Source organism: Paenibacillus sp. J22R160 (assembly GCF_059692135.1).
Genome location: NZ_JCAUAU010000029.1, coordinates 1 through 57,671 on the forward strand (window position 1 = coordinate 1; position 57,671 = coordinate 57,671).

Annotated in this window: 50 protein-coding genes, 6 tRNA genes, 1 rRNA gene and 2 pseudogenes (1 of these 59 running past the window's edge); 38 read left to right on the top strand and 21 right to left on the bottom strand. The window is 48.8% G+C overall.

Going from position 1 to position 57,671, the window contains the following annotated elements; all coding sequences use genetic code 11:
• The first annotated feature begins 124 nt into the window (after positions 1–124).
• The 5 genes from rrf (at position 125) to AC58UW_RS30825 (ending at position 1,017) form a co-directional block, all read left to right on the top strand.
• A 5S ribosomal RNA gene (rrf, locus tag AC58UW_RS30805) occupies positions 125–241 on the top strand.
• A gap of 54 nt (positions 242–295) precedes the next feature.
• Positions 296–372 (top strand) — tRNA-Met (locus tag AC58UW_RS30810).
• Positions 373–383: 11 nt separating this feature from the next.
• A tRNA-Lys gene (locus AC58UW_RS30815) sits at positions 384–459 on the top strand.
• Between the two features lie 18 nt (positions 460–477).
• Positions 478–557: transfer RNA gene (locus tag AC58UW_RS30820), tRNA-Leu, on the top strand.
• Between the two features lie 175 nt (positions 558–732).
• Positions 733–1,017 (top strand): hypothetical protein, encoded by a 285-nt coding sequence (locus tag AC58UW_RS30825; RefSeq protein WP_497424372.1) that lies wholly within the window; start codon positions 733–735, stop codon positions 1,015–1,017.
• Positions 1,018–1,036: 19 nt separating this feature from the next.
• Here the strand turns inward: AC58UW_RS30825 and AC58UW_RS30830 are convergent, their stop codons facing one another.
• The 3 genes from AC58UW_RS30830 to AC58UW_RS30840 are packed head-to-tail and all read right to left on the bottom strand — an operon-like array spanning position 1,037 to position 1,739.
• Complete coding sequence (locus AC58UW_RS30830; protein ID WP_497424373.1) at positions 1,037–1,168, bottom strand: helix-turn-helix domain-containing protein; 132 nt, start codon at positions 1,166–1,168, stop codon at positions 1,037–1,039.
• The gene (locus tag AC58UW_RS30835; RefSeq protein ID WP_497424421.1) at positions 1,138–1,467 is read right to left on the bottom strand and encodes a hypothetical protein; all 330 of its coding nucleotides are present in this window, start codon (positions 1,465–1,467) and stop codon (positions 1,138–1,140) included. Before AC58UW_RS30835 ends, AC58UW_RS30830 begins: the two co-directional genes overlap by 31 nt.
• On the bottom strand, positions 1,464–1,739 hold the full coding sequence (locus AC58UW_RS30840; protein ID WP_497424374.1) for a hypothetical protein: 276 nt from the start codon (positions 1,737–1,739) through the stop codon (positions 1,464–1,466). Before AC58UW_RS30840 ends, AC58UW_RS30835 begins: the two co-directional genes overlap by 4 nt.
• Positions 1,740–1,889: 150 nt before the next feature.
• Between AC58UW_RS30840 and AC58UW_RS30845 the strand changes: the two genes are divergently transcribed.
• The 3 genes from AC58UW_RS30845 (at position 1,890) to AC58UW_RS30855 (ending at position 2,150) form a co-directional block, all read left to right on the top strand.
• Positions 1,890–1,964 (top strand) — tRNA-Gly (locus AC58UW_RS30845).
• An 8-nt stretch (positions 1,965–1,972) separates the two neighbouring features.
• Positions 1,973–2,049 (top strand) — tRNA-Arg (locus AC58UW_RS30850).
• Positions 2,050–2,076: 27 nt separating this feature from the next.
• Positions 2,077–2,150 (top strand) — tRNA-Pro (locus tag AC58UW_RS30855).
• 85 nt (positions 2,151–2,235) lie between these two features.
• Here AC58UW_RS30855 and AC58UW_RS30860 read toward each other — a convergent pair.
• Entirely contained in the window at positions 2,236–2,796 is a 561-nt protein-coding gene (locus tag AC58UW_RS30860; RefSeq protein ID WP_497424375.1) for a DUF1697 domain-containing protein, read from the bottom strand.
• A 355-nt stretch (positions 2,797–3,151) separates the two neighbouring features.
• Between AC58UW_RS30860 and AC58UW_RS30865 the strand changes: the two genes are divergently transcribed.
• The 6 genes from AC58UW_RS30865 to AC58UW_RS30890 all read left to right on the top strand — a co-directional run bounded on the left by AC58UW_RS30865 (position 3,152) and on the right by AC58UW_RS30890 (position 11,828).
• Positions 3,152–4,189, top strand: coding sequence for an HD-GYP domain-containing protein (locus AC58UW_RS30865; RefSeq protein ID WP_497424376.1), 1,038 nt, complete (start codon positions 3,152–3,154; stop codon positions 4,187–4,189).
• Positions 4,190–4,231: 42 nt separating this feature from the next.
• Positions 4,232–5,122, top strand: a complete 891-nt coding sequence (locus AC58UW_RS30870; protein WP_497424377.1) for a GGDEF domain-containing response regulator — start codon at positions 4,232–4,234, stop codon at positions 5,120–5,122.
• 60 nt (positions 5,123–5,182) lie between these two features.
• Positions 5,183–6,943, top strand: coding sequence for a sensor histidine kinase (locus tag AC58UW_RS30875; RefSeq protein WP_497424378.1), 1,761 nt, complete (start codon positions 5,183–5,185; stop codon positions 6,941–6,943).
• Positions 6,944–6,948: 5 nt separating this feature from the next.
• Positions 6,949–8,610 (top strand): thiamine pyrophosphate-binding protein, encoded by a 1,662-nt coding sequence (locus AC58UW_RS30880; protein WP_497424379.1) that lies wholly within the window; start codon positions 6,949–6,951, stop codon positions 8,608–8,610.
• Between the two features lie 138 nt (positions 8,611–8,748).
• Positions 8,749–9,627 (top strand): aldo/keto reductase, encoded by an 879-nt coding sequence (locus AC58UW_RS30885; protein WP_497424380.1) that lies wholly within the window; start codon positions 8,749–8,751, stop codon positions 9,625–9,627.
• A 164-nt stretch (positions 9,628–9,791) separates the two neighbouring features.
• Positions 9,792–11,828, top strand: a complete 2,037-nt coding sequence (locus AC58UW_RS30890; protein WP_497424381.1) for a transglycosylase domain-containing protein — start codon at positions 9,792–9,794, stop codon at positions 11,826–11,828.
• Positions 11,829–12,133: 305 nt separating this feature from the next.
• Here the strand turns inward: AC58UW_RS30890 and AC58UW_RS30895 are convergent, their stop codons facing one another.
• Entirely contained in the window at positions 12,134–13,060 is a 927-nt protein-coding gene (locus tag AC58UW_RS30895; RefSeq protein WP_497424382.1) for a hypothetical protein, read from the bottom strand.
• Between the two features lie 64 nt (positions 13,061–13,124).
• A pseudogene (hprK, locus tag AC58UW_RS30900) lies at positions 13,125–14,033 on the bottom strand (HPr(Ser) kinase/phosphatase).
• Between the two features lie 177 nt (positions 14,034–14,210).
• On the opposite strand from hprK, the gene AC58UW_RS30905 reads away from it, so the two are divergent.
• Positions 14,211–14,477: a zinc ribbon domain-containing protein gene (locus AC58UW_RS30905; RefSeq protein ID WP_497424383.1), complete on the top strand. Its 267-nt coding sequence runs from the start codon at positions 14,211–14,213 to the stop codon at positions 14,475–14,477.
• Positions 14,478–14,554: 77 nt separating this feature from the next.
• On the opposite strand, the gene AC58UW_RS30910 is transcribed toward AC58UW_RS30905, so the two are convergent.
• The 4 genes from AC58UW_RS30910 to AC58UW_RS30925 form a co-directional block, all read right to left on the bottom strand.
• The gene (locus AC58UW_RS30910) at positions 14,555–14,725 is read right to left on the bottom strand and encodes a hypothetical protein (protein WP_315956040.1); all 171 of its coding nucleotides are present in this window, start codon (positions 14,723–14,725) and stop codon (positions 14,555–14,557) included.
• A gap of 148 nt (positions 14,726–14,873) precedes the next feature.
• Positions 14,874–16,256 (bottom strand): DUF4129 domain-containing protein, encoded by a 1,383-nt coding sequence (locus AC58UW_RS30915; protein ID WP_497424384.1) that lies wholly within the window; start codon positions 16,254–16,256, stop codon positions 14,874–14,876.
• On the bottom strand, positions 16,219–17,370 hold the full coding sequence (locus tag AC58UW_RS30920; RefSeq protein ID WP_497424385.1) for a DUF58 domain-containing protein: 1,152 nt from the start codon (positions 17,368–17,370) through the stop codon (positions 16,219–16,221). The genes AC58UW_RS30915 and AC58UW_RS30920 overlap by 38 nt, the downstream gene beginning before the upstream one ends.
• Before the next feature lie 5 nt (positions 17,371–17,375).
• On the bottom strand, positions 17,376–18,332 hold the full coding sequence (locus AC58UW_RS30925; protein ID WP_497424386.1) for an AAA family ATPase: 957 nt from the start codon (positions 18,330–18,332) through the stop codon (positions 17,376–17,378).
• A 227-nt stretch (positions 18,333–18,559) separates the two neighbouring features.
• Between AC58UW_RS30925 and AC58UW_RS30930 the strand changes: the two genes are divergently transcribed.
• From AC58UW_RS30930 to AC58UW_RS30960, 7 genes are all read left to right on the top strand, one after another.
• Positions 18,560–20,218: a response regulator gene (locus tag AC58UW_RS30930; RefSeq protein WP_497424387.1), complete on the top strand. Its 1,659-nt coding sequence runs from the start codon at positions 18,560–18,562 to the stop codon at positions 20,216–20,218.
• A gap of 114 nt (positions 20,219–20,332) precedes the next feature.
• Positions 20,333–22,027 (top strand): cache domain-containing sensor histidine kinase, encoded by a 1,695-nt coding sequence (locus AC58UW_RS30935; RefSeq protein WP_497424416.1) that lies wholly within the window; start codon positions 20,333–20,335, stop codon positions 22,025–22,027.
• 12 nt (positions 22,028–22,039) lie between these two features.
• Entirely contained in the window at positions 22,040–23,020 is a 981-nt protein-coding gene (locus AC58UW_RS30940; protein ID WP_497424388.1) for a substrate-binding domain-containing protein, read from the top strand.
• Between the two features lie 111 nt (positions 23,021–23,131).
• The gene (locus AC58UW_RS30945; protein WP_497424389.1) at positions 23,132–24,208 is read left to right on the top strand and encodes a galactose ABC transporter substrate-binding protein; all 1,077 of its coding nucleotides are present in this window, start codon (positions 23,132–23,134) and stop codon (positions 24,206–24,208) included.
• A 138-nt stretch (positions 24,209–24,346) separates the two neighbouring features.
• Entirely contained in the window at positions 24,347–25,864 is a 1,518-nt protein-coding gene (locus AC58UW_RS30950; RefSeq protein WP_497424390.1) for a sugar ABC transporter ATP-binding protein, read from the top strand.
• 18 nt (positions 25,865–25,882) lie between these two features.
• Entirely contained in the window at positions 25,883–26,914 is a 1,032-nt protein-coding gene (gene mglC, locus AC58UW_RS30955; RefSeq protein ID WP_407870527.1) for a galactose/methyl galactoside ABC transporter permease MglC, read from the top strand.
• 92 nt (positions 26,915–27,006) lie between these two features.
• Positions 27,007–28,737, top strand: coding sequence for a methyl-accepting chemotaxis protein (locus AC58UW_RS30960; protein ID WP_497424391.1), 1,731 nt, complete (start codon positions 27,007–27,009; stop codon positions 28,735–28,737).
• Between the two features lie 347 nt (positions 28,738–29,084).
• Here AC58UW_RS30960 and AC58UW_RS30965 read toward each other — a convergent pair whose 3' ends face one another.
• From AC58UW_RS30965 to AC58UW_RS30975, 3 genes are all read right to left on the bottom strand, one after another.
• Positions 29,085–29,549, bottom strand: a complete 465-nt coding sequence (locus AC58UW_RS30965; RefSeq protein ID WP_497424392.1) for a RidA family protein — start codon at positions 29,547–29,549, stop codon at positions 29,085–29,087.
• A 69-nt stretch (positions 29,550–29,618) separates the two neighbouring features.
• Entirely contained in the window at positions 29,619–30,749 is a 1,131-nt protein-coding gene (locus AC58UW_RS30970) for an alanine racemase (protein WP_497424393.1), read from the bottom strand.
• Positions 30,749–31,405, bottom strand: a complete 657-nt coding sequence (locus AC58UW_RS30975; RefSeq protein WP_497424394.1) for a helix-turn-helix transcriptional regulator — start codon at positions 31,403–31,405, stop codon at positions 30,749–30,751. The genes AC58UW_RS30970 and AC58UW_RS30975 overlap by 1 nt, the downstream gene beginning before the upstream one ends.
• 154 nt (positions 31,406–31,559) lie before the next feature.
• On the opposite strand from AC58UW_RS30975, the gene AC58UW_RS30980 reads away from it, so the two are divergent.
• From AC58UW_RS30980 to AC58UW_RS31005, 6 genes are all read left to right on the top strand, one after another.
• Positions 31,560–33,356 carry a cache domain-containing sensor histidine kinase gene (locus AC58UW_RS30980; RefSeq protein ID WP_497424395.1) on the top strand — a complete coding sequence of 599 codons (1,797 nt, stop codon included), beginning with the start codon at positions 31,560–31,562 and terminating at the stop codon, positions 33,354–33,356.
• Positions 33,353–34,912 carry a response regulator gene (locus tag AC58UW_RS30985; protein WP_497424396.1) on the top strand — a complete coding sequence of 520 codons (1,560 nt, stop codon included), beginning with the start codon at positions 33,353–33,355 and terminating at the stop codon, positions 34,910–34,912. Before AC58UW_RS30980 ends, AC58UW_RS30985 begins: the two co-directional genes overlap by 4 nt.
• 130 nt (positions 34,913–35,042) lie before the next feature.
• Complete coding sequence (locus AC58UW_RS30990) at positions 35,043–36,389, top strand: extracellular solute-binding protein (RefSeq protein ID WP_497424397.1); 1,347 nt, start codon at positions 35,043–35,045, stop codon at positions 36,387–36,389.
• 77 nt (positions 36,390–36,466) lie between these two features.
• Entirely contained in the window at positions 36,467–37,342 is an 876-nt protein-coding gene (locus AC58UW_RS30995; RefSeq protein ID WP_497424398.1) for a carbohydrate ABC transporter permease, read from the top strand.
• Positions 37,343–37,377: 35 nt separating this feature from the next.
• Positions 37,378–38,250: a carbohydrate ABC transporter permease gene (locus AC58UW_RS31000; RefSeq protein WP_161406517.1), complete on the top strand. Its 873-nt coding sequence runs from the start codon at positions 37,378–37,380 to the stop codon at positions 38,248–38,250.
• Positions 38,251–38,277: 27 nt separating this feature from the next.
• Positions 38,278–39,342 (top strand): Gfo/Idh/MocA family protein, encoded by a 1,065-nt coding sequence (locus AC58UW_RS31005; RefSeq protein ID WP_497424399.1) that lies wholly within the window; start codon positions 38,278–38,280, stop codon positions 39,340–39,342.
• A gap of 592 nt (positions 39,343–39,934) precedes the next feature.
• Here AC58UW_RS31005 and AC58UW_RS31010 read toward each other — a convergent pair.
• From AC58UW_RS31010 to AC58UW_RS31025, 4 genes are all read right to left on the bottom strand, one after another.
• Complete coding sequence (locus tag AC58UW_RS31010; RefSeq protein ID WP_497424417.1) at positions 39,935–40,777, bottom strand: SDR family oxidoreductase; 843 nt, start codon at positions 40,775–40,777, stop codon at positions 39,935–39,937.
• Positions 40,778–40,813: 36 nt separating this feature from the next.
• Positions 40,814–41,263 carry an acyl-CoA thioesterase gene (locus tag AC58UW_RS31015; protein ID WP_497424400.1) on the bottom strand — a complete coding sequence of 150 codons (450 nt, stop codon included), beginning with the start codon at positions 41,261–41,263 and terminating at the stop codon, positions 40,814–40,816.
• 7 nt (positions 41,264–41,270) lie between these two features.
• Positions 41,271–42,887 (bottom strand): long-chain fatty acid--CoA ligase, encoded by a 1,617-nt coding sequence (locus AC58UW_RS31020; protein WP_497424401.1) that lies wholly within the window; start codon positions 42,885–42,887, stop codon positions 41,271–41,273.
• 141 nt (positions 42,888–43,028) lie between these two features.
• A complete protein-coding gene (locus AC58UW_RS31025; protein ID WP_497424402.1) occupies positions 43,029–43,826 on the bottom strand; it encodes a Cof-type HAD-IIB family hydrolase in 798 nt (265 codons plus the stop codon).
• 120 nt (positions 43,827–43,946) lie between these two features.
• On the opposite strand from AC58UW_RS31025, the gene AC58UW_RS31030 reads away from it, so the two are divergent.
• The 3 genes from AC58UW_RS31030 to AC58UW_RS31040 are packed head-to-tail and all read left to right on the top strand — an operon-like array spanning position 43,947 to position 45,543.
• Positions 43,947–44,627 (top strand): DNA alkylation repair protein, encoded by a 681-nt coding sequence (locus AC58UW_RS31030; protein ID WP_497424403.1) that lies wholly within the window; start codon positions 43,947–43,949, stop codon positions 44,625–44,627.
• A gap of 48 nt (positions 44,628–44,675) precedes the next feature.
• On the top strand, positions 44,676–45,431 hold the full coding sequence (locus tag AC58UW_RS31035) for an AraC family ligand binding domain-containing protein (RefSeq protein WP_497424404.1): 756 nt from the start codon (positions 44,676–44,678) through the stop codon (positions 45,429–45,431).
• Positions 45,409–45,543, top strand: coding sequence for a helix-turn-helix domain-containing protein (locus AC58UW_RS31040; RefSeq protein ID WP_497424418.1), 135 nt, complete (start codon positions 45,409–45,411; stop codon positions 45,541–45,543). The genes AC58UW_RS31035 and AC58UW_RS31040 overlap by 23 nt, the downstream gene beginning before the upstream one ends.
• Here the strand turns inward: AC58UW_RS31040 and AC58UW_RS31045 are convergent.
• Positions 45,500–45,991 (bottom strand): annotated as a pseudogene (locus tag AC58UW_RS31045) (rhamnogalacturonan endolyase family protein); the annotation flags it as partial. The gene AC58UW_RS31040 and the pseudogene AC58UW_RS31045 overlap by 44 nt on opposite strands.
• A 360-nt stretch (positions 45,992–46,351) precedes the next feature.
• Between AC58UW_RS31045 and add the strand changes: the two are divergent.
• The 6 genes from add to AC58UW_RS31075 all read left to right on the top strand — a co-directional run bounded on the left by add (position 46,352) and on the right by AC58UW_RS31075 (position 52,741).
• Entirely contained in the window at positions 46,352–47,395 is a 1,044-nt protein-coding gene (add, locus tag AC58UW_RS31050; RefSeq protein ID WP_497424405.1) for an adenosine deaminase, read from the top strand.
• Positions 47,396–48,255: 860 nt separating this feature from the next.
• Positions 48,256–50,499 (top strand): heavy metal translocating P-type ATPase, encoded by a 2,244-nt coding sequence (locus AC58UW_RS31055; RefSeq protein ID WP_497424406.1) that lies wholly within the window; start codon positions 48,256–48,258, stop codon positions 50,497–50,499.
• Positions 50,500–50,580: 81 nt separating this feature from the next.
• Positions 50,581–50,910: a metal-sensitive transcriptional regulator gene (locus AC58UW_RS31060; protein WP_497424407.1), complete on the top strand. Its 330-nt coding sequence runs from the start codon at positions 50,581–50,583 to the stop codon at positions 50,908–50,910.
• Positions 50,911–50,942: 32 nt separating this feature from the next.
• Complete coding sequence (locus tag AC58UW_RS31065) at positions 50,943–51,146, top strand: copper ion binding protein (protein WP_497424408.1); 204 nt, start codon at positions 50,943–50,945, stop codon at positions 51,144–51,146.
• Positions 51,143–51,949, top strand: coding sequence for a DUF8832 domain-containing protein (locus tag AC58UW_RS31070; RefSeq protein WP_497424409.1), 807 nt, complete (start codon positions 51,143–51,145; stop codon positions 51,947–51,949). The genes AC58UW_RS31065 and AC58UW_RS31070 overlap by 4 nt, the downstream gene beginning before the upstream one ends.
• Positions 51,950–51,988: 39 nt before the next feature.
• Positions 51,989–52,741, top strand: coding sequence for a (S)-benzoin forming benzil reductase (locus AC58UW_RS31075; RefSeq protein ID WP_497424410.1), 753 nt, complete (start codon positions 51,989–51,991; stop codon positions 52,739–52,741).
• A 50-nt stretch (positions 52,742–52,791) separates the two neighbouring features.
• On the opposite strand, the gene mscL is transcribed toward AC58UW_RS31075, so the two are convergent.
• Positions 52,792–53,262, bottom strand: coding sequence for a large conductance mechanosensitive channel protein MscL (gene mscL, locus AC58UW_RS31080; protein ID WP_497424411.1), 471 nt, complete (start codon positions 53,260–53,262; stop codon positions 52,792–52,794).
• An 84-nt stretch (positions 53,263–53,346) separates the two neighbouring features.
• Positions 53,347–54,444 (bottom strand): histidinol-phosphate transaminase, encoded by a 1,098-nt coding sequence (gene hisC, locus AC58UW_RS31085; protein ID WP_497424419.1) that lies wholly within the window; start codon positions 54,442–54,444, stop codon positions 53,347–53,349.
• A 205-nt stretch (positions 54,445–54,649) separates the two neighbouring features.
• Here hisC and AC58UW_RS31090 point away from each other — a divergent pair, with 205 nt between their 5' ends.
• The gene (locus AC58UW_RS31090; RefSeq protein ID WP_497424420.1) at positions 54,650–57,352 is read left to right on the top strand and encodes a response regulator; all 2,703 of its coding nucleotides are present in this window, start codon (positions 54,650–54,652) and stop codon (positions 57,350–57,352) included.
• 82 nt (positions 57,353–57,434) lie between these two features.
• On the opposite strand, the gene AC58UW_RS31095 is transcribed toward AC58UW_RS31090, so the two are convergent.
• Positions 57,435–57,671 carry the end of a 5'-nucleotidase C-terminal domain-containing protein gene (locus AC58UW_RS31095; RefSeq protein ID WP_497424412.1) on the bottom strand. Its footprint extends 1,914 nt past the window's final position, so only the last 237 of its 2,151 coding nucleotides appear in the window; the start codon falls outside the window, past its right edge; it ends in the stop codon at positions 57,435–57,437.

A 57,671-nucleotide genomic window follows, 5' to 3' on the forward strand; every position in this document is an offset into this window, starting at 1 on the left:
ATCGGTCGAGGGCTTAACCAAAACAGCTGACTAAGCAGCTAGTCGCTCCGTCTAGCGGAGATGACAAATATTCTTTACGCAAGTTTCGTATCTAGTTTTCAAGGCGCAAACCACGCTTTGACTGTTTGGTGATGATGGCGGAGGGGACCCACACGTTCCCATCTCGAACACGACCGTTAAGCCCTCCAGCGTCGATGGTACTTGAACCGCAGGGTTCTGGGAGAGTAGAACGTTGCCAAGCAGTACCCCTATTGGGGTGTTTATAACAAAGTTTTGAGGCGAAAGCCTACAATGACGCGGGGTGGAGCAGCCCGGTAGCTCGTCGGGCTCATAACCCGAAGGCCGCAGGTTCAAATCCTGCCCCCGCAACCAATAATTATTATGAGTCATTAGCTCAGTTGGTAGAGCACCTGACTTTTAATCAGGGTGTCGTAGGTTCGAATCCTACATGACTCACCATTGCCTTATTTACAGCGTGCGCGTATGGCGGAATTGGCAGACGCACTAGACTTAGGATCTAGCGGGCGACCGTGGGGGTTCAAGTCCCTCTACGCGCATACCTAGCAAAAAGGATTAAGTTATCACTAACTTAATCCTTTTTGCTTTTGTGCATCTTTCAAGGAAATTTGAATAGAAGTGAACAAAATTGCTAGTATTCACCTTGCTGATTGCAAGTAATTATACGCCATTTTATCTACAATAAAGTCATATCCACAAAGGAGGTTGAGGCAAATGGTACCAGTAACAAAGTTTGTATTAACGCAGGAGATGGTCGAGCAGTTTTATAGGGATGGTTTCTTTTATGCTCCAGGCTTTCTAACAAAAGAAACGGTAGGTGCCATCAATGAGGAGAATGCTGCTCTCGCTAACGAAAGAGGGACTCACAGAAAGAAGAATCATACGGATAAGCCCAGACGCGCATATGCCTTCCAAGTCGCGGCGGCAAGCTGCCGGTACGCCCGGTCGGGCAAACGGTTAGAGGATCGTGTCCTTTTGTCTGGATACGCTAAAGAATAAAACCAGCTGTGAGAAAGCGTTATGTTGCTGCCAGCTTGCGGTAAACGCTTGGCGTCATTCCCAGATGCTCCTTGAAGACTTCGTTGAAATAGCTAGGTGTACTGAAGCCGCAAGCATGTGCTATATCTGTGTTGGAATCTTGCGAATGCATCTACATATGGGCTGCATACTGAAGGCGAAGCCGAATGATAAATTCATTGTGGGTCGAGCCAAGTGGGTCAAGATATGCTCTATGGCTGTTATGACGCCAGATAGGGAGGGAGCTCCGAACGATTGCTCTAAAGAATGGTAGTATCTATGAATTTGCACAAGAATTTGAATGAATAGCGCCTTCTGCTGCAGCTTCCAGCCTGGCTGAGCTTGCTTCTTTTCCTGCAGAGCCTCCAAAGCAAGCCGCATGATGGACATAGCGTGTGGTGAGGCTGCAGGGATTACCTGTGATGTGTTCATCGTAAAGAAAGGGACAAGCAGGCTGTATCCATTCGGGATGAAAGCAACATAATCGAGAGAGAAGGTTCGAACGGACGCAGCAGAAGGATATCCTCAGGATCAGCATAATACCACTCGTTGCCAATCGGATATTTCATAGTGCTATCAAGTGCTATACTGACTTCTAGTGCGGTATGCATATGAAATTCATGCTCCGTGTATACAGCCAGCTTTTCTTCGATGAGGATACCTTGTTCGATCTTGAAGTTCTGATCAAAAAATGATGCAACCACGTAGTCCCTCCTCTCGGTATGGTGAGTTCTATTCCTAAACTACCAGGTAAAAACTGGCTATATATAATTAAACAATTTGTTTGCTTTTTGTTAAGAATCCTGTTATATTACTACTTGTCGCTTAAAAAGAGCGACATGAAATACCTGTTTGCGGAAGTGGCTCAGCGGTAGAGCATCGCCTTGCCAAGGCGAGGGTCGCGGGTTCGATCCCCGTCTTCCGCTCCATTTTATAAGCGCCCTTAGCTCAGCTGGATAGAGTATTTGACTACGAATCAAAAGGTCGGGAGTTCGAATCTCTCAGGGCGCGCCATTTTTACTTACATCATACATAATATGTCGGGACGTAGCTCAGCTTGGTAGAGCACCTGCTTTGGGAGCAGGGGGTCGCATGTTCAAATCGTGTCGTCCCGATCCCAAAAAAGAAGTATAATCAATCAGTAGATAGACTGGGAGATTATGCTTCTTTTCATGTTGTCTGTACGATGGCAGAGTGGAGTCAGTCCGTCATTGCATTGGCTAAAGTAACAAGCTTACTTAGCGTTTTCCAATTTCGCACGGTAGCAGGAACATCGAGCTTCGGAAGGTTATTGGCAAGCTTGGATTTTAGAATACTGTGTTGGTACAGCAGATAGATTTCTCTTCCTTTTGTTCGTAGCTGGTCATCCTCCGTTTGGAACACTTCAAGTCGCGCTAAGCTTTCTTTAGATGGCTCTCTAGGCAGGAAAGCTACGTAAAGACTTTCGGCATCGGACATAGACTCCGCTTCGGCAATTTCGTCTGCGGTGTACGGGCAATTTGCGGCTACGAGATTTAATTCCTCCGCTGTTCTCAAAATCACGGCTAAAGATATATGAAAGACAGCCTCAATTTCATTTTCAATCCGTTTGCGCAACGATTCTTCATTGTCATCCGATTCGAACAATACATTGCCGCTCTGAATATAGGTCTGAACACGAAGCAACCCAAGTTGTTCCAATGTTTTTCTGAGCTCGGCCATTTTGATGATGTTTTTCCCGCCTACATTAATGCCTCGTAATAATGCGATATAGATCGCCATCCAGTTCACTTCTCTCTCTTAATATACACTTATTATACACCAATGCCATTCCCTTAATATCCATACTTTACCATAGAAAAAGTGTTGTTACACGTTAGATAATGGAGGTTAGTGTCAACATGTGTCGAAAGACCCATATGCTTTGCTAGATGGCTCCATGTCCGCTGTGACAAGAATCGACGAATGTGTCTCGCACAAATGCTCAAAATGTGTGAAATTATAACTATTCTAGTAAAAAAATATTAAAATTATGGAAAAAATTATTTATAATAGAGGAGATTCTCCTTAACAAGAAGAACTAGTACTAATTAAATTGTCGGGGCAGTCTACTTGAGAAGAATAAGAGGTAACATCTATGCAGAATTCATTGTTTTTCAAGAATGTGATAAATTCTGATTCCATCTTCGAATCGATCGGCCAATTGAACGATATCGCCAAAAAATCAATAGGCTGTGAACATATCTCTCTTTTTCTAATGGATGAGAAACATCAGATTACCCCTGCTTCTTATTCCGTAAATATTAGTACAGCAGTCATGGAACAGTTAAAGTACATAGTCCTCCAAACACAGTTTTTTTCCCAAATGCCAGAAGGTTCACGTTTGTCGGTATATGAGGCAGATGGAATGCTTCGAGAATACCTTTTAAAATCCAGATACCAATGTATCTATGGATTCCACATAAAGCACGGCCCTTCGTACGGTGCCCTATTATTCTCATTTCCTTCGGATACTCAGTTGAAAGATGATCAATTGCAATTGTGCAATCTCATCAAGCTACATATGGAGCAATTGATTAAAAAGATTCAATTCCGCAAGCAAGTGTTAAAGCAGCAGGCTTACGAAAGTCTTTTTAACACATTAAGGGTGAAAGACAGCTTCACAGTTGATCATTGCTATAATGTTGCTTTCTATTCTACGCTGCTTGGTGCGAAGGCCGGGGTCAGCGAAGCCGAGTTGGAAACTTTGAAACTGGGAGCTTTGCTTCACGATGTGGGGAAACTAGCTATCCCTGATCATATTCTCATGAAGCCGGGCCGTTTAACGGACGAAGAGTTTAATGTCATTCGCCAACATCCCGTGATCGGATTTGAATTGCTGAAGGAACTGCAGGATGTTGAACATCTATTGCCGATGGTAAGGTGGCATCATGAGCGGATGGATGGGCGGGGCTACCCAGATCAATTAAGCGGATCGGATATTCCTTATCTGGTACGGATTGTAAGTATTGCCGATGCGTTCGACGCGATGACATCCACAAGAGTTTACCGGAATTCGCTTCATGTTCATGAGGTAAGAGAACAGCTGCTTACACATGCGGGTAAACAATTTGATGAGAAATTAGTACGGATCTTCTTAAGCATCATCGATGAGCAAATGCAAATGAATGGTTAGTTAAGTCAAAACTATTATCGTAATGAAAGATGGGATAAATGAATGAGCGGTCGTATTCTTATCATCGATGATGAACCTCATAACTTAAATATACTACGTATATTTTTGAATTCGTTACACTATGAAATTTTTACTGTCGAAGATGGGACAGAGGCCCAGGCGATGGTCAAAGAAGTCATGCCTGATCTGATTTTGCTTGACGTGATGATGCCAGAAATTACAGGGTTTGAAATATGTAAAAGCTTGATTGCAGAAGTTGACTTTGATACACCTATTATTTTCTTATCGGCCAATGCGCAGAAAGAAGACATTTTACAAGGACTACGTCTAGGAGCAGTTGATTATTTGACGAAGCCTTTTGATCTGGATGTGCTGGAACGGAAAGTTGAGATCGCGCTCCATCAAAAAGCTAAGATCAAGAACCTGAAGAAAGACAATAAACAGCTTGCCAAGTTGGTCTACGTGGACGCATTAACCGGTCTATATAATCGAGCTTATCTAGATATTACGATCCGCATGATCAGTGAGGGAACTAAGAAATTCCAGGCTGCTATGATGGTGGATATGGACTATTTTAAAGATATTAACGATAATTTCGGCCATCTGGTTGGCGATCAGGTACTGCGGGAAGTTGCTGCAATCATCCAGTCCAAAGTTTCAAGCGATCATGACTTAGCGTTTCGATATGGCGGAGATGAGTACTTGGTATTGCTCCAGAGTGAAGACAATTGTGTTGAGATAGCCAACAGCATTATTAAGGAAGTAGATAGCTTAAAGGTCAGCCTGGCACCTAATAAGATGCAAGAGTTTTCCGTAAGTATTGGATTAACCAATAATTTCGATCCTACCTGTTTTGAGCAAATTATTTCACAAGCAGATGCTGCACTACTCGGAGCCAAAAACAGTGGAAGACATCAAATAAAGATTCGCTAGACAAAGGAGAATGAGGAAAGCATGGTCATGGAGCTTATGAGTTTTCAGAAATTGTTTCAGATGACAAAAGTTATAAATTCGCAATTTGAGCTGTCAGAAATATTGCAGGTTTTCGTTGATGCGATCGCCGGAGAGATTACGCAAGCAGATCTGGTTGGCTTTTTTCTGAAGCAGCCCGACGGGACGTTCAAAGGATATAAAGGCAATAAATTACCTGTTGATATTACAGAATTGTTAATTGATCCGAAAGAGGACGAGTTTGTTAGGGATATTTTGCGAAATCAAGCCAGCGACTACATCTCTGATACGAGTGTAGATCTGCGTTTGGATCAGTCCAAAAGACAATTGCTGAAAATTAAATCCATCCTCGGGATTCCCGTCATCGTCGATAATGAAGTATTTGGTCTAGTATTCGTCCATGACTTCGGTAAACCAATGAATATTACACCAGAGCAGTTGGAAGTCACAGAAGCCTTTGTCAACATGGCAAGTGTGGCCATTCGCAATATCCGGATGTTTGAGCAGCGCCATCTGCTTATGGAGAAGCAACAGCTTCTTCTCGATGCGACGAAAGCCTTATCAGAATCGTTATCCGTTAAAGATGTACTTAACACGTTTTTCTACTATATGCGCAAAGCGAGCGGATCGAAAGATATTGGGATTCATCTCTACAATGAAAAAGAACATACGATTGAGCCTTATCAGTTATCCTCAGAGAACGTGACGATGGATGAATGGAAGGTGAAGCATCGTGAGGTCAAATTAACGATTGAAAACGACCGGCTGTTGTATGAAGTCATCACTGAGAAAAAAGCGGCAGCAATCGAGGATGTTTATGCAGATCCACGGCCTAATCATAAAGCTTTCGTTTCCTTTGATATCAAAAGTATCATGGTATTCCCGCTTGTAGCCAAAGGCTCCGTGTACGGCGTCGTTGCGATCCCATCGATCGGTAAGCAGCGGAAGTATGAAGCTAGCATTTTGGAATTCTGCCAATCCATTTCGGATGCGACGGCAACAGCCTTGTCCAATGCGCAGCACACCGAAACACTGGACCATTCCGTGCATGAGCGATCCATAGAGCTCCAACAAGCTAACTTCAAGTTAGAAGGTCTAGTGCGGGAATTGGAGCATTTGAACGAGCTTAAAAGTGATTTCATAGCGACACTGTCGCATGAGCTGCGTACACCGATTACAGCGGTCAAAGGATCTGTGGATATTCTTGGAAAAGGCATTCTCGGCGATCTCAACGATTCGCAGAAGGATTTACTGGATATTGCGGCTAAGTCAATCGACCGATTGCTTGATCAAGTGAATGAATTACTCGATTTTGCCAAAATGGAAAATGGGAAATTTGAGTTGCTTTACACCGAAGCAGACTTCAATGAAATTGTTAAGGAATCTGTCCATATCGTACAGTCGCTTATTAATAAAAAGAAATTGATCCTAGTCGTTGAGACCGAAGTGGATAAAGATACAGTCGTCAGAGTTGATAAACAGCGCATTCTGCAAATTCTGCTTAATTTACTTTCCAATGCCATTAAATTTACGCCTCCCCTGGGTGTAATTACAATAAAAACGAAATTCGAGGATAGCTTACTCACTGTTGAAGTACAGGACAACGGGATAGGGATTCCTTTTGAGAAGCAGAAAAATATCTTTACCAAGTTCTATCAGGCGAATAATCAAATCAATGGGACAGGCCTTGGACTTGCGATTTCGAAACAGCTGATAGAGCTGCACGGCGGCCGCATTTGGTTCGATAGCAATGAAGGTCAAGGTTCGGCATTTAAATTTACATTACCCATTGGAAAGGAGTAACGAAGATGCGGGCGATTGAAGTAGGATTGAGATTTCTTGTGCAGCAAGGAGTAAAGTATGTATTCGGTATTCCAGCGGGCTCTATCAATGCTATTTATGACGCCCTGCTGGATATCCCCGAGCTTAAGCCGATTGTAGCCAAGCATGAGAACAGCTCCGGTTATATGGCGGGTTCTTATACGAGGATTACCGGTGTTCCATCGCTTTGTGTAGCTTCGAGCGGTCCAGGAGCGACGAATCTGGTAACGCCGGCTGCGAATGCTTGGAAACAGAAGCTGCCCGTTATTTTCATAACGGGTTCTGTTCCATCGACCAAGCTAGGCAAGGGCGGCGCGCAGGAGTTGTACGCGGAGCCAATCTTTGCTTCGATCACGAAGATGAGCAGGACGGTGCTTGATCCACATGAGCTGCCGGAGATTCTGGCAGAAGCGTATCACACAGCGATTAGCGGTGTGCCGGGGCCTGTTCATCTAGCGATTCCGATTGACATTCAAATGAAGGATATCGGAGAGAGAGAGCTCCCGGTGCTGCCTGCTTTGCAGCAGCCCGTTATAGATTTGGCGGCTGCCCAGGCGGCTGCGCAGCGAATAAAAGCAGCCGGCTCTCGGGGAGCTATTTTGCTCGGAAATGGGGCAAAGGCGGCTTCGGACAGCATCGTGCAATTTGCTGAAACGCTTGGTTGGGGCGTTGCGACCACGCCACGGGGTAAGGGAGCATTCCCTGAGGATCACCCGCTGTCCCTAGGGGGATATGGCCTTTCAGCCAACTGGAAGGCAAGCGAATATTTGAATGGCGGCACCCACGAAGTGCTGCTTATCATTGGGTCAAGCCTTGGCGAGCTGGCGACAAGCAACTGGGAGCCGCGTTTGGTTACAGGCCGCGAGCTGATTCACATCGATTATGACGCTAGTGAGCTGGGGAAAGTGTATGAGACCCATTACCCGGTGCACGGGGAAATCAAGCTGGTTATCGCGGAGCTGCTTGAACAGCTGTCGGAAGATGGACAGAAGGATGAAGCAGCTGTCAGCGATGCATTCGCTGGTTTGGCAGAGGCTGCAGCAGCTGCCGAGCCTGGCGAGGAGAAGTGGAATACGCGGTCTGCCATTCGCGGACTAAGTGCTGCGGCACCGAAGAATGCACGCTTCTTTCTAGATATCGGAGAATTCATGACCTACTCGATTCAAAATGTGTTGATCGAAAGCGGACAAGAGTTCGATATCGATATCAATTTCGGAGGCATGGGCTCCGGTCTAGGCGGAGTTCTCGGCGCTCAGCTAGCAGAGCCGAACAGGCCAACGATTTGTATGACAGGCGACGGCTGCTTCTTCATGCATGGCTTAGAAGTGCTGACAGCGAAGGAGTATCAGCTTCCGATCCTTTTTGTTGTCATCAATAATGCCCGATTGGGAATGGTCTATCATGGGCACATGCTGCAATACAAACGATGCCTCGATGATTTCTCGCAAGAGCGCGTAAGCATCGCAGGAATTGCCCGATCCCTTGGACTGCGTCATGCTGAGATTACATCGCTCGATCAATTGCAGAGTGAACATGTGACCGAGTGGCTATCACATGGGGAACCAGTGGTTATAGAAGTTATCGTGGACGGGAACGAAATTCCTCCTATGGGGGAGAGAGTGAAGTTTCTGCAAGGAGCAACGTATTAATTGGAGTTGCTGATTTAAGCTCTTGGATGCTTGCATCCGAGAGCTTTTTTGCATGCAGGAGGAAGAATATTGTATTCTTGGTTCTGGAAATGATATGGTTATAGGGAGCAAGAACACTAAGGAAGGGGCGCTTCATCCATGTTGAAACGAACCATAGGTCGTTTGAATTACGAAAGCTCAGTCGTTATGTTTGGAGCCGCAAGTCTTGGCAATGTGAAGCAAGAGGAAGCGGACGCGTCAATTGCTTATGCCTTGCAGCATGGGGTGAACCATTTCGATACAGCGGCCAGTTATGGCGATGCTGAAGTGCGCATGGGGCCTACAATTAGTCAGGTGCGCGGAGATATTTTTCTAGCTACGAAAACAGGGCAAAGATCGAAAAAGGAAGCGAAGGAAGAGATTTATCGTTCTTTGGAGCGTATGAAAGTGGATTCCGTTGATTTGCTTCAGCTGCATGCCGTGGGTTCAATGGAAGAGCTGGACCGCTGCACAGAAAAGGGCGGTGCCTTGGAAGCGGCTTTGGAAGCGAAAGCCGAAGGCATTGTTAAGGAAATTGGCATTACGGGACACGGGCATGATGCGCCTGCTGTTCATTTGGAAGCGTTACATAGATTCCCTTTCGCTACGGTACTGCTGCCGCTGAACTATTATATGTACAGCTTGCCGCCGTATCGCGAGGCTTTCGATGCTTTGATGGAAGAGGCCGGCAAGCAGCAGGTGGCTGTGCGAGTCATTAAAGCCATCGCTAAGGGGCCATGGGCCGAAGGGCAGGAGCGTCCTTACGCGACGTGGTACGAGCCGTTTGACCAGCAGCAGGTAATTGATGCTTGTGTGCATTTTGTGCTATCGTTCCCGGGAATTTGCGGGTTCGCTAGTGCAGGGGACGTTCATTTGTTCCCGAAAATTGTTGAAGCCGTTGAGCGATATGGTGCGATGAAAGATGAAGAGGCCGAGCGCATCTTGAGCGGGCTCAGCGGGTATACCTCTGTTTTTGGAGCGCCAACCTCGATCGCATAAGTAAATAAACGCGTTTTCTCCGTAGGGGGAGAGCGCGTTTTTTGTTTTTTTGAGGCATATTTAGCATGCCGCGTTAGCAAATTGACATGAATTGGACTTACTTATGCGTCGCTAATTTTAGGCCGAGGACGAATACCTATAGCGAACATAAGGGGGAAGGTAAGATGGTTAAACGATTGTGGACAAGTAAAAGGTTCTGGCTAATAAGCCTAGCCATGTTTTTAGCCGGCGGCGTAGCTGTATTCGCAGCTTGTTATACATACATTCGCGGGCTCGATGTTTCGAAATTAAATCAGCCGCTGCCTGAGGCAACGCTTGTGCTAGATAAGAACGGCAAAGCGGCGGCGCAGCTGTCTGCTTCTAAGATTGACCCTGTACCGATATCGCAGATGCCTAAGGCGCTCACGGATGCCGTTGTGGCCGTAGAGGATCGAAGATTTTATGAGCATACAGGCATCGATCTTAAGTCTATTTTTCGTGCGGTAGCCCGTGATGTGGTGCGAGGCAGCTATTCGGAAGGTGCAAGTACAATTACTCAGCAGCTGGCACGGAACCTTTTTCTCAATGCAGATAAAACGCTGGGGAGAAAATTACGCGAAGCCGCGTACGCGATCAAAATCGATACGACGTACAGCAAAGATGAAATTCTGGAGATGTATTTGAACAGTATTTATTTTGGGGAAGGCAGCTGGGGTGTGCAAGGGGCGGCTAGGACCTATTTTAATAAAAATGTACAAGACTTAACGTTGCCAGAAGCAGCCGTGCTTGCCGCTTTACCTAAGGCGCCGAGCCGGTACTCGCCCTTTCAGGACGAAGCGCATGCGCTAGAACGCAGGAACACCGTGCTGGTATTAATGCGCGATGAAGGAAAGATCACGCCGCAGGCGTTCGAGAGCGCAAAGGCGGCAGCGATTGGTGTCGTGAAGTCAGATAAAAGCAATGATCTGAAAGGCAAATACCCCGCATATGTCGATGCGGTCATTAATGAGGCTGTTCGCGTGTACGGCTTCACGGAAGAGCAGCTATTAACAGGAGGCTTACGCATTACAACAGAGCTAGAACCTACTGTGCAAAACGCGGTGACGGAAGTTTATAAGGACGACAGTCTCTTCCCAGAAAGCAAGCCGGATCAGCTTATCCAGAGCGGCGCGGTCATTGTAGACCAGCGGACTGGCGGTATCCGAGCTTTGGCAGGGGGGCGGGGGGAAAGCGTCTTCCGGGGTTTCAGTCATGCTACGCAGCTGAAACGGCAGCCGGGATCGACTTTTAAGCCGATTGCCGTGTACGGTCCTGCGCTGGAGCAAGGCTATAAGCCGTTTTCAACCCTGTATGATGGGCCATTAAACATTGAAGGGTATCAGCCTCAAGATTGGGATCATCAATCGCGAGGGCAGGTGACGATGCAGGAGGCAATCGTTTCTTCCTGGAATGTGCCGGCTGTGTGGCTGCTTCATGAGGTCGGCATTGATCGCGGGCTTCAATTTGCCAAATCGCTGGGCATCACATTGCCCGCTCAGGACCGTCAACTAGGCATCGCGCTAGGCGGACTGTCGGAGGGGGTCTCACCGCTCCAAATGGCACAGGGCTTCAGCGCGTTTGCCGCTAAAGGGGATTTTCACGAAGCACACACGATTACGAAAATAGAAACTAGCACGGGCCATTTGCTCGTACAAGCTGCTCAAAAGGGCGTGCAGGTGATGAAGCCTGAGACGGCCTATGCGATGACATCGATGCTCCAAGTCGCTGTAAGGGAGGGCACAGGGAAGAATGCTGCGATGAACCGCCCCGTTGCGGGGAAATCAGGTACCACTCAGCTGCCGCAGACCAAGGAGTTCGAGGGGATTAGCAGCGGCAGCGCTAAGGATGCCTGGTTCGTGGGGTACACACCAGAGCTCACGGCTGCCATTTGGGTCGGTTATGACCGCACGGACAAGACCCATTATTTAACGACTTCCGGCGGAGCTGTGCCGGCTGTTTTATTTCGTGAGATGATGACGCGGGCGCTAGCTCAAGCACCTGTTGTGGTGTTTGATATGCCCATAGTGGGGGCGGAGGAAACATCTTCGTCTACGGATAAACCCGAGAAGGAGCCCGGTAGAGGGCCTGGGAAGTGGCCAGATAAAAAGCCGGACAGAGGTCCAGATAAGGGACCAGAGGATCGGAAGCCTCCCGAGCGCGGACATGGAAAAGAGAGGGACTAATACTGCATTGAGTTGCTACTGACGGTAACGCCGATTCCTCCTGCTATTCCCCGCGATTGATCCACTTTTGGTGAAGTAACTACAGTTTCTACCGCTAATTTCACTAGATCTAGCAGGTTTCGCCTACAGATTCGCAATTTAGATGGAGTATCTACCGCTACTTCATTCCCTGCCACTGAGCAGCGTGGATTAGCGGTAGTTTTTCCATCTATTTGATTCGAGGCACAGCACCTCAATCGGTTCTCATATGAAGGCTCATACCGAAAAAGCCGCCAGCTCCATGGGAGACTGGCGGCTTTCTTATTCTAGTCGTCGTGATGGCTGTTGCCACGCGGTTTCGCATCATTTTTACGCTCATCGTTGTGATCGTCTTTAGCTTTTGGTCCGCTTTTAGGCTCATTTTTGCGCTTATCATCAAGATCGTCATCCGATTTCTTTGGGGCCAGCTGTTGTTGCTGTTGTTGCTGCTGCTGCTGATCCCATTTGGTTTTCATATGGACATTCAATTTATTCGCGTCCAAGTTGTAGTGCTGGGCAAGCAGCCCTGCAATTTTCTGCTCAGCATCGGATGATTTGAGATCGATCGAAGAAAGCAGCTTCTGGATCCACTGGGCAGCTTCCTCCCCTTTCAGGTGAATCGTACCGGAATCTTCAGGCTTAATGCTTAGATCGTATGTCATTCCTTTAGCATCCTTGGATTGCCCCATGTGCAGCTTGAAATGCTTCCCGTCGACGTTAAGATCCATACCCTGCAGGTCTGGATAAACGTCATTATCCGGCTGGGCTGGCTTGGTGCTAGCTTCCGGCTTTGGAGTAACAGGCGTTGGAGTGGATGTCGGTACCTCCGTTGCAGCCGGACTCTGAGTAGGTTCCGGAGTCGCAGAAGCAGCCGGGGATGTCGCAGGCACAGTAGGAACGGTGGATACTGCCTTGACATAGGCAGCCTGCTGCTTGCTATTGAGGATTAATTCAATCTGATCTCCCGCATGCAAGTCGGTAAGCTGGGCTTTTTGATCATTTTTGAAAACCCACACAGATTTAGCTAAAGTCACTGTTTGGTCCCCACTGTCTGTAGTTACAGTGACGGCATCCGTACTCGTAGATTTGAACGTGCCGCCCACCGAAGTAGAAATGGCTGAGTTAGGCGAAGTTGATGCATAGGCTGTCCACCCGCAAACTAACAAAGCCACCAGCGTGATAGAAACAATAATAAATGGTAATCTTTTGCGCATGAGAAAACACCTCCACTAACACCTTTCGGCATAGGGGGGTGTTTTGGGACGGTCTCAGGGCTTTTTAGTCGCTTTGCAGACGCTGCATGAACTCTTCAGCCGCACTGTAGCCCTGCTGGCGCAAATACCAGCTGTTAGCCGCAGCCTCAACAAGTCCGGCAACGTCGCGTCCTGGCTGCAGTTGGATTTCAATATGCGGAATTCGGATATCCATATAATCCGTGAAAGCAGGCTCAAGCTCCAAATCGTTGTTGAGCGTATGCTCCTGCCACTTGGTCAGCTCGATGTCGAGCACGATCCGTGTTTCATCTTGGAACGCCTTGCGGCCATAGAGACGCGATACGTTAATAAGCCCGATGCTGCGCAGCGCAAGGAATTCCTTCGTCTTTCCGTTGTGTGTGCCCAGCAGGGTCTCCGGGCTGATTTTTTTCAGCACAACGATATCATCGGCAACGAGGCGGTGTCCTCGGCGGATCAAGGTGTGGGCGGTTTCGCTTTTGCCAACACCGGATTTGCCACGAAGTAAAATGCCAATCCCGGATACGTTGACGCAGACGCCGTGAATGGCAATCTCTTGTGCCAAGGATTTGCTGAGATATAAGTCAACGAGATCCTGGAATTTACTGGTTGACGCGGCTGTACGGAGAAGCGGAATACGTTCTTCTTCGCAATATTTCGTTAAATATTTCAAGCCTTCCTGGTTTCTCGTTACGACAAAACAAGGTGGATGATATTTGACAATATTACCGATATGCAGATTTCTTTCATTTTCGGTGAGCTAGTGCAGATAAGTAATTTCTTTTCGGCCTAAGAGCTGCACGTGTTCTTGCGGGAAATATTCGAAGTAACCGACAAACTCAAGGCCAGGACGATGCGCCTTCGTTTTGGTAATCGGACGGTGCAGTTCCGAGTGTCCGGCAAGTACTTCGAGCGAGAAGCGCTCGACTAAATCTTTCACTGTGACGGGCTTCACAACCTGTCCCTCCTTCATAAAATGCGAATTCCATAATATTCGCTTACTACCCGCGATAGTCCTGCTATGAAAGCGTTTGAATATGTCATTTTAGTACAGAATGTGTCAAAATATGCATTGCTTTTGGAAGCTTCATTGGTATGATAGAAGCAAGAAGTTAATATGGAGGTAAGTCATATGGATGCTTATAAAAACTGCCAAAGCTGCGGTATGCCACTAGCACGGGATGAGCAAGGTGGAGGAACGGAGAAATCGGGAGCGAAGAGCAAGGTGTATTGCAGTCATTGCTATCACAACGGCGAGTTTACACAGCCTAATTTAACGGTTGAGCAGATGAAGGATATCGTGAAACAGAAGATGGTGGAGTTCGGATTTCCCCGTTTCCTAACAGGGCTTTTCACACGAAATATTCATAAGCTGCAAAGATGGTCCGCGAACAAATAACGAAAAAGACGCCCTATGCAAGAAGCGCATAGAGCGTAGGCCATGATGGTCATTTCGTATGTTTATGTAAAAGCAGCTTACCTGTTGTAGCCGCATTTTTTCGCAAGTGTTGGCCATGTTGAGAGAAACATGCCTTCCCACCGGTCTTCAGGCAATACCATGATCCATCTTGCGATTTGATCCAAGCCCATGTCACATAAAGTTTGAACGACTTCTTCTCTTTCACAGCTCGTTTTTAATGCTAACATCTCAAAACCACCTCATCAATTGTATTCAAACAATTATGCATATGCGGCGGCGAGAGGGAATGTGACGATTTTTCATAAAAAAGTAAAAGAGGCCATGCAGTTGAATGCTGCACAGCCTCTTTGTGGTTTGCAAATTAGGCGGATTTGGCTACTTCAAGTGATTGCGAAGGCTAGGCTCGACCGATTGCAGCACTTGCTCCAGCTGAGCGTCGGAGACGTCCGTTTCACCGTACCGAACTTGATTGTAGGCCGATGTAATCGCATGAACGGTTTCGAGCGGCAGCTGCTTTCCTGAGCTTAAATCTTTTTCCGTTTCATTAGGGGTCAGGGTTTCCTTATACGTATATCCGTTCTGAGCAGCCCGCTCGATCAAGATCCGGTAGAGAAAACGGACGCGCTCCCGATTGTTCGGTAGAAGCGACCATTTCCTCGCATGGTTTCTTTCCTTGTTCCTTCCTTTCCTGACTTGCTGCCACCACAAGCGGGGAAGTCCTTTCCAATCGACAAGCGCCTCTTTCTCATCAATGAAGCCCTCGGACTCCGCCTCTTGCTTGCTGCTGAGAGACCGGTTCATTAAACGTCTTAAGAAGGCATTCACCACGGGTAGCAGCTTAGTTACGATCACATAAATCGCAAGGACGATCAGCGCGATAACGATCAGATAGCCGAAGACGACCTGAATGTAGTGAAACAAGGCGTCCAGCCAGCTTGGTTCTCTAGCTTCGGCCGGTGGCAGAAGCGGCGGCGCAGCGGATGGGCTGGGCTCAGGCGGTGCTTCCGGCGGCGGATCGGATTGCATAAGACGAAGCAGCCATGCGATTACAGCGCGTAAACCGGCAACGATGCCTTGCCGAAGCTGCTGGAAATAGCTAGCGACGAAGATAAAGGCAATTAAGACCGTTAACCAAATGCGGCTCGAGCGCTTCACGGTCTCCGACAGGGACGAAGAGGCGGCTCGCTCATCGCTGGCGAGTGTCGCCGTCAGCAGCCCTGTTCGCTGCATAGCAAAGAAGAAGATGATCAACGAGACGAACCCTAAGCCATTCAACCAGCCCATGTAAGGCTGATAAGATGCCTGATGTCCCATGATCGGAACACCGATGAAATACAACGAGCCTGCGACTGCAAAGGAGGCTCCGGGAAAGATGGCATGCCAGCCGTCTTTCGTGCAGCGAATACCGCGATAAGCGAGCACCATGCCGATAACGGCACAAGTCCAGCTATGCCAGTTGTTCCCTTGGAACAGGCAGGCTGCTGTAAAGCCGACTAATGCACATCCGAGAAGCTCGTAAATTTTGCGAGATAGCCAAGTAATGCGTCCCAATAAGCTGCCTGCCACGAAGACAAGCATGAACTGCAAGATCAGCTGCCAGAGATGTATCTCTGACAAATAAAGGTGTGTAGTCACTACAAGGGGCGAGAAAAGAAGGAGTTCAGCTCCTGCGAACAGGAGGGAATACCCGAAGACTCGAAGATAAGTATCCCTAGCCTTGTTAACTTGCTGAGCTTGCACCTGAAGCGGCGTTGACATCAGATGGACTCGCCTCCTTTTCATGAAGGGTTAGAAGCCCATGCTGCAAGGGAACGATAAAGACGGTATGCCCCTGCGCTTCAAGTCGCTGAATGCTATCTTCAATCGCATCGGAAACGAAAGCCGTCAGCAGAATAATATCCAGGGCACTCCCTTCCTGCAAAGTGCTCTCATCCAGAAAGTCGCTGCAGGAACGGGTATAGGAGATGGCCAGCTTGGCCATCGTTTCGAACAGGTATTCCAGATGCGGGTGACCGCCAGCAGGAGAGATGTGCACAGGGATGCCAGGCTGCCCGATGAGAGAACCGTTATAGCCGAAGCCAACAGGAATCCCTTGGCTGATGGCATATTCAGCCAACGTGGCGGCATAGGATAAGCCTTTCTCAACTAGCTCCGGATCGCTAACAGCATCCCACATGGTTGCGGTTATTTGGGTATTGACGATGATAAGCAGCCTTGGGTCCGCCGTGAACTCCCGATTGTAGACCTGCAGTCTCTGGCTGCGGGCAGTGGCTTTCCAGTGAATGCTGTTCATCGTATCGCCGTAGCGATATTCGCGAACACCGGAGACAAGGAACGGATCAGGCATAATCCATCGCTTCACTGTAACATCTCCTTGCCAGCGGCTGGATAGAAGCGGGATGTCATCCCGGCTTACCAAGCGCGGGTACACAAGGAGCTCCAAATCGGTGCGCTGACTCTTCGTTGCCGCATGCATGCCGGCCAGATCTCCGATGGAAGCGGATACGGTTTCAAGCTTATACCAGCCTCGCTGCGCACATAATACCTGGTGGCGTCTGACGATGCGGGTATACGGCATCAGACTGAAAAGACTGCGATGATTCTGGAACATCGCTCCGCTGCTCACGGCAAGATTGCTTTGCTTGGCAAAATGTAGCCCGGCATGAATCGTGGATTCCAGGCGCAGCCAAGGAACCGGAGCGAGCTTGCGGTTCTGAATCGTTTCGATCATTTCGATGCGATCACCTGCATGGCAGTGTGCCCTATTGAATGATCGTTTAATCGAAAGACCGCGAAACCCCCAACGGTTGAATAAGGCATGCTGGAGAAGGTACACAAGGCCGGCGATGATTAGGATCCAGGAGATGCCCATCGCCGCTACCTCAGCTTGACTTCCGTCGGGACGGGCGTAGCCGCGAGAATGCCCGCCAGCAGCGTCTGCACCTGCTGGTCCTGCTGGCGCGACCGTGTCCGCAGCAGGATGCGGTGCGCCCAGACGGGCCCGGCCAGCGCCTTGATGTCGTCCGGCAGCACGTAGTCGCGGCCGCGCAGCGCCGCGTACACCTGCGCCGCCTTCATCAAGGCGCGCACGCCGCGCGGCGAGACGCCAAGCGCGGCATCCGCATGCGTGCGCGTAGCTTCCGCGAGCTGCACGAGGTACTGCAGCAGCTCATCTTCGAAGCGCACCTGCACGAACAAGCGCTGCGCTTCAAGCAGCTCAGCGCGCCCTACAACCGGCAGCAGCTGATCAAGCGGATCCTGCTGCTGGTAGCGCTTTAAAATTTGTACCTGCTCGGCAGAAGACGGATAGCCAAGCGAGAGCTTCATCAGGAAGCGGTCGAGCTGCGCTTCCGGGAGCGGGAACGTCCCCTGGTTCTCGACGGGGTTCTGTGTGGCGATGACGAGGAAAGGCGCTTCGAGCATGCGTGTTTCCCCGTCGATGCTCACTTGGCGCTCCTCCATACTTTCTAGCAACGCGGATTGGGTACGCGGTGTCGCGCGGTTTATTTCATCAGCGAGCACGATGTGAGCGAATAGCGGTCCAGGGCGGAATTCGAATTCGCCGAGTTTTTGATTGTAAAAGTTAATGCCGCTAACATCCGAAGGCAGGAGGTCCGGCGTGAACTGAATGCGCTTCATCGTGCCGTCCAGGGAGCGGGCCAGCGCCTTAGCGAGCTGCGTCTTTCCGGTACCTGGCACATCCTCGAGCAGCACGTGCCCGGAGGCAATGAGGGCGATGACCATCAGCTCGACCGTATCGTCTTTTCCTACAATGACTCTACCTACATTTTCCTTGATGAGCGTAGCAATTTGTCCTATTCGCGCGAAGTCCAACGGCTGTTCCTCCCAAATCATTAATGTGGTGAACAATATGTAAAACGGTACATAATGGCTGTCTTCTTCAGTTTAACAGACACTAGGTGATTTGTACCATTACTTCCTTATCGCTTTGGTAATCCTGTTGTGTATTCTATAGGCACTTAGTACAATATGGATAAATAGCCTAATTACTAATTACTGCCAAATAAGCACTTTATATGTAAATGTTTAGGGGGACAATGATGTACAAGTTAATTTTAGTAGATGATGAAGAGGATGTCCGTGAAGGAGTCGTTCGCGAAGTGAACTGGGAAGCCATCGGCTTCGAGGTCATTGAGAAAGCGGAGAATGGCAGAGAAGCGCTGGAAATGGTAGAGCGATTACAACCGGACGTCGTTGTAACCGATATCCAGATGCCGTTCATGAATGGACTGCAGCTGGCCGAAGCGATTCGGGAGCGTTTTCCGACCATTAAGTTGATTATTCTCACGGGGCATGATGAGTTTGAATATGCCCAAAGAGCGATTAAGCTGCACATTGACGAGTATGTGCTGAAGCCTTTTTCCGCGCAGGAGGTCATCCATGCTTTACTGAAGGTGAAAGGGCAGATTCAAGAGGAAGTGGCGCACCGGGAAAATGTTCAACTGCTCATGGAGCATTACCGGAAGAGCATGCCTGTGCTGAAAGAGAATTTTCTAGCGACGCTCATGAACCGGAAACTGCCGCGCGAAGAAGTATACGAGAAAGCGGAAAACTACGGAATTGATATTAGTGGTAAAAGCTTTGTCGCTGCTGTCATGAGTATAGACGGGGTGCTTATTCCTGAAGAGGAGCTGGAGAACCGGGAAGAGCTGTCCAAATCTGTGTCCTTAAAATACTCGCCTGATCAGGCGCTGAAATACTTCGCCCTATTAAATATCACGGAAGAGATTGTGGATAAACGCCGGCTTGGCCTTGTTTTCATGCATAACGATCAAGTGGTTGTGTTATCCCTGAGGGAGAGTGAGGACAGGGAGATCGCGCTGCAAGAGACCATGAAGGTGTTGGAAGAAGTTCGTCAGAATGTGGAAAAATACTTGAAGTTCACCTTAACGGTCGGTATTGGAACGGTCATGAAGGATGTGACCAAAATCAGTTATTCCTATGAAGACGCCGTACTGGCGCTGGACTATAGACTTATTCTTGGCAATAACCGGATCATTTCCATTGATGATGTGGAGATGCGCAGTGTGGAGAAGGTTCGTTTTGACGATGTGAAAGAGCACGCTTTGACGCGCTGTATCAAGGTTGGGACGAATCAGGAGATCCGGGAGACGATGGACGAGCTTTTTCAGGGAATTGAAGGAGCTGTTTCCGTTAAGGACTATCAGATCTATTTGCTTGAAATTTTGACTTGCATCCTGAAAGCGGCCAAGGATTCGAATTTGAATGTGGACGAGGTATTCGGCGACAACTTCATTCCTTTTACAGAAATCAATAAGTTTACGTCGCTAGAAGAAGCCAAGCATTGGCTTGCCGAGCTATGCGCCTCTATGATGAACCACATCGCTACGGATCGCCAGTATACCTACAAGAACCTGGTTGAGATGGCCAAGGATTATACCAAAAACCATTATCACGAAGGCGATATTACGATTAATAAAGTGTGCGGCCATTTGCATATTAGCGCGGGGTATTTCAGCAGTATTTTCAAAAAAGAAACCAAAATGACCTTCGTCAACTATTTGAACCATATTCGCATGGAGGCGGCGAAGGAGATGCTGCGTTCCACCGATATGAAGGCACTGGAGATCGCTGAGAAGGTTGGCTATGCCGATGCGAACTATTTCAGCTTTTCGTTCCGTAAAAATGTCGGCGTTTCCCCAAAAGAATATCGCAATAACACGTCCAAAGGGCAGTAGGGGTCAATGAGCGGGGGGTTAGTTTTGATACGAAAAATACGAGCTCTATGCAAGGCTTTGTATGAGGTGCTGCTCGATACGATTCGAGTGAAAAGCATCCAGTTTGCGATAACGATGTCCTTTATTTTCATCACAGTGACCGTTATGCTGATCATTTCGCTGGTCCTTTATAATAAGTTTTCCAAGACGGCGGAAGAAAGCGCATTTTTAAATACACAGCAGATTGTCGAACAGGTCCAGTTTAATTTGGAAAATTATATAAAAGGCATGGCAGACACCTTCGAGGTGGTTGATGCCAAGATTGCCAAAAGCCGCGGCGTCCCCTCCGACAAGCTGACGGAACAGCTGGAAACGATCGCAAGCACGCGCGAGGATATTGTTTCTATTAATTTATTTGCCGCGGATGGCGGGCTGATTACGGGCCTCCAGAATGCTGGCATGCGCAAAAATACGAGGCTGCTTGAACAGTCGTGGTTTAAATCCGCCTTGGATAATCCGAACCATCTTTCCTTCTCTTTGCCGCATATTCAGAACTTATTCAAAGATCCGTACCGTTGGGTTGTTTCGATGAGTAAAGGAGTTTCCATTGAACGTGGCGGGAAATGGGAAGATGCGGTGCTTCTAGTGGATGTGAATTTTAAAACGCTGGATGATGTGTTCCGCACGGTTTCCTTAGGTAAAAAAGGCTACGTTTACATCATCGACGACTCGGCTGGCAACATTGTGTATCATCCTCAGCAGCAGCTAATTTATATTGGCTTAAAGTATGAAAATGTGGAGCAGGCGCTCAAATTCTCCTACGGGAAGTATATGGATGTCAGCGAGGGCGAGTCCCGGCTTAATGTCGTTAGGACCGTTAACAATATTGGTTGGAAAATTATCGGGGTCTCGTATTTGGATGAAATGATCACGACCCGTAAGGAAATCAGCACGTTTATGATCTGGCTGCTTGTTATCGTCCTTATTTTTATTTTGCTCATATCCTCCTTCATGTCAGCGCGTATTTCCAAGCCGATCAAACGGCTCAAGAAGTCGATGGAAATGGTCGAGAAGGGGCATTTTGACACGTACATCCATGTTCGCGGCGCAGATGAAGTGGAGCAGCTTTCACGAAGGTTCAATCTGATGGTTTCCAGGGTTCGCGAGCTGATGGATCAAAATATTCATGAGCAGGAAATCAAGAGGAAGAACGAGCTTGAAGTGCTGCAGTCGCAGATTAATCCGCATTTTCTGTACAATACACTCAATTCGGTGGTTCGGATGGTTGGGAACGGGAAAAACGACGAGGTCGTCACGACGATTACCTCCTTGTCCAAGTTTTTTCGGATTTCGCTCAGCAAAGGGAAGAACATTATTACAATTGCAGATGAGATCGAGCATATTCGGAACTATTTGATCATCCAAAAGATGAGGTATAAAGACAAGTTCGATTACGACATTGAAGTGGATGAAGAAGTGTTGCCCTATAAAACGCTAAAGTTAATTTTGCAGCCGTTTGTAGAAAATTCGCTCTACCATGGCATCGAGTATATGGTGGATGAAGGTCATATTCATATATCTGCTAGAAAAATAGACGATAACATACTGCTTCAGGTGCGAGACAACGGTGTGGGGATGTCGGAAGAGACGCTCAAAAACATTATGATTGGTTCTGTGAAAAGCGATAAGGGCTCAGGCGTTGGTCTGCGCAATGTGCATGAACGCATTCAATTGTATTTCGGCGCTGAATATGGCGTTAAGGTGGAAAGCGAGCTTGAAGAAGGAACTATCGTGAAAATCTGGATACCCGCCATATTGGAAGATGAATAGGAAGGAGCCATGATGGATAAAACAATGAAACTAGGCCCACTCCTATTTGCCATCTTAGCCGCTGTCGTCTCTATGTCTTCCTGTATGCGCAATACGGAGACTACGCCTACCGAGAAGAAGAAGCATTTGGAAGTAGTGCTTAGGAGCCAGAACGGGGATTATTGGAAAACGGTTAAAATGGGAGCGGAAGTAGCCGCGAAGGAATTTGATGTTACATTGGATTTCAGGGCGCCAGATGATGAAGGGGATGTCAAGGGGCAGATCGCCTTAATGGAGCAATCCGTTAAAAGCGGACCTGATGCCATCGTGTTAGCGGCTAACGACTATAAGGAACTGTCGGAGGTTGTAGACGATGCGGAGGGGCAAGGCGTTCCCGTTGTCACGATCGACTCTGAGGTGGAAACCCGCAAAGCGAGAAGCTTCATAGGCGCCAATAATTACGAAGCCGGGCAAATGGCAGGTCAGCAATTGATCAAACTTGCCGGAACAAAAGGAAATATCGCGATCGTCAGCTTTAAACAAGGGGAGCGCAATACCGAGCTTCGGGAGCAAGGGCTTCTGGATGAAATATCGAAATATCCGACCATCAAGGTCATTGCGAAGGTATACAGTATGACAGATCGGGGGACGGCGGATCAGCTTACTCAAAGCATCATTGAGAAATATCCGCATCTGGACGGGATTGTTGCCCTGAACGAAATTTCGTCCATTGGCGTTGCCGACGCGATTCAGAGATTGAATTTACAGGATAAGGTGAAAATCATCACATTTGATAGCACCTCGGAAGAATTAGAGCTGCTGCAGGAAGGCGTCATCCAAGCTACGATTATTCAAAACCCTTTCAGTATTGGCTACTTAGGCGTCAAGAATGCGGTTGAAGCCTCGCATGGGAAGAAGATTCCGAGCCGTGTAGATACCGGGATTAAAGCAATTGACCTGGGCAATATGTTCTGGTCGGATAATCAAAAGCTGCTATTCCCATTTATAAAGTGATGAGAATTTCGATAGAAGATATGAGGATATTGCATTTGTTTCCTCGATCACATGCCGTATATTTAGAAATGTAAATAAACAAAAAAACAACCTTTTAGGGAGGGTCTTACCTTGAAAAAATTAATTACCCTTGCAGTAGCGAGTGCTTTAGTTGCAACCGTAGCAGGATGTGGTGCTAAAACAGAAAAACCTGCAGCATCTCCAGCAGCAAGCACTGGTGCAGCGGCAACAACAGCTCCAGCTAAAACAGACGGCAAAAAACCAACAATCGGTGTAGCTATTTATAAATTTGATGATACATTCATGTCCGGAGTTCGCGCGGCAATCGCTGACGCTGCGAAAGACAAAGCAACTGTGGATATCGTAGATAGCCAAAACTCACAACCAACACAAAATGATAAAGTTGACCTTTTCATCACGAAAAAAGTAAACGCTCTTGCGATCAACGCGGTTGACCGTACAGCAGCAGGCGTTATTATCGATAAAGCAAAAACAGCTAACGTACCGGTTGTCTTCTTGAACCGTGAGCCGCTTGCTGACGACATGAAGAAATGGGATAAAGTTTACTACGTAGGTGCAAAAGCTGAGCAATCCGGAACAATGGAAGGCCAATTGCTTGTTGACTACTTCAAAGCTCACCCAGAAGCAGACAAAAACAAAGACGGCAAAATTCAATACGTTATGCTTAAAGGCGAGCCAGGACACCAAGATGCTGAGCTTCGCACGAAGTTCTCCATCCAAGCGATTACAGATGCTGGTCTGGGCGTAGAGAAAGTAGCAGAAGATACAGCTATGTGGGATCGCGTAAAAGGTCAAGAAAAAATGGCAGCTTTCCTAGCTTCCAGTGAAAGCAAAATCGAAGCTGTTCTTGCGAACAACGACGATATGGCTCTTGGCGCTATCGAAGCTTTGAAAGCAAAAGGTTACTTCAAAGACAATAAATTCTTGCCGGTTGTAGGCGTTGATGCTACGGCTCCTGCACTTCAAGCACTTAGCGATGGGACACTACTCGGAACTGTTCTGAACGATGCGAAAAACCAAGGTGCTGCAACAACGAACGTAGCAACTGCTCTTGCTAACGGTCAAACACCAAGCAAAGAAACAACAGGCTACGATGTAACTGACGGTAAATATGTTTGGATTTCCTACAAAAAGATTACAAAAGCTAACATGAACGAAGCGAAGTAATCCGAATAGAAGCGGGCAAGAGCAGTTATCCGCTCTTGCCTTCCTTATTTGGAAGCCCGTGCAAAGATACAGAGAAATAGGCTTAGAACAATGGCTTCACTTTGTGGGGATTATCGTGAGCTGGTAGGGGGAGTTACCATGACATTACATGAGTATTTACTGGAAATGAATCAAATCTCCAAAGAGTTCCCCGGCGTTAAGGCGCTGGATAACGTTACCCTGAAGGTTCGCCCAGGAAGCGTACATGCTTTGATGGGAGAAAACGGGGCTGGTAAATCGACGTTGATGAAATGCTTATTCGGCATCTATAAGCCGGATGGCGGAGAGATCAAGCTGAACGGCGAGACCGTGTCCATCCTTAATTCCAAGGATGCGTTAGCAAATGGCATTTCCATGATTCATCAGGAGCTGCACCCGGTTCCACATCGTAACGTGATGGAGAACATTTGGTTGGGCCGCTTCCCGCAAAAAGGTATCGGACCTTTGAAGTTAGTGGATCACAAGAAGATGCGTAAAGATACAGAAAAGTTGTTTGAGCAGCTGCAGATGGATATTAAACCGGACACACTCGTTGGTACCTTGTCGGTTTCGAAAGTGCAGTCCATTGAAATTGCCAAAGCCGTTTCTTTCAATTCGAAAGTCATTGTTATGGATGAGCCGACTTCGTCATTAACTGGGAATGAAGTTGAACAGCTATTTCGCATCATTCGCGACCTGAAAAGTCGTGGCGTCTCGATCATCTATATTTCACATAAAATGGAAGAAATTCTTGAAATCTCGGATGAAGTAACGATTATGCGTGATGGAACAAAAATTGGGACGTGGCCATCGTCAGAGCTGACAACGGATATGATCATCTCGAAAATGGTTGGACGTGATCTCAAAGAGCGTTTCCCAGAGAGAAGCAATGTACCGAACGGTGTATTAATGAGTGTTGAGGGACTAACTTCGGTCATTCCAAGATCCTTTAAAAATGTTTCTTTCGACCTTCGCAAGGGTGAAATTCTTGGTGTAGGAGGTCTGGTTGGCGCTCAGCGTACGGAACTGATGGAAGCTTTGTTCGGGTTACGCGGCGTTGCATCCGGCCAAATTTCGATCCATGGCAAGCAGGTAAAGCTTAAATCGCCGATTGATGCCATTAAGCATAAAATCGCGCTGCTCACGGAAGAGCGCCGCGTGACGGGGATTTTCCCGGTATTATCGGTGCTTGAGAATACGGTCATTGCAAACTTGGGCCGATACATGAACCCGCTCGGATTCATCAATGAAGCGAAACGCAAAGTCGAAGTAGAGAAAAGCATTGAGATGCTGCGCGTGAAAACGCCGAACATGCATGCGTTGATCAAAAACCTGTCTGGTGGTAACCAACAGAAGGTGCTCTTGGCCAGATGGCTGCTAACAGAGCCGGACGTGCTCTTGCTTGATGAGCCGACTCGCGGAATTGACGTAGGAGCGAAGTTTGAGATTTATTCCATCATTGCTGACCTTGCGAAGCAGGGTAAAAGTATTATCATGATCTCTTCTGAAATGCCCGAGCTTCTTGGGATGTCAGACCGAATCATGGTCATGTGTGAAGGACGCCTTACGGGGATCGTAGAAGGAAATAAAGCAACAGAAGAAGAGATCATGCGCCTTGCTGCACAGCATATGGCATAAATGGGGGGCCAAGAAACCATGAGTACAAAAACAGAAACATTAAAATCTAGAGACATAAGTGGGTTCGTGACCAAATACGCAATCTACATCGTATTGGTTGTGCTCGTAATCGGGATCGCAATTTATGATCCGCGCTTTTTATCCGTTAGTATCCTACGCGATATTTTGCTGCAGTCGTCCACACGTGTCATTATTGCTTTGGGTGCTGCATTCATCTTGATCACGGGAGGCACCGACCTTTCGACCGGACGGATCGTCGGTTTGACGGCCGTTATCTCGGCGTCCATGCTGCAAACGCAGGATTACGGCCGCAGATTCTTCCCAGATCTACCGCACCTACCGCTGCTTGTTCCAATTATCATTGCGATTCTAGCAGGCCTTTTGGTAGGTCTCATTAACGGGATTATCGTCGCAAAATTGAAGGTTCCGCCTTTCATCGCAACACTGGGAACGATGGTTGCCGTATACGGTGCCAACTCCTTATACTTCGATATGAAACCGAATCAGTCCCAGCCTATCGGTGGCTTGAGACCTGACTTTAGTAAACTAGGAACAGGTTCTATCGGATCTGATGCCACGTATTCATTACCTTACATTGTTATTATTGCTGTCGCTGTAGCGATTATCGTCTGGATTGTGTTCAACAAAACCAAGCTGGGTAAATACATGTATGCGATCGGCGGCAACATTCATGCTGCAGTCGTTTCAGGGATCAACGTTAACCGTTACCTGATTTACATTTACTCCATCGCGGGTGCTTTGTACGGATTAGCTGGGGTGCTGGAAGCAGCAAGAACCGGCGGTGCAACGAATAACTACGGAAACATGTACGAGCTTGATGCGATCGCAGCTTGCGTAGTCGGCGGCGTATCTACATCCGGTGGTATCGGAACGGTTCCCGGCGTTCTTGCTGGGGTATTGATTTTCAGCGTAATCAACTATGGTTTGACGTTTATCGGAATCAGCCCTTACTGGCAGTTAATTATTAAAGGTGTTATCATCGTGGCTGCAGTAGCATTCGATATGCGTAAATACATGAACTCTAAATAAGGTGAAAAAATAACAGGCTGTCGCGTAAAGGGGCAGCCTGTTATTTTACGAAGACAACCGAAAGCGTTTACTAAATAAAAAGGGGCGCATTTATGCAGAAAAAAGAGTCTTCTAGTGGGGAAAAGAAGAAGTTTTCGGTTTCTTTGAGTGGTAAAATCGTAGGGACATTCGTCATTGTTTCTTTACTCGTTGCGGTGACTAGCGGCATGTCCTATGTATATTTAAATAAAGTTGATCGCTCGTATTCTAAACTTTTGAATGATAATGTTACAATTCTTCGGCATGTTGCAGAGATCAAAGAGAAAACACAAATGCAGAACAGCCTGCTGCTAGGCTATGTGCTTAATCCGGCGAAAGATAAAGAGAAGCTTTTGACAGAGACGAATGCGGGGCTATCGGCCCTTATTGGACAAATGAGTAAGCTTGCGGAAAATGAGGACGAGCAGGGTGCGATCCAGTCCATGGCGGACTCCAATCAAACGTTCATGCGCCTAGTCACCAAAGTGATGGAATACGCAGATAAAGGGAATGTTGATTTGGCCAAAGCAGAAGCGATGCAGTGGGCGATTCCAACGACAGAAACCCTAACACAGTCTGCAGCTAAAATTGAAGAGTTAGAGAGAGCCGTTCAAGAAGCGGATACGGCACGTAACCATGATGTCGTACAATCGATCGTTCGAACGTTGATCTGGGTTAGTCTAGCTGCTTTCCTATTTGCATTGGCGATTGGTCTCTTATTATCCCGGACGATTGTCACTCCAATTCGCTCCATGGTAAGAGCTGCGGAGCGGATTGCGGACTGCGATTTAACGACTGGCAGCATCTATGTGAGCAATAGAGACGAGTTAAGGGATTTGGCGATGGCCTTCAATGGTATGAAAGCTAATCTCCACAGCTTAATCAGCCAAGTGGGAAGCAGTGCCCAGCACGTCGCTGCTGCTTCTGATGCGCTGAGTAATAATGCCGAGCAGGTTAGTGAGTCTTCGGAACGGATTACGTATACGATTCAAGAAATTTCGACGGGCACGGATGCTCAGGTACGCAGCGTACAGCAAGGCGTTTCCATTATGGAAGAAATGTCAGCGGCTGTCTTTCAAATCGCCAGCGTAACGCAATCGGCCAACCGGCAGTCTTTACTTGCCCAGCAAGCCGCTGGTGCAGGCAATACAGCTGTGGAGACGGCGATAGCCCAAATGCAAGCCATCTCGCAGAAGATGAAGGTGCTTGTAGAGTCTGTCCAGCGACTAGGGGAGCGCTCTGAGCAAATCGTCCAGGCGAATGCAATCATTGCGGGTATTGCGAGACAAACCAATATGCTCGCACTTAATGCTTCTATCGAAGCCGCGCGGGCAGGGGCGGCTGGCAAAGGCTTCGCGGTCGTCGCAGACGAAGTACGCAAGCTGGCTTTACAGACGGGAGAAGCGGCTGAGGAAGTTACGCAGCTTGTTTCGAGCATACAGGAAGAAACAAGCGTGGTAATGCACTCCACCCAAGCGGGAAGCCAAGAGGTGGAGACGGGGCTTGAAGTTGTCGGCGTAGCACAGGCAACGTTCCTGCGCATAAGCGATGCGATGGACGATGTCGCTCGCCAGATTGCGGAAGTGGCCGCCAACTCGGCCGCTATCTCTGGGAAAACAAGCGCAGCCGTTGAGGTGATTCGCGGTATTGATGAAGTCGCGGGGCAGACGGCTTCCGGCGCTCGCAATGTTTCCTCCAATATCGAGGGGCAGTATGCGAGTATGGAGGAAATTGTCTCCTCGGCGTCCGTGCTGAGCAGCATGGCAGGGGATTTGCAGGGCTTGATCGCTCGATTCCGTGTGTGAGTGCTCCGGAGGGAAAGAATAAGCCTGAGGATATTTCCTCAGGCTTGTTTTTGTGTTTGTTATGCAGATGCCTTATTGCATGACCATTAGAGTGGGTTGGGTGGAATTAGATGGAATTTGTATTGTTAATTTGCCGCTGCGCAGGTGTAGGGAACGCAATAGCAGGAGGAACTCCATCTAAATCGTCGGGGGTGCACGTAAACTGGCAGATTTGGCGAAAATAGCAGGAGAAATGCCAGTTAATTGTGTAAAAGTGAATCAGATGTGGAAAATAGCAGGAGTATTCGGCGTTAATTCATGGCGGCTATGGCGGCTATGGCGTGTCAGCGAGTCATGGCGCTAAGTGATTAATCCCGTACTTCAACGATTAGCTCAATCTCCACTGGCGTGTGAAATGGCAGATCGCTTGTGCCAATCGCTGAACGGGCATGCTTGCCCTTTTCGCCGAACACGGCCACTAACAAATCGGACGCGCCGTTAATCACATAAGGCTGATCTCCGAAGCGCGGGGCGCTGTTGACGAAAGCGAGCATCTTCACGATTTTAACCACACGGTCCAAATCTCCGAGATATCCCTTCATCACAGCTAGGCAGTTGATGATAGTTTGGCGTGCTGCCGCTTGCCCTTGCTCAATCGTCACTTCGCGGCCAAGCTTGCCCTCATACATCAATTCTCCGTTAATGCGGCAATCTTGACCGGACAAGTAGATGAGATTCCCTGTTTGATTGCAAGGAATATATGTAAAACGCGGCTCCGGGGATGGGGGAAGCGTGATACCCAGTTCTTGTAAGCGTTGTTCAATGTTCGACATTTTATTGACCTCCGGTTTCTAAGATTGTTTTGTTCTACCGACATGGCATCGTTGTGATTGATGCTGTGCTTACTCCAGCATACCTCGAGCAAGCACAGGCGTACGTGTGTAAACTTGATCGCGCTGCATCATCACATGATTGTGCAGGTTGACGGTGCTGCAAATATGATTAGGGATAATGCGCAGCTTATCGCCTATTTGCAGGTTGGCAGATTGGGCTAGCGGCCCTAGCTCAATCATGCCGTGCTCCTCGGTTAAGCGTGCTAGCGCAGCATCCTCCAACCCGAGGATATGTCCAAAGCCCTTCAGCTGCAGGGGCTCGGTGCCCGGCTGAATGTCGGTGGCGAAGGTTTTGCTGCCGCCGTCGACAATCGCGAGATCAGCCGCCGGCCGGCTGACGACGGTGACGAGCACGCTGCCAGCGCAGTCCTCCAATCTGCAGGCGCCAAGTCGAGCCTGCATCCTGTCGTGGAACACGTAGGTGCCCGGGCGCACCTCGGTCACGCCTTCAATCGCTGCCGCATAAGCAGCGGTTGGTGTTGAGCCCACGCTGACATCCGCAATCGCGATGCCCTGCGTTCTGAGGCGCTCGGCGAGCTGCACCATCAGCGTGCCTTCTTCCTTACCGGCTGCCGCAACGTCAAGCGTCGGCTTGCCGGCAAGCAGGGAGCCGCGGAAGGTGTAGATGCCGGTCAGCCGCAAATGCGGCATGCCTGTGATTGCAGCCGCTAGAGCAGCGGCTTGCTCGTACACAACGCCGGTACGGCGCAGGCCCGTGTCGATTTCCAGCCGAACTTGCAGGGTGTGCCCATGGCGGCTAGCTACTTGTTCTAATTGCTGAGCGCCTGCTAAGCTATCCACACCAACGATGAGCTCGATGTGCTCGCTCAGACGAATTGCGCGTTCAATCTTGCTGGCGCTCACAAGCGGGTAGGCGACAAAAATGTTGCGAATGCCATGCGCAGCCATGACTTCTGCTTCGGCTATTTTCGCCACAGTAATGCCAACAGCTCCTGCCTTAATCTGCTGCAGCGCGATTGAGGGGATCTTATGCGTCTTCGCATGAGGACGCAGGTTCACTTGTTGGATGCGGGCCACATTAGCCATAGCTTGAATGTTGCGATCCATCCGTTCAGCATCAATCAGGAGGCAGGGTGTTTCCAATCTTTCCAGTGTTTCTGCTGATTTCAATCTTTCCATCATACGTCGCTCCCTTTCGCTGCACTTTTACTTTCTTCTAAGTAGCTGTAGAGGGTATACTTTGAAATATTCAGATAGGCGCAAATCTTCTCGCCGCCTTTTTTGATCAGAAACGCGCCTTTGGCGTCCAGAAGCTGAATCATGCGCATTTTGTCATCCTTGGCCATAGCGGCTACAGGTTTACCGACTTGTTCCTGCGCTTCTTGAATAAGGGCATCAAGCAGTTCGCTTACACTTGTCACGAAAGATTCCTTCACTTCCGATTGCTCACCGGGATTGATCAGCGTTTGCAGTGTTTTTCCCGCGATCATCAGTTCTGTAATGTCATAGTTGATACAGAGCGAGCCTATGATACGGCCTGCTTTATTTTTCATGTACGTTGAGCTGGAGCGCAGAACACGGCCGTCCTTGGTTTGTGTCAAATAGTTGTATTTGTTGCCGTTTACCTGATTGCCGCGCAGCAGTTCCAGCCCTAGATTCGTGCCAGGGTCCCCGACCTTGCGTCCGGTTATGTGACCGTTTGCAATCGCAACAATGGTGCTTTCGTAGGAGCCAGTCAAGTCATGCAGGACAACTTCGCAGTTGTCTCCGAATTGCGCGGCAAGACCCGTCACGAGATCGGTCAAAAATTCAAATTCATCTTGTATGGATTCCAAACGCAAATTCACCCTCTTCAAGGTTGATCTGAGCAAAATGGTAACATAAAAACATCTGATTTCAAACAAAAAGTTTGGTCACCTAAAGAAAAGTATGATTTTCTAACACTGCACATGCTACTATGTAAAAGTAATAAGGAAGGAGGGATCGCCCATGAGACGCTGGTTTGCCAAGTCGCTGAAGCGCAAGCTATCATTAATCATTTTACTAGCAGTTGTATTGCCGCTGCTTACCATGGGGATCGTGTCCTATCGCATTGCGACTTCGGTGACGGAAGAGAAAGCGAAGCAGGCCGGCATGAACACGCTGAAACAAATAACGGACAAGCTGGATTTCGTTATTCAAGACGTGGAGAATATGTCGATTTTTCTTATCGGCCAGAAGGATATTCAAACCTATTTAAGCAACACAGAAGGGGACGTAAACAGCTATTCACTAATTGTCGGTACCTTATGGAACTTATCCTATTCCAAAAAATATATTTCCAACATTACGATTACCCCGAAAAATGGCAATCCCGTGCTGTATACAACGACAATTACGAATTCGGGGCTTAATCCGCTTTTACAGCAGTATGAATCCGTTTACAATTCGACTTCCAAATGGTGGTCGCCGCTTTATGTGAATCAAACAACGGACGGCCCCAAGAGGGTAATTACGCTCGTCAGACCGATTCGGGATGTCAGCACGTTCAGGACGATTGGAACGCTGGCTTTTTCACTCGATCAAGCGGAAATTGAGCATTATTTGACCGATGCTGGTTGGGAAAGCAGCGGTTTTGTCATGCTGACGGACCAGTACAACCAAATTATCGCAGGGGGCGAACCAGGCTGGTTGGCTCGGAAGGTCGGAGATGTGTTTCCGAATTTAGGCAAGCTGGGCGAAACAAATGGCGTACTTAACGTGCCTAGAGGGGAATTGCCTCATACGGTTTTGTATAACTCTATGCCTCGTCTGGGTTGGAAATTAGTTGGGTTCATCCCGACGGAGATCTACCAGAAGCAGAATGGTTACGTGCTGACAGTAACCGCTGTAACGATTGTTATTGCGCTGCTGCTTGCCATGGGGTTAGTGCTTTATTTCTTGCAATGGGTGACTAAGCCGCTAACTAGGTTGACCAAATCGTTGAAAGATTTGAACCCGGATGAGGCGATCCCGACCTTTGAGGTGAAAAGCGCCGACGAAGTCGGGCTGCTTGTCCACAGCTATAATAAGCTGAGCGAACGGATTGGCAGGCTGAAGGATCAAGTACAGCAGAATGAAGCGAAGAAAAAGGAAGCTGACATCATGGCCCTTCAGGCGCAGATTAATCCGCATTTTTTGTACAATACCCTTTCCTCCATCCACTGGATTGCGCTCATGAACAAGGATCGTCAAATTGCTGAGATGATTGGGGCGCTTAGTGATTTCTTGCGTTTTAGCCTAAATAAGGGCGAGGAGTTCTGCGCGGTTCAGCAGGAAATTTCACACGCTCAGAATTATGCCTATATTCAGGCGATGCGGTTTCCAGATCAGTTCGAGATTGAGTTTTTTATCGTTCCAGAAATGCTGCAAACGACGATGCTGAAGCTGTTGCTGCAGCCGTTGATTGAGAACAGTCTCATTCACGGTATTCAGAAAAAGAAAGCCAAAGGGCATGTCTACGTCCATGGGGAACTGCGTGATAATCAGATGAAATTCGTTGTGGAAGATACGGGAATCGGAATGGACGAAACGAAGCTGCGCGACATTCATGGACAGCTAGTAGCGGCCAACCAGCAATTGGGGATGCTAACCGAAGTTGCGAAGGAAGCGAAGCTGCCGGTGACCTCTTATGGACTTATTAATGTGCACAGACGATTGCTGCTGCATTATGGCCTTGGATCGGGCCTTGTTGTGGAAAGTACGCTAGGTATTGGGACTCGGATATCATTTTCAATTCCGCTTGGGACGGGGGAGCTGGCGACATGAGAATTATGATTGTAGACGATGAGGTCATCATTAGAACGGGTCTATGTACCGTGATCGATTGGAAAGAGCTCGGGCTTGAGCTGCTGCCTGCAGCTTCTTCGGGGGAAGAGGCATTAGAGCGAATTCCAGAAGAAAAGCCCCACATTGTACTGACGGATATCCGTATGCCGGGGATCGATGGGATTCAGCTTGCCCGTGAGATCAAATCTCAATTGCCGGATACAGAGATTGTCATCCTGACGGGGTATGATGATTTCACATATGCCCAGCAGGCACTTCGCGAAGGAGTAACGGATTATTTGCTCAAGACAAGCCGGCCGGAAGAGATCATTAAAGCGGCGCTGAAAGCGAAGCAGAATGTTATGGACAAATGGGAAACGATGAAACAGGACAATCTCCAGCAAGCGGCGCTGCGCAATCAGCTGTTAGACCGAGCGCTGAAACGGGGCTTGCACGATGATGCGGAAGCAAGAGAGCAGCTGCGCGTCTGGTTCCAGCGAAATGGCGTAGACGTTCATCCGGTATCCGGAGCGGCTGCGGCGATGCAAGTAATGCTTGTTTCCGTGTCGGGATGGGAAGCGGGACTTACAGAGCTGCTGCAAGGTGCGGCGCAGAATATCCTTTTTGAGCTGCTTCCGTGCGTGACGCTAATGAACAAGGAGCACTTGCTGCTTGTAGTCCGTTATGAAGGAAGCGGTACGGATCAAGCGGGGATCAAAAGCGCGCTGAAGCGGGTAACTGAGACGCTGAAATGCACAGCTTTCGCGGCGCTCGGTCCCGCCATGCAGGATTACGAAAGCTTGAGGGATTCTTACCTGGCTGCAAAAGAAGTTTTTGCCTACCAAGGGCTGCTCGGTCCGCAAGGTCTTTTCACGCTGGCGGATATCCGGGAGCGAAGCGGGGGCCGTACGGTGCTCACCGAGAAGGAAGAGGCGGAGCTCGCGGCTATTCTGATGAGCGGCAATGCGACCGACCTGCGGCATTGGGTGAACCAGCGAGTGCGCGCGCTGATAGAAGATGCCCTCGCGACGCCGATCACAGTGCAGGGCTATCTGCAATCGATGATTATCGCAGGCCACCGCTGGTTGGAACGAGCGAGTTCATCGCAAGAATCGCTGAACAAACTCCCCTCTTATGAAGGGGAGGGGCGCCCGGAGGAGGAGGTTTTTAAAATCCTCACGGCGGTCATGAACCAGTTCCATCAAGGCTTGGATCAGAACAAATATGCGTATGTGTACAAGTCTATCGCGTACATCCGCGACAATTTGCACCAGCCGATTTCGCTTCAGCAGGTGGCGGGATTTGTTCATATCAATCCGAATCATTTTAGCGAAGTATTTAAACGGGAAACCGGTTGCACCTATATTGAGTTCGTGACACAGGAGCGGATGAAGCGCGCAGCAGATCTGCTGCAAAGCACACAAACCAAAGTCAGCGATATCGCCAGAAGAGTGGGCTATGAAGACATTAAGTACTTTACGCAGCAGTTTAAAAAGCATACCGGCCAAACACCTTCTGAATATCGACAAGGTTCGACTGGATTCGACAAAATTTAAAGACTGAAAAATGTCCCCCCTTGCGCCGAAGTCTCTCCCGTACCGTCTCCTACAGATGTCCCCTATACTAAAGTTGTAACAAGAGAGCTGCAGATTAAGTTTTTACGAAAACTTTTAGGGGGTCCAACGAATGAAGAAGTCATTTATCGTTACACTGGCGGCCACAATGTCATTAGCGCTGTTAGCTGGTTGCGGTGCGAGTGGCACAGCAGATGTAGCCAAAGATAGCGGAGCAACGAAGACGACAGATGCAGCTAAGCCTGCGGAGAAAGTTAAACTATCTATTTGGCACAACTATACAGGTGAAGATCTTCGCGCCAAATTGATGCGTGAATATATGGAAAAGTTTAAAAAAGACCACCCGAACGTGGAGCTGGATATTCAAGGGATTCCACCCGATGGCTACCGTCCGCGTCTTAAAACGGTTGCAGCAGCAAATGAAATGCCGGATCTATTCGTTATGTGGCCTGGTGTTATGACGAAGGAGTTCGTCGGTGGCGACTTGATTCAGCCGATTAATGAGCTGCTTGACAGCAAAACAGAGTGGAAGAACGGCTTTATGCCAGGATCATTCGATGATTTCACAATCAGCGGCAAAACGTACAGTGCGCCAATGGCTTTGTCCCCAACATCGATCCTTTACTACAACAAAGAAATCTTTAATAAATATAATGTTCAGCCGCCAAAAACATGGGATGATCTCATGAAGCTGGTGGACACGTTCAAAAAGAACAACGTAACACCAATCGCACTGGGTAACAAAGCGGCATGGGTAGCACAATCCAGTATCCTTAGCTCGTTGGCTGACCGTGTGACAGGAACGGAATGGTTCTTGAAAGCAGTGGATCAGAACGGAGCGAAGTTTACGGATCCAGAATTCGTGCAATCGCTAACGTACCTCCAGCAGCTTGGCAAAGCAGGCGCGTTCCAAGATGGTTTCAACAGTATTGATAATACACAAATGGAACAAATGTTTGCACAAGGCAAAGCAGCTATGATGATCGATGGCGGTTGGGCGCTTCCGAACCTGGCAGCGAATACGTCCAAAGAAGCTTTGGCTAACATGGCTGTAACGGTTCTGCCATCGGTCCCTAACGGTAAAGGCGATCCAAACTCTCTTTCTGGAGTAGTAGGTACAGGTCTTGGAATGAGTAAGAAAGTAACAGGCGCACAGAAAGCAGCAGCTTATGAACTGATCTACGCGTTGTCTGGTCCAGAAGCACAGAAAGCCATCTTGGAAAGCAATCAGCTTGTGTCCTACAAAGTAGATCTGGATACAACGAAAGTATCCTCCTTGTTCGCAGAAGTGTACAAAATGATGAATACGGTTAAGAAAACGCCTGTATACGATGGCAAGCTTAGCTCCGCTAGCGCCGATGTCGTGAACAATGGTCTTCAAGAGCTCCTCATGGGCGGCAAGCCAGAGGATATCGCCAAGAAAATTCAAGACGCGCAAGCGAAAGCCGTCGGCAAATAACGTATGGCCACAGGACTCCAGCCAGGCTCGGCTGGAGCCCTTTTTTCAAAAAAGTTAGCAAGGGGGGAAGTTAAGTCATGACCGTATCCGCAAGAATCAGAGGATTCATTACTATAGGGCTTCTTCCAGCCTTAGTGCTCTATCTGTTTTTTGTCATCGTACCGATTTTCTGGTCAGCTTACTATGGCTTTTTCGACTGGAAAGGGATCGGAGCCGCCAAATTTATCGGATTAGACAACTATGTCGAAGTATTCCAAGACGCAATTTTCTGGAAGTCGTTCAAAAACAACATGCTTATCGTTGCAGCATCCGTATTCGGTCAAGTGCCGATTGCCATGATTCTAGCGCTTTTACTTATGAAAAGCACCTTTTTCCAGCGTGTCATTCGTGCTTCCGTTTTCATGCCCATGGTGCTCTCCTCTGTCGTTGTCGGGATCATCTGGGGATACATTTATCACCCGCAAATTGGTATCTTGAACTTCTTGCTGGATGGCGTCGGCCTGGAAAGCTGGAAGAAAGCTTGGCTATCCGATCCGAAAGTATCGATGTTCGCCCTCATGGTGCCGATCATCTGGAATTATATTGGACCCTACATGATTATGTTCATTGCCGCATTACAAAATATTTCGCCAGAGATCGAAGATGCTGCGCAGCTGGATGGTGTCGGACCGGTTCGCAAATTGTTTGCTGTCACACTGCCCATGATCTGGGATACTGTCAAAGTTGCTGTCGTGCTGTGTATCTCGGGAAGCTTGAAGGCTTTCGACCTCATCTACGTCATGACAGGCGGGGGTCCGGCGCATTCAACCGAACTGCTGGCATCTTACATGTACAACAGCACCTTCAATGTGTATCGCTTCGGCTTCGGAAGTGCGATATCCACAGCGATTATTATTCTTAGCTTGATCTTGATTGTAGGCAGCCAACGTCTTATGAAGCGGGATTATCGTTAGAAATTAGGAATTGAGTTTTCTCAGGAGGGACATCTATGGAGCAGGTTGTATCGATGCAGACGGGTTTTCCCGCTGGAGGCAAGAAACGGAAAGTTTGGACGCGAGGCGTCGTTAATATTTTGCTTAGCTTGTACGCGCTAGTCACGTTGTACCCGCTCATTTGGTTATTTATGAGTGCGCTGAAGTCCAACGAAGAGTTTCATTCACGGCCCTTTTTACTGCCGTCGGTTTGGAAATGGGACAACATCGTCCGCGCCTGGAAAGTTTCCGGGATGGGGCTTTCGCTTTGGAATTCTACGGTCGTCACGATAGCTTCACTCGTCCTGACCTTAGTGCTGGGTGCTTTGGCAGCCTTTGTTCTATCGCGGTTTGAGTTCAAATTAAAGCCGTTCTTCATGGGATTATTCCTACTCGGTATGCTCATTCCAATTCACAGCACCTTAGTGCCTCTCTTTATTATTATGAAAAAAGTCGGCCTCCTGAATACGTACGGAGCACTTATCTTGCCTTATGCGGCCTTTGAGCTTCCGCTTGCGATTTTCGTTGTTGCCGCTTATTTAGTCACCATTCCCAAAGAAATTGAGGAAGCAGCTTTGATCGATGGCACAGGCTATTGGGGGATTTTCTTCCGGATGATGCTTCCGCTTAGCTTGCCGGCCCTCTCAACCGTTGCGATCTTAGGATTTTTGAGGTTTTGGAATGATTTTGCGTTTGCCTTGGTCTTTATCAGCAAACCTGCGCTGAAAACTGTTCCGCTTAGCTTATCTGCCTTTGCAACAGGCTATATGACGGATTACGAGCTGACGATGGCTGCGCTTGCGATTGCCGTGCTGCCTACGATTGTCGTGTTCCTGCTGTTCCAGGAGCAAATTATGAAGGGAATGACGGCTGGCGCAGTCAAAGGATAACAGATTCTTCATCATTGGGAGGACATCATGACGAAATTAAAAGTAGCGGTGATTGGTGCTGGCTCCATCTCTGATGCACATTTGGCCTCATATATGGATCATCCAGAAGTGGAGCTTTATGCCATCGTCGATATGAACAAGGAGCGGGCGCGCGCGGCTGTCCAGAAATATGGCGCGAAGGTTGCTTTCACCGACTACCGCGAAATGTTGGCTGATCCGCAGGTAGAAGCGGTGAGCATCTGTACGTGGAACAATACGCATGGCGCTTTGAGCATCGCCGTTCTGGAAGCGGGCAAGCACGTGCTGTGCGAGAAGCCGCTCTGCACGACGGTCGAAGAAGCTTTGCGCGTCGAGGAGGCGGTTCGCCGCAGCGGCAAGCTGCTGATGGTCGGCTTCGTCCGCCGCTTCGGCACGAATGCGCAGGTGCTGCGCCGCTTCATGGATGCAGGCGAGCTTGGCGAGATTTATTACGCCAAGGCATCGTATTTGCGCCGGCTAGGCAATCCCGGCGGCTGGTTCGCCGACAAGGAACGTGCCGGCGGGGGTCCGCTTTTTGACATCGGCATTCATGTCATCGACTTATGCTGGTACTTGATGGGGCGGCCGAAGGTGAAATCGGTCAGCGGGAACACCTATACGAAGCTGGGCAATCGCTCGCATATCAAGAACTTGAGTTTCTATAAGGCAGCGGATTATGATGCCTCTCAAAATACCGTGGAAGACATGGCGAACGCGCTCATCCGCTTTGAGAACGGCGCGTCGCTTATGGTCGACGTTTCCTTCACTTTGCATGCGAAGATGAAGAATGAATTCGCTGTGAAAATATTTGGCGATAAAGGCGGTGCGGAGATCGAGCCGGATTTCTGCATCGTGAGCGAGAAGTGTGATACGATCATCAACGTGACGCCGCAGATAGATCATCCTTCGTTCGAGTTCATGGACGGGTTCCGCAACGAAATTGACCATTTCGTGCAGGCGTGTCTAGGGCGCCAGGAGCTGATCTCACCTGTCCGAGACGGCGTGGAATTGACCAAAATTTTGTGCGCGATCTATGAGTCGAGCGAGAAGGGGACTGAGATTCATTTTGACTGAGTTGCTTGACCAAAATCTGGCGGATCAGTCTCCGCCAGGTTCTGGTGTTGGCTACTTTACTAACCTTCCACCATCCATCTCGCTATCACCATACAGCCAACTTCCACCTCACCTGCCAATAACAAATATGAAAAAACCTAGCGATAAATCCGCAAAGCTGATCTTCTTGGGATGGGAGAAATGGTAGAATAACGGACCGTAGTTCTCACTACAGGTGGAAAATATGCTTTTTTGTCAAATCGTGGACCTCTAGCTGCCGGACATCAGGTTCATTGTGGATAACTTTCTTAGGATTCGATGATTCGTCCGCCGCTCAGCCCTAAACCTAGATCAAGCCCCTAACCGTATAGGTTGGGGGCTTTTCAATGTACACTCGATGATAGTACATGAGGATAGTACATGATGCAAAAAGTGCAGTAAACTCGCATTTGAATGAGCTACGCGCAACCATTTGATGTAAAAAGTACATCAAATTTAGCGAATTAGCCCCATTTTCAATGGTATCGATGAAATTAACTGCACAAAATGCATGATTATCTCCGAAACCCTCGATAATCCAAAAATTTGCTGCACTTTTTGCAGCAAATGTCCGCTACGATTTCCCCTTGCGCGTCATCTCCGCAAGACCAACCCACTGCTCATCGGTCACCTCGAGCAGCTCGCTGAACTGCCCGGCGCCCTGCAGCCATTCGCCGCCGTCGATCGTGACAACTTCGCCGTTGATGTACCCGGCGTAGTCCGAAATCAGATAAGCTGCGAGGTTCGCAAGCTCATCCTTTTCCCCGACCCGCCGCAGCGGCACGCGGTTGAACAGCTTTTCCGACAGCTCAGGCGTCGGAGCCAATCGGCTCCACGCGCCGTCGGTGGGGAACAGCCCCGGCGCGATTGCCACCTGCCGGATGCCATGGCGCGCCCACTCGACGGCGAGCGAGCGCGTCAAAGCGAGCACGCCGGCCTTGGCGGCCGCCGACGGTACAACGAAGGCCGAGCCCGTGGAGGCATACGAAGTGACGATGTTCAGCATCGTCCCGCCGACGCCTTGCTCGATCCATCGTTTGCCCACTTCTAGCGTCGTGTAAAACGTGCCGTGAAGGACGATATTCAGCACCGCATCCACCGCGCGCGGAGATAAATTCTCAGTCGGACTGGCAAAGTTTCCAGCCGCATTGTTTATCAAAACATCGATCCGGCCGTAATGCTGCTCCACGGCGGATACCATGTCTGCGATTTGCTGCGGATCGCGCACATCACAGCTTTTATAGAACACTTCACCGTTCATTTCGGAAGCGGCTTTCGCCAACACTTCCTCACGCCGGCTAGTAATCGCAAGCCGCGCCCCCAACTCCAGGAAACGCTCCCCCATAGCACGGCCAAGACCGGTGCCCCCGCCTGTGATGAGAACGACTTTATCCTTCAACAAAGATGCATCGAACATATCCAACCTGCCCTTCATTATGAGATTGCCACTTCGCTAATTAACAAAAGCAGCTTCGAATTGCTCGATCCGACTCGCCAGATCTTCGGGCAGCGGCGTGCCTTTTTGCGTGTGAACATCGACATAGACACCTGTGCTCGTTGCCAAACTCACGACTTGCTGAGTGTCACGCTTAATAATGGCATACTCTGTTTCAATCGACGATTTGCCGATTCGACTCACTTTCATATAGATATCGAGGGTATCGTTAAAATGCGCCTGAGACTTATACTCCACACTTTGACTAACAAGAAAGAATGTCTTTTCCGCCGGGGGGCCTTCAGGATTCGCATCAAATAACCCTAACCCGTTCATATACTCACACCGAGCTTGCTCCATGTAAATGACCGTGGAAAGATGGCTTAGATGCCCGTTCGCATCCGTCTCACAAAAACGAACTTTTGCCCATGTAAAAAAGCGAAAACCTTCCAAATCCGAATAGTTCATAACGAGTTTAGTCTCCTGTAAAATAGGTTTGATACTGCTCGCGAAGCTCGCGTTTCATGAACTTGCCCACCGAGGAGCGGGGGATCTCATGAAGGAAAACCACATCATCGGGAATCCACCACTTAGCAAACTTGTCTTCGATAAACGTAAGTAATCCCTTTTTGTCACCTGCTTGCAAGCCGGCGTCTTTGAGAACGACGCAAGCGAGCGGTCGCTCACCCCACTTGGGATGCGGTACGCCGATCACGCAGGCTTCATACACATTCGGATGCGCCATCAACGCATTCTCCAAGTCGAGAGAGGAAATCCATTCTCCGCCGCTTTTGACCAAATCCTTGGCTCTGTCGACTAATTTCACGAAACCTTCACGATCAATTACCGCGATATCTCCGCTATGAAACCAGCCATCCTGGAAACCCTCAGCAGTTCGGGCATCGTTGTAGTATTCGGTCGCTACCCACGGCCCTCGCAGCCAAATTTCCCCCATCTCCTTACCGTCCCAAGCCACCTCGCCTCGTATTCCGACGATTTTCATATCAAGGCCAGGCACCAGCAGTCCCTGTGTGGCCCTCGTAGCGTACTGCTCGTCAAGCGGAGCTTCTTCTTGATAACTTTTTAGGCGGGCAACCGTAACAAGCGGACACGTTTCCGTCATGCCGTAAGCATGATAGAACGGGACTTTCAGCCGTTGTTCATAGCTTTCAATCAGACTGCGCGGGGCAGCAGATCCACCGCAGACTGCGGCGCGCAAAGATGATAAATCCAGCTGCAGCGCCTCTTGCGCTTGAAGGGCAGCTGTCCAAACCGTAGGCACGCCTGCTGCAATGGTGACCTTTTCGTCTGCGATCAGGCGGAGCAGAATATCCGGCGTAGGCGCCGGTCCGGGAAGCACCTGCTTGCTGCCGAACCAGACGGAGGCGAAGGGGAGCCCCCAGGCGTTCACATGAAACATCGGTACGACAGGAAGCACCGCGTCGCGTTCCGAAAGAGCCAGCGTATCCGCCAAGCCGATGGACAGCGAATGCAGATAAATCCCGCGATGGGAGTACACGACGCCTTTGGGATTTCCCGTAGTGGCCGATGTATAGCACATCCCTGCGGGAGCGCTTTCATTTATGTTTTCAGGATACGTAAAATGAGGATCTCCGCTCTCTATCATGTTCTCATATAAATAGACGGGCTGTAAAGAAGTAGGCGGCAGTTCCTTTTTATCCGACATGATGATATAGCCTTCAATGGTCGTCAGTTGATCCTGAATTTTTTCAATAATAGGCAGCAAGGTCTCATCCACGAAGAGGAATCGGTCTTCCGCATGATTGAGAATGTAGGCGATGTGCTCGGCCGGGAGGCGAATATTAACCGTATGGAGGACCGCTTCCATGCAGGGGATGCCGAAATAGGCTTCCAAATGCCAATGATGATTCCAGGCGAAAGTGGCAATCCGATCCCCGGGTTTTACCCCTAACGCTTGCAGTGAGCTGGATAACCTCTTCGCGCGTCTTCCAAAATCAGCGTATGTATATCGGTGAATGCCGGTACTTGTTCGTGAAACAACCTCTTTTTTGGGGAATAAAGTTTGGGAGCGTTCGAAGAGAGAGCGCAGCGTTAATGGGTAATTGTCCAAATGGAAACACCTCCGGGGATTGTCTGTTTCTATTGTAAATATATAAGGAGGAGGGACAAGATATGTCCAAAAGCGGGGTTCTGCGCAAATAAAAAAACCGACACCGCAGCATGCTGTGCATGCAGGGAATCGGTCTCACGCTCACGCGTTTAAAATAAACTTCTCAATAACGTGTCTAACGCCGTCTTCATTATTGCTTTTGGTCACATAGTTAGCCAGCTCTTTAAGCTCCGGCAAAGCATTATCCATTGCGACACCAAGTCCCGCAACCTCCAGCATTTCGCGATCGTTCCACGCATCGCCGAGGGCAATGACCTCATCCAGCGAGCAGCCGATATGGTTGGCAAGGAAAGCGATGGCGTGGCCTTTGGTGCCTTCTTTGTGCATGAATTCCAAGTAATGCGGTTTGGATTTCGTAATGTGCATTTGGTCGCCGAGCAGTGGAAGCAGCTCCTCGCGAATTTGGTCGCAAACCTCAGGTTTGTCCACAATCAGCAGCTTAGGCTGTGGAATGTCGATCCATTGGCGCAGGTCACCGATGATATAAGGCGTTTTGGATAGACGTACATAATTTTTAATTTTATCATTATCCTCAGCTGCATAAAGCTGGTCGCCATGGTAAAGCTGAAGATGGAGATTTCTCTTTTCGCAATAATCGAGCAGGTAGCGCGCACTTTCCACCGGCACCATACGCTCGTATAGGACTTCCTCGTCGAGGAGATTTTTGATCGATGCGCCTTGATACGTAATGATCGGGACGTTGAGCCCGATTTGGTTAGCAATTTTGGCTGCTGAAGGAAAGCTTCTGCCTGTCGCAATCGTTACCGTCACACCCTGAGCAACTGCCTGATGCATCGCGTCAATCGTTTCCTCAGAAATTGTCAAATCATCACGCAAAAGCGTATCGTCCAAATCAGATGCTACTAACTTGTAAGTCATGTGTTCCTCTCCGTTCCGATAGGTAGTCTATATAAAAATTCTGCTTTAAGCATACCCGAATCAAAGCGGAATTGCTAGAATAAAGCGAGAGCTTTTCAGTTAAAAGGAGGCGCGTCAACGATGGCATCATTCTATACGGACAAGCTGGAGGCTTTGCTAAGAGCGCACAGCAGCGAGGTTGATGCAGCCGCAATGTCCGCTTATATGCGCGACCAATTTCCTTTCCTAGGTATTCGCAATCCGCAGCGCGTGGCATTGACGAAGCCATTTTGGAAGGAGCACGGTTATCCCATAGGAGCCGAAGGCGTGAAGGTGGCTGAGGAGCTCTGGGCTTTGCCCGAGCGGGAATTCCATTACACAGCGCTGCAGCTGCTCACTCAGCTTCGCAAAAATGCGGAAAAAGAGCATATTCATTTGCTGGAACACATGGTCGTAACGAATTCCTGGTGGGATTCCGTGGATACGATTGCTGACCATTTAATTGGTGTTCACCTGCAGAAATATCCAGATCTCATCCCGGCATATGTAGAAAAATGGCTCTCGTCAGGCAATATGTGGCTGCAGCGGACAGCGATTCTGTTCCAGCTCAAATATAAGCAGCGCACAGACGTGCCGCTTCTTTTCGGCTGTATTCGGCGTATGGCGGACTCGAATGAATTCTTTATCCGCAAGGCGATCGGTTGGGCACTGCGTGAATATTCGAAGACCGACGCTGCTGCCGTGCAGGCATTTGTCGCTGAGACCGAGCTTTCACCGCTTAGCGTGCGGGAAGCGTTGAAGGTCATTCAGCAGAAGGAATAGAAAGTGCGATAGACTAGTTGATATCTAGGAATTGGAGGAATCCAACTCATGTCGGAATTTATGTGTTTTTCTGCGAAAGAGAATCGCATGACGATCCCTGGAAAGCTAGTATCGGGCCGCTACCGCCAGCCGTTCGGCTACCGAGTGAAGCGGTCGAAAGGAACGAAGGATTTCTACCTCACCATGACGCTGCACGGAAAGGGTTTATTCCATAACGGCAGCGAAACCTGCGAATGCCCCGCAAGTGAAATTTCACTCATTACCCCAGGTACGCCGCACTACTATGGAACTCCGGAGCATACGATCTGGGAATTTAATTGGTGCCATTTTGTTCCCAAAGAAGATTGGCTGCCTCTGCTGCAGCTCCCTGAAACGATTAAGGGGATTCGATCTGCCCGTTTTGATTGCGAAAAAGAGTGGTTTCACCTTGCAGGGGTTTTCAACAGCTTGATCCAGTATAACGAAGAATCGCATCTGTTCTCGGAAGGACTGGCGGTGAATGCATTGGAAGAAATCCTGCTCCTGATATCCAAAAATGTCCTCGAAACGCAGTTTCTAATGGATTCACGCGTGGAAGAGACGATAAAGCTGATTTCTCAGCAGTATAAAAAGCCGTTCAACGTGCCGGAATTGGCAGCTAGGGTTAATCTGTCTGCCTCCAGGTTCGCCCATCTATTCAAAATGCAGACGGGCGAATCCGTCATGGAAATGTTAAATAAAATCCGACTCCGCCATTCCATCCAGAAAGCTGCTGGAAACAACCTCCCTGACGATTGCGGAAATTGCAGAGGAAGTTGGGTTTAACCATCCTTTTTACTTTTCCCGTCAGTTTGCTGCTTTTTATGGCACGCCGCCGGCGGTTTTTCGAAAACATATTGTCCATCGCCATCCAGATCGCCGACACTCGCATCATTAGCATTGTAGGTATAGCTTATACCATCTGGGGTTGTGCCGCCTGCAGGTCTCTGAAGAGGGACGTCCAAATAATTATTTGCCCACGGGGTCGCGGCCGCAGATGCCGCTTGCTCGACGCCGCCTACGACGGCACGGACCGTATAACTTGAACTTGTAGTTCCTGCGTTATCTTGATAATTTGTACTAGTTGTAATGGGGGATGCGTTGAGCTTTACGCCGCTACGGTATACGTTGAAAGAGGTGCTAGCTGCCTCAGTACCCAGGAGTCTCCAGCTCACAAGCACACCGGTTGATACCTTGACGGCTACCAGTCCCCGGTCGAGCTTTTCCATTTGCCGGGGCACTGCTGCATGTGCTGTAGGCGCTTGGATACCGAAGGACGAGATGAGGAGAGAGCCTAGCGTAACGCAGCAGACGGTTCGTATTAGACGCTTTACATGTTTAAACATTTCTACAACCTCCTTGGATCGTCGAATGTTATTGCAATTGTGCATGACTGTGATACGGGATACCTCGCTTGTATCCTCCTTCCTAATCGTGGATGCGCTTACATCCGTAATTATACCTTGTAGAGGATCGAGATTTTAATGCAGACAATGGCTAACTTCCTACACAATACTGCTCTTTGGAAAAAAGAAGTTAAGTCACAGTTGCGTAATGAAATATAACACATATATTATATTAATAAAATTTTGTTATATATATTGACATATAGGTAACATTGTTTTAAAGTTAGTAAAATTCTTTGTAGCGGCATACAGCACTGGGTGCCTGCTCTAACCCAATATTAACGAAGGGAATGATGGAAGATGGCATACAATCGGACGCATGATTGGCTTACGCGACTGCCTAAAGTTGATCTTCATTTGCACTTGGATGGGAGTGTGAAGCCGGAAACGATTCTGGAGCTTGCCCTAGATCAAGGCATCGATCTTCCCGTGTACAATAAAGAAGGATTGATTCCACATATGCGTGTATGCGAGGAATGCGGCAGCCTCATCGAATATTTGAGTAAATTTGATTTTACGACTCGCTTCATGCAATCGGGTGAAGCTTTGGAGCGGATTGCCTACGAGGTTGCTCAGCAATCGGCAGAGCATAACTGCAAATACGTGGAGGTGCGTTTTGCCCCGCAGCTGCATCGGAATAGCGGTTTGACCGTGGAAGAAACGATTCATTATGTCGTAGAAGGGATGAAGCGCGGACAGCGGGATTTTGGCGTGAGAGCCGGCGTCATTGCGATTTGCATGAGAAATCATTCCTGCGAAAGCAACTTGGAAGTGATTCGGGCCGCAGCCAAGTTTGCGGGTAAAGGCGTAGTCGCCGTCGACCTAGCAGGTGACGAGGCGTCCTATCCGCCGGAATGGTTCCGGGAGGTTTTTGCGGAGTCGGGTCGACTCGGCATCCCTGTCACCATACATGCCGGAGAAGCGGCAGGTGCGATGAATGTGTATGAAGCCGTAACGAATCTCGGCGCGGTGCGTATCGGGCACGGTGTCAGGCTGAATGAGAACAGCGACATTATGGAAATGGTCAAAAACCGCCGCATCCCGCTCGAAATGTGCCCGATCAGCAACATCCAAACGAAAGCTGTTTCCGGTTGGGAAGCTTATCCGATCCGCGAATACTTGGAGCGGGGGCTCCTCGTCACGATAAATACGGATAATCCGAGTGTCTCGGGGACGGATATTACGAATGAATACCGCGTGCTGTCCGACCGTTTTGGTTTTACGGAGTCAGAACTCGTTAGGCTTGTGATGAACGGGGTAGATGCCGCATTTATGGACGAAAGCGATAAGCTGTTGCTGCGGCGGGAGATGGAAGAAGAGATCAAAGACATGAGCATCCAATGAGTAATGAGAAATACCGCTGCAAGCATTCGCCGTCATGAGAGGACTCCGAAAGGGGTCCTCTTTGTTGAGTTCGTATGCGAGACGGCGTTTTTGAACGACTCGCTGCTAGTTCTCGACGCTTAGGCCTCCGAGACGGCTTTTTTGGCTCTCTCGGCCGGACATTCGGTCACCTCTCCGTCAAATCCATCACGAGAAGGCCTTTTTGAACGACTCGCTGCCCATTCCCGACGCTTAGGCTTCCGAGACGTTCTTTTTGGCCCTCTCGGCCGGACATTCGGTCTCCTCTCCGTCAAATCCAACACGAGACGGCGTTTTTGAACGACTCGCTGCTAGTTCTCGACGCTTAGGCTTCCGAGACGTTCTTTTTGGCTCTCTCGGCCGGACATTCGGTCACCTCTCCGTCAAATCCATCACGAGACGGCGTTTTTGAACGTCTCGCTGCTAGTTCTCGACGCTTAGGCCTCCGAGACGGCTTTTTTGGCTCTCTCGGCCGGACATTCGGTCTCCTCTCCGTCAAATCCATCACGAGACGGCGTTTTTTAACGTCTCGCTGCTAGTTCTCGACGCTTAGGCCTCCGAGACGGCTTTTTTGGCTCTCTCGGCCGGACATTCGGTCTCCTCTCCGTCAAATCCAACACGAGAAGGCGTTTTTGAACGACTCGCTGCCCATTCCCGACGCTTAGGCTCCGAGACGTTCTTTTTGGCTCTCTCGGACCAAACTGACGGACAAAGTGTGGTAATTTCAAGTGAATAGGAGACTTCACGCGACATTTAGTATCCAACGCCACTTGACAATATAGGGTAGGGGGGTATACTATACAAATATAAACAAATACCAATCACTGTGAGGTGACAATCCTATGAGCGCCGGACCTGCAGGACAGCAGCAGCTACCTATCCGACCAACATCAACGGTTGATTTCGATATTACAGGAATGACCTGCGCCGCATGCGCAACCAGAATTGAAAAAGGGCTGAACAAGATGCCCGGCGTAGCACAAGCATCCGTCAACCTGGCTATGGAAACTGCACGCATCGTATACCAATCCTCGGAGGTAACACCGGAAGAGATGCAAGCGCGAGTAGCCAAGCTAGGATACGAAGCAGCGCGCAAAAGAGAACAGGCCGAAACCAGCGAGCATCGTGCGAAAGAGATACAGAAGCATAAGCGTAAGCTGTGGATTTCGGCCATACTTTCTTTCCCATTGTTATGGGCGATGGTTGGCCATTTCTCCTTCACTTCGTGGATTTGGGTGCCGGAGCTTTTCATGAATCCATGGATGCAGCTGGCTCTCGCAACACCGGTCCAGTTTCTCATTGGACGCCAATTCTACATTGGAGCCTACAAAGCGCTCACTAATAAAAGCGCCAATATGGATGTGCTCATCTCACTGGGAACTTCAGCCGCGTACTTCTACAGCTTGTACCTAACGTTCCAGTGGGCAGGGCTAAGCGATCGTCACCATGCGCCTGAGCTGTACTATGAAACCAGCGCCATCCTCATCACACTTGTCATTCTTGGAAAATGGTTCGAAATTCTCGCCAAAGGGCGCACTTCGGAAGCCATTAAATCGCTTATGGGCCTACAGGCCAAAAGCGCTCTGGTTATCCGTGATGGGCAAGAAATCAGTATTCCGCTGGAAGAAGTAACGCCAGGTGACGTCGCTATTGTGAAGCCGGGTGAGAAGATTCCGGTGGACGGTACGGTTTTACAAGGACTTTCCTCGGTTGATGAGTCCATGCTGACGGGTGAAAGCTTGCCGGTTGAGAAACGCGAAGGTGATAAAGTGATCGGAGCCACGCTGAATAAGAATGGCGTACTTCGCATACAGGCCAATAAGGTTGGCCGTGACACGGTACTGTCGCAAATCATCAAAGTCGTTGAAGAAGCACAGGGGTCCAAGGCGCCGATTCAGCGTGTGGCGGACGTCATTTCGGGCATTTTTGTCCCGATTGTCGTAGGGATTGCCCTTATTGCCTTTGTCCTGTGGTACTTCTGGTTTGATCCGGCTAACTTCGCTGGCGCACTCGAAAAAACGATCGCTATCCTTGTCATCGCTTGCCCTTGCGCCTTGGGCTTGGCAACGCCGACCTCCATTATGGCGGGATCCGGACGCGCAGCGGAATTAGGCATTTTGTTCAAAGGTGGCGAACATTTGGAAGCAGCCCATCACCTAGACGTTGTAGTTTTGGATAAGACGGGCACAGTAACGAAAGGGAAACCACAGCTTACAGATACCCAAACGCTTATGGACCAACCAACGTTCCTTCGCTTCATCGGAGCGGCAGAGCGCAGCTCGGAACATCCGCTAGCAGAAGCTATCGTCCAAGGAATATTACCGTCTATTCCATCTTTGCCAGAAGCTATGGACTTTAAAGCCATCCCTGGTTTCGGACTGGAAGCTCAAGTGGAAGGCAGTCAGGTCGTCATCGGAACACGAAGATTGCTAACTGAAAAGGGGATCGATATCGCTGAAGCGTTGACGGAAATGGAACGCTTAGAGAACGATGGCAAAACCGTTATGCTGGCAGCCATTGACGGCAAGTACGCTGGATTTGTTGCGGTGGCGGATACAATCAAGGAAACATCGCAGGAAGCGGTATCCCGCTTAGAAGCAATGGGGATTCGGGTAATCATGATCACCGGCGACAATGCGAGCACGGCAAAAGCTATTGCCCAGCAAGCTGGCATCAAGCAGGTGTTGTCCGAGATTTTACCGGAAGGAAAAGCGGCAGAGGTGAAAAAGCTGCAAGCGGAAGGCTTCCGCGTCGCAATGGTCGGCGATGGCATCAACGATGCGCCTGCCCTAGCAATGGCAGATATCGGCATGGCCATGGGCACGGGAAGTGACGTAGCCATGGAGGCGGCTGATGTAACGTTAATGCGCGGGGATTTGACCTCCATTGCAGATGCCATTGAAATGAGCAGACGGACGATGCGCAATATTAAGCAAAATCTGTTCTGGGCCCTCGGTTACAACACGATTGGCATCCCAATCGCTGCTTTAGGCTTATTGGAGCCTTGGGTAGCAGGAGCCGCTATGGCGTTAAGCTCTGTTTCTGTCGTGCTGAATGCGCTTCGGCTGCAAAGGGTTAAACTTTAAGAAAGTGGCATGCCAGTGGATTGACAATATACGGGATGGGGGTATGATAAGTAATAAACAGCCCTCAAAGGAGACAGCCCAATGAACAAGGAATTGGACACGGAAGTGAGCCACTGCGGCTTGGATGATCAGGAGCGGAAGAGTCATCATTCCGACAAACTCAAAGCGGACTTAACGAAGCGTTTGAACCGCATTGAAGGTCAAGTTCGCGGGGTCAAAGGTTTGATCGAGAAAGATACGTATTGCGATGACGTTTTGCATCAAATTGCCGCGATTCAGTCGGCGCTTAATGGTGTGGGGAAACTGCTGCTAGCTGGCCACCTCAAAAGCTGTGTCGTCGAACGTATTCAAGAAGGCGACATGGATGTTGTCGATGAACTGCTCAAAACAATGAATACGCTAATGAAATAATGAAAAATAAATCCAATGAAGGAGTGAATGCAATGTCCAGCGTTATTTTAAAAGTAGAAGGTATGTCTTGTAATCACTGTGTGAATGCCGTTGAGAAAGCAATGAAAGAGCTTGGTGCTGAGGGTAAAGTAAACTTGGCGGGCAAATTAGTGGAAGTGGAGTACGATGAAAACAAGCTGAGTGTGGAAGCGATCAAAGAAGCAATCGAAGAGCAAGGCTATGATGTGGTGCAATGAGAATAACGAGTCTTATCGTGTTGTCATTGGCACTTTCTCTGAGCGGGTGCGGGAAGTCGCAGACTACGGATCATCCGGTACACAGTAGCGGTCATGAAGCCGGGAGCTCAGCGGAGCAGATTCAGGCGGTATTTCAAGTTGCTTCACCGCAGGCGAAGGCCAAAGAGGATACAGCCGTGACGATTCAGATCCAAGATAGTGGCGGCAAGCCGATCAGTGATTTTGACCTGAATCATGAGAAAAAGATGCATCTTATCGCTGTGAGCAAAGATCTTTCGTATTACAGGCATCTGCATCCGGAGTACAAAGGAAAAGGCCTGTTTACGGTATCAACGCAGTTCCCCTCGGGTGGTGATTATAGGCTTTTTGCAGATTTTCTGCCTAGCGGGAAAGAGAAAACGGTCAAAAGCTACACCTTGACGGTACAAGGGGACCCAGCGCCACCAGCGGCCATTGAACCAGAAGGTGTTTGGACCAAAACCGTGGATGGCAATGAAGTCACGCTAACTATCGATCATCTTATGGCAGGAATGGAGCTCAATCTAACCTATAGTTTTAAGGATGCAGCTTCAAAAACACCTATTAAGGATTTGCAGCCATACTTAGGAGCTGTTGGGCATGTTGTTATCCTGGACGCGAATGCGGATCAATACTTGCATGTCCATCCGACGGATGAGAAGTCAACTGGGCCTGAAGCCAAGTTCATGACGACTTTCCCCAAAAGCGGCGTGTACAAAATCTGGGGAGAATTTCAGCGTGGCGGTAAGGTGTTCACGGTCCCATTTGTTGTTAAAGTTCCTTAATCTACACCCTACAACTATATTAAAAAGGAGCCGGTCACCATGCCTGCCTATATCATCACGGGGGGCTCCAAAGGCCTCGGAGCTGAGCTTGCGAAGCAGCTCCTGCACCAAGGCGCCGCGGTCCACTGCGTGTCGCGCGGCGAAAGCCCAAGCCTCCGCCAAGAGGCGTCAAGCATGAAAGGTGACTACACCTTTCATGCTTACGACTTGGCGCAAACAGACGGCCTGGATTCGCTGATGGAGCGAATCCTCGGCCAGGTTGATCGAGCGGATGCCATCACGCTCATCAACAACGCGGGCCAGCTCGAACCGATGACGTTCATCGGCCGAGCTGACCAAGAGGACCTGCAGCGAAGCCTGCAGGTCAATCTCGTCGCGCCCACGCTGCTGACGAACAGCTTCATTCGGCAGACGCAGGCGCTGCCGATTGCGAAGCGGGTCGTCCACATCTCCTCGGGCGCGGGGAAAAAGCCCTACCCCGGTTGGGCGGCGTATTGCACCGCCAAAGCCGGGCTTGATATGCTGACGCGCTGCATTGGCGTCGAGCAGCTGGAACAGCCCTACCCGGTGGAGGTGATCTCCGTTGCACCGGGGGTGGTGGATACCGATATGCAGCGGGAGATTCGCGCTGCATCCGAAGAGGACTTCCCGCAGCTAAGCCGGTTCGTGAAGCTGCATACGGACGGCGAGCTGCAGTCGCCTGAAGCAACAGCAGCGCAGCTTCTGGAGCTGCTGCGGCAAGAGGCTTTCGCGCAGGGCGAGATCGCCGATCTGCGCACAAAAAGGAGTTAAGCGGCTAACAAGCGCTTAACTCCTTTATATTTATAGCGCTGCGCGAAAGCCTACTGAATGCTTCCTGACACAGACGGCCCGGATGACAGCTCAGATGTACAGAATTTACAGCGGGTTGCTTGCGCTGGAATATCTGACAAGCAGTGCGGGCAAGATTTTGTCGCAGGAGCCTTTTCCTTCGGCTCTTCTTTTTTGCGGAACTTGGACAATTGTTTAACAACAATAAAAATGACGGCGGCAACAATTAAAAAGTCTAAGAAAGTAGAAATAAAGGCCCCATACTTCAGAACTGGCGCACCCTTATCGGCTGCAGCATCAGCAAGTGTATCGTAGTGTTTGCCATTCAAAGATATGAAAAGTTCATTAAAGTTCACTCTGCCTAGCAGTAATCCGATAGGCGGCATGATCACATCATTGACGATGGATGTAATGACTTTTCCGAAAGCTCCTCCGATAATAACCCCCACCGCGAGATCGACCATATTCCCTTTAAAAGCAAAGTCTTTAAATTCCTTCAGCATAGCGAACCTCCAACAAACGGCATTTTTTGCATTGTAGCATATTTTGTCACTGTCGAACAATGAGTTGGAAGCTCGCGTAGTTGTTTAATCCTTCTGAGCAGATAAGAGTTGTTGTTCCTTGGACTCCTGCAGCACCTCGCGTAGGGCGCTAATCAACGCTTGATGATCGTCAGGAGTCCCTATCGAAATCCTCACATGATGAGGCAAGTTCCACACGCCTGCATAACGCAGAATAACGCCTTTTCGCATCAATTGATCATAGATGGATTTCGCATCCGGTCCAAGCTCCACGAGCACGAAATTACTCATGCTGCGCGTGAATTTGAATCCTAGCTCTTGCAGACTTTCATAGAGCCGCTCTCTGCCAAGCGTGTTGATTTCCCGTGTCGCTTCGAGATGCGCATCGTCCTGAATGGCAGCGGCGGCGCCGACTTGTGCTAAGGCGTTTACGTTGAAAGGTTCTTTGACCTGACGAATATTGTGTAAAATGCTTGCGGAAGCAATACCGTAACCAACACGAATACCAGCCAACCCATAAACTTTGGAGAAGGTTTGTGTGACGATAATAGGATATCCTTGACGCACGAGTTCAAGCCCGTCGGAATAATCATCTGCGGTTACAAAGTGACTGTAAGCCCCGTCAAAAATAACCAGTACATGAGAAGGGAGCTTATCCATTAGCGTATGCAAGTCCTGCTTTTTCATATAGGTGCCTGTAGGATTATTTGGCGAGCAAATATAAAGCAGCTTCGTTTTCTCGGTTACGGCAGCCAAAAGATCCTTGGTTTCATAACGGTAATCTTCACGGAGCGGCACCTGAACGACTGAGGCCCCCATCAGATTAGCGCCAAATTCATATTCGCTGAAGGTTGGAGAGGGCACGATAACCTCGTCGCCTTCCTCTAGGAACGTTTCGGATAAGAGAGTAATGAGCTCATCGGCCCCATTGGTGACAAGGACTTGCTCTGGCTTAACCTCTAACTTGCTAGCAATAGCGCTGCAGAGATCTATCGTGTCAGCGTCTGGATAGCGATGAATATCAGTCAAATAAGCTTGAATGGCTGAGGTAGCTAACGGAGACGGACCCATCGGGTTCTCATTGGAAGCGAGTTTGGTCACTTTGTCGATGCCTAATTCCCGCTGAACTTCCCAAATGGGCTTGCCGGGAGAATAGGGCTTCATGCGTGACAAGACGCCGCGTGGACGTATTTGGTCAGTAGTACGATTGCTCAAAAGAATCACTCCTTGAATGTAAATTCACTTTAGTTAAATAATACATTAACTCGGTAAAGTAGTAAAGCATAAAAAATCAATATCCCAACTTTTAGGAGAGTAGTATAATACGTAAAGATGCGTAAGACGATGTTAAGGAGAGGACACTGTGCGGATGGGGAAAAAGAAGAGGTTTGGTATCCGATCCAAAATCATGCTTGGCTACATTTTTATTTTCGTCTGTATAAGTGTTGTATTTACGCTAGTGATTAATCAAGTGACCTCGATGCAAACGGATAGAAATTACATCATTGAGCATGATTTTGCCGTTCATAATGCAATCAACAGCATTGAGAAATATGTGATGGATATGGAAAGCGGGCAACGAGGCTATCTGATAACCGGAGATCCTACCTATCTTGAACCCTACCACAACGGAGAGACCAACTGGCGGCAATCTTACATGAAGCTGAGCCAGCTTACACGGGAAAATGCTGTTCAGGATCAAAGCTTACAAACGATCAAAAAGTCCATAGAACACTGGGTCATGCAGCTTGACGGGGTAACGGGCCCACTGATGAAAAGGAGTCAAGGTACAGGTACAGATTCCATTAATTCTTATGATTTTTATTTGGGTAAGCAAAATGTGGAGGATATCCGTTCTCAGCTCGATCGCTTCCGGAATATTGAAATAGCGCTTACGAAAGATAGGGCCAAACTGTTAGACGGTCAGAACAGGATGTTCACGAGATCCTTGTTTGTTATGTTGACCCTGCTGCTTATTTTTTCGTTAACAACTGCACTCTTGATATCACAGTCGATTGTTGGAACGATTAAGCAGGTTACCAAAAGTATTTTGAAATTAAGCTCATTCAAGAGAGACTACTCACAGCGCATCCATGTTTCCATGAATGATGAGGTGAAGGATCTTGCCGAGGCAACGAATATGCTTCTGGAGAATCAAGAGGAGATAGAATGGCAGCAGCGTAAGCTCGCGGAAGTGGTGCATATGCTTCAAGGCATATCGGACATGGAAACGCTAGGTTCTTCCTTTATTAGTAAAGCTGCAGAGCTTTTCGGTGCATCCTTCGGCCTCTTTTATCTTCGTACTACCCACAAGGGCAAAGTTGCTATGGAGAAAATAGCGGCATACGCCATGATGGACAACGAGAATGACATCGGAATTCATCGATTTCATTTGGGGGAAGGGCTAGTCGGTCAATGCGCGCTTGAGAAGCGGATGTTTCATTTTATGAATGTGCCTGATCATTATGTCAAAATCACGTCAGGACTCGGCGCTGTGAAAGCGCAAAGCGTGCTTATTGTACCGATTTTACATCATCATGAAGTGATTGCCGTTATGGAATTAGCCAGTTTAAATAAGTTTACCCATCAACAGATGGAGCTTCTTGAAGATATTCTCGACGTTCTTGGAACCATTGTTCATAGTGTGCGGACGCGTGTGGAAGTGGAGAGGCTGCTCCGGGAGTCTCAGCTCATGACCGAAGAACTTCAGATTCAAACGGAAGAGCTCCAAAGTCAGCAGGAAGAGCTGCACATGACGAATGAACAGTTAGAGGAGCACAACCGATGTTCGGAGGAAAGGTCCAAGGAGCTTGAGCGCATCAAGCTGGCCCTAGAAGAACATGCTGTTCAGCTGCAGTTAAGCTCTCGATATAAATCGGAGTTTCTGGCTAATATGTCGCATGAATTTCGTACACCGCTTAACAGCGTGCTTATCTTATCCCAAATGCTGCAAGAAAATAAGCTGGGGAACTTAAGTATCGATGAGCAGGAGTATGCCCGCGTTATTCATTCTTCAGGGACCGATCTGCTGCTGCTTATTGACGATATTCTCGATTTATCCAAAGTGGAAGCCGGTAAGCTGGATATTCATATTGGGGAGTTAAAGGTGAGGGAGCTTCCTAAGCAGATTCAAAGTCAATTTGCCAAGGTGGCCGAACAGCGCAACCTGATCTTGAACATTGAGCTGGAATTCCCGGTGCCGGAGCACTTTTATACGGACGAGCAGCGCCTCAGTCAAATTTTGAAAAACTTACTGTCGAACGCGTTTAAGTTTACGCATGAGGGCAGTGTTCATGTGAGCATTAAGCGGTGTGAGGCGGATCAAGCCGCCCAGGTGTTGCCTTCCGCTAACCCTAGTCAAGTCCTGGCTATTTCCGTTAGAGATACGGGAATCGGTATTCCTCTGGATAAGCAGGCGCTTATTTTTGAGCCCTTCCGGCAAGCCGACGGCACGACTAATCGGAAATACGGCGGAACTGGTCTCGGCCTTTCCATCTCTCGGGAGCTAGCGGGGCTGCTTGGCGGGGACATCGGAATGAGCAGTGAAGAGGGAGTGGGCAGCACGTTTACGGTCTACATCCCATCCTTGGAGCCGGCGGTCAGTGAGCTTCAACCGGCTTGGGAGGAAGCAGCAGCAAGCTATGACTCCACTCCAACGAGGCAGGAAGAACCTTCTCTCATTTTGGCAGAGCCAAACATTCTGCGGGGGAGAGTTGTGCTGGTCGTTGACGATGACGTTCGAAATGTTTTTGTGCTCAGCAATGCTTTTGAGAATGAAGGGATGACCGTCATCGTTGCGCATGATGGACAGGAATGTCTGGCTATTCTGCAGAAGGAGCCGCAGATTGATATCATCCTTATGGATATGATGATGCCCGTGATGGATGGCTATGAAGCCATGCGTATGATTCGAAAAGATGAACGCAACGAGCATCTGCCCATTATTGCAATTACGGCTAAAGCGATGAAACAGGACCGCGACATTTGTCTGCAAGCAGGTGCCTCCGACTACATCAGCAAGCCGCTGAATTTAAGCCAATTGCTGTCTCTAATGCGCGTTTGGTTAGCATAATCAAAAAGGTCTTTGATTTCTCCCGTGAGGGATTGATCAAAGACCTTTTATTATTTAATGGGATTAATGAGCGAATAAGTGCTTATTTCTTTAGATCCAAACGTACGTCACGACCGTCATCCTGAACGGATAGTTCTTTACCCGCTGCTTTCAGGGAGTTTGCGTAATTGACCCATGCATCAAGCATGATCGCGCCATCTTTCCAATCCTTCACTTCACCGAATACCGTAAAGCCATCACCGCTGCCTGTTGCCATGAAATCATTCGTCGTCACTTTGAATGTGCGGTCTGTGTTGAACTTGCCATCCACGTAGATCGG

Coding starts and splice junctions, on each gene's coding strand:
- AC58UW_RS30825 (WP_497424372.1), top strand. CDS start 733: ATGGTACCAGTAACAAAGTTTGTATTAACGCAGGAGATGGTCGAGCAG.
- AC58UW_RS30830 (WP_497424373.1), bottom strand. CDS start 1,168: ATGCATTCGCAAGATTCCAACACAGATATAGCACATGCTTGCGGCTTC.
- AC58UW_RS30835 (WP_497424421.1), bottom strand. CDS start 1,467: ATGAACACATCACAGGTAATCCCTGCAGCCTCACCACACGCTATGTCC.
- AC58UW_RS30860 (WP_497424375.1), bottom strand. CDS start 2,796: ATGGCGATCTATATCGCATTATTACGAGGCATTAATGTAGGCGGGAAA.
- AC58UW_RS30865 (WP_497424376.1), top strand. CDS start 3,152: ATGCAGAATTCATTGTTTTTCAAGAATGTGATAAATTCTGATTCCATC.
- AC58UW_RS30870 (WP_497424377.1), top strand. CDS start 4,232: ATGAGCGGTCGTATTCTTATCATCGATGATGAACCTCATAACTTAAAT.
- AC58UW_RS30875 (WP_497424378.1), top strand. CDS start 5,183: ATGACAAAAGTTATAAATTCGCAATTTGAGCTGTCAGAAATATTGCAG.
- AC58UW_RS30880 (WP_497424379.1), top strand. CDS start 6,949: ATGCGGGCGATTGAAGTAGGATTGAGATTTCTTGTGCAGCAAGGAGTA.
- AC58UW_RS30885 (WP_497424380.1), top strand. CDS start 8,749: ATGTTGAAACGAACCATAGGTCGTTTGAATTACGAAAGCTCAGTCGTT.
- AC58UW_RS30890 (WP_497424381.1), top strand. CDS start 9,792: ATGGTTAAACGATTGTGGACAAGTAAAAGGTTCTGGCTAATAAGCCTA.
- AC58UW_RS30895 (WP_497424382.1), bottom strand. CDS start 13,060: ATGCGCAAAAGATTACCATTTATTATTGTTTCTATCACGCTGGTGGCT.
- AC58UW_RS30905 (WP_497424383.1), top strand. CDS start 14,211: ATGGATGCTTATAAAAACTGCCAAAGCTGCGGTATGCCACTAGCACGG.
- AC58UW_RS30910 (WP_315956040.1), bottom strand. CDS start 14,725: ATGTTAGCATTAAAAACGAGCTGTGAAAGAGAAGAAGTCGTTCAAACT.
- AC58UW_RS30915 (WP_497424384.1), bottom strand. CDS start 16,256: ATGTCAACGCCGCTTCAGGTGCAAGCTCAGCAAGTTAACAAGGCTAGG.
- AC58UW_RS30920 (WP_497424385.1), bottom strand. CDS start 17,370: ATGGGCATCTCCTGGATCCTAATCATCGCCGGCCTTGTGTACCTTCTC.
- AC58UW_RS30930 (WP_497424387.1), top strand. CDS start 18,560: ATGTACAAGTTAATTTTAGTAGATGATGAAGAGGATGTCCGTGAAGGA.
- AC58UW_RS30935 (WP_497424416.1), top strand. CDS start 20,333: ATGTCCTTTATTTTCATCACAGTGACCGTTATGCTGATCATTTCGCTG.
- AC58UW_RS30940 (WP_497424388.1), top strand. CDS start 22,040: ATGGATAAAACAATGAAACTAGGCCCACTCCTATTTGCCATCTTAGCC.
- AC58UW_RS30950 (WP_497424390.1), top strand. CDS start 24,347: ATGACATTACATGAGTATTTACTGGAAATGAATCAAATCTCCAAAGAG.
- mglC (WP_407870527.1), top strand. CDS start 25,883: ATGAGTACAAAAACAGAAACATTAAAATCTAGAGACATAAGTGGGTTC.
- AC58UW_RS30960 (WP_497424391.1), top strand. CDS start 27,007: ATGCAGAAAAAAGAGTCTTCTAGTGGGGAAAAGAAGAAGTTTTCGGTT.
- AC58UW_RS30965 (WP_497424392.1), bottom strand. CDS start 29,549: ATGTCGAACATTGAACAACGCTTACAAGAACTGGGTATCACGCTTCCC.
- AC58UW_RS30970 (WP_497424393.1), bottom strand. CDS start 30,749: ATGGAAAGATTGAAATCAGCAGAAACACTGGAAAGATTGGAAACACCC.
- AC58UW_RS30980 (WP_497424395.1), top strand. CDS start 31,560: ATGAGACGCTGGTTTGCCAAGTCGCTGAAGCGCAAGCTATCATTAATC.
- AC58UW_RS30985 (WP_497424396.1), top strand. CDS start 33,353: ATGAGAATTATGATTGTAGACGATGAGGTCATCATTAGAACGGGTCTA.
- AC58UW_RS30990 (WP_497424397.1), top strand. CDS start 35,043: ATGAAGAAGTCATTTATCGTTACACTGGCGGCCACAATGTCATTAGCG.
- AC58UW_RS30995 (WP_497424398.1), top strand. CDS start 36,467: ATGACCGTATCCGCAAGAATCAGAGGATTCATTACTATAGGGCTTCTT.
- AC58UW_RS31000 (WP_161406517.1), top strand. CDS start 37,378: ATGGAGCAGGTTGTATCGATGCAGACGGGTTTTCCCGCTGGAGGCAAG.
- AC58UW_RS31005 (WP_497424399.1), top strand. CDS start 38,278: ATGACGAAATTAAAAGTAGCGGTGATTGGTGCTGGCTCCATCTCTGAT.
- AC58UW_RS31010 (WP_497424417.1), bottom strand. CDS start 40,777: ATGTTCGATGCATCTTTGTTGAAGGATAAAGTCGTTCTCATCACAGGC.
- AC58UW_RS31015 (WP_497424400.1), bottom strand. CDS start 41,263: ATGAACTATTCGGATTTGGAAGGTTTTCGCTTTTTTACATGGGCAAAA.
- AC58UW_RS31025 (WP_497424402.1), bottom strand. CDS start 43,826: ATGACTTACAAGTTAGTAGCATCTGATTTGGACGATACGCTTTTGCGT.
- AC58UW_RS31030 (WP_497424403.1), top strand. CDS start 43,947: ATGGCATCATTCTATACGGACAAGCTGGAGGCTTTGCTAAGAGCGCAC.
- AC58UW_RS31035 (WP_497424404.1), top strand. CDS start 44,676: ATGTCGGAATTTATGTGTTTTTCTGCGAAAGAGAATCGCATGACGATC.
- add (WP_497424405.1), top strand. CDS start 46,352: ATGGCATACAATCGGACGCATGATTGGCTTACGCGACTGCCTAAAGTT.
- AC58UW_RS31055 (WP_497424406.1), top strand. CDS start 48,256: ATGAGCGCCGGACCTGCAGGACAGCAGCAGCTACCTATCCGACCAACA.
- AC58UW_RS31060 (WP_497424407.1), top strand. CDS start 50,581: ATGAACAAGGAATTGGACACGGAAGTGAGCCACTGCGGCTTGGATGAT.
- AC58UW_RS31065 (WP_497424408.1), top strand. CDS start 50,943: ATGTCCAGCGTTATTTTAAAAGTAGAAGGTATGTCTTGTAATCACTGT.
- AC58UW_RS31070 (WP_497424409.1), top strand. CDS start 51,143: ATGAGAATAACGAGTCTTATCGTGTTGTCATTGGCACTTTCTCTGAGC.
- AC58UW_RS31075 (WP_497424410.1), top strand. CDS start 51,989: ATGCCTGCCTATATCATCACGGGGGGCTCCAAAGGCCTCGGAGCTGAG.
- mscL (WP_497424411.1), bottom strand. CDS start 53,262: ATGCTGAAGGAATTTAAAGACTTTGCTTTTAAAGGGAATATGGTCGAT.
- hisC (WP_497424419.1), bottom strand. CDS start 54,444: ATGAAGCCCTATTCTCCCGGCAAGCCCATTTGGGAAGTTCAGCGGGAA.
- AC58UW_RS31090 (WP_497424420.1), top strand. CDS start 54,650: ATGGGGAAAAAGAAGAGGTTTGGTATCCGATCCAAAATCATGCTTGGC.